60 protein-coding genes, 1 tRNA gene and 1 pseudogene (2 of these 62 only partly in view) are annotated in these 57,671 nt (G+C 33.5%); 28 read left to right on the top strand and 34 right to left on the bottom strand.

Annotated features, from left to right (window positions below):
- The 3 genes from MG290_RS02665 to nadC all read right to left on the bottom strand — a co-directional run.
- Positions 1-21, bottom strand: the 5' portion of a protein-coding gene (locus tag MG290_RS02665) for a DUF2147 domain-containing protein (RefSeq protein WP_264562372.1). Its footprint begins 405 nt before the window's first position; only the first 21 of its 426 coding nucleotides appear in the window; it begins with the start codon at positions 19-21; its stop codon lies beyond the left edge, outside the window.
- Positions 18-884 carry a YihY/virulence factor BrkB family protein gene (locus tag MG290_RS02660; RefSeq protein WP_264563173.1) on the bottom strand — a complete coding sequence of 289 codons (867 nt, stop codon included), beginning with the start codon at positions 882-884 and terminating at the stop codon, positions 18-20. The genes MG290_RS02665 and MG290_RS02660 overlap by 4 nt, the downstream gene beginning before the upstream one ends.
- A gap of 64 nt (positions 885-948) precedes the next feature.
- Positions 949-1,809 (bottom strand): carboxylating nicotinate-nucleotide diphosphorylase, encoded by an 861-nt coding sequence (gene nadC, locus MG290_RS02655; RefSeq protein ID WP_264562371.1) that lies wholly within the window; start codon positions 1,807-1,809, stop codon positions 949-951.
- Positions 1,810-1,876: 67 nt separating this feature from the next.
- On the opposite strand from nadC, the gene MG290_RS02650 reads away from it, so the two are divergent.
- Genes MG290_RS02650 through rlmH form a run of 3 tightly spaced genes read left to right on the top strand, consistent with a single transcriptional unit; the run spans position 1,877 to position 3,302 of the window.
- Positions 1,877-2,434 (top strand): hypothetical protein, encoded by a 558-nt coding sequence (locus MG290_RS02650; protein WP_264562370.1) that lies wholly within the window; start codon positions 1,877-1,879, stop codon positions 2,432-2,434.
- Between the two features lie 19 nt (positions 2,435-2,453).
- Positions 2,454-2,798, top strand: coding sequence for a tRNA-binding protein (locus MG290_RS02645; RefSeq protein WP_264562369.1), 345 nt, complete (start codon positions 2,454-2,456; stop codon positions 2,796-2,798).
- Positions 2,799-2,828: 30 nt separating this feature from the next.
- On the top strand, positions 2,829-3,302 hold the full coding sequence (rlmH, locus tag MG290_RS02640; protein WP_264562368.1) for a 23S rRNA (pseudouridine(1915)-N(3))-methyltransferase RlmH: 474 nt from the start codon (positions 2,829-2,831) through the stop codon (positions 3,300-3,302).
- A gap of 476 nt (positions 3,303-3,778) precedes the next feature.
- Here rlmH and MG290_RS02635 read toward each other — a convergent pair whose 3' ends face one another.
- Together MG290_RS02635 and folP are read right to left on the bottom strand one after the other, a co-directional pair.
- Entirely contained in the window at positions 3,779-4,366 is a 588-nt protein-coding gene (locus MG290_RS02635; RefSeq protein ID WP_264562367.1) for a hypothetical protein, read from the bottom strand.
- 162 nt (positions 4,367-4,528) lie between these two features.
- Entirely contained in the window at positions 4,529-5,356 is an 828-nt protein-coding gene (gene folP / locus MG290_RS02630) for a dihydropteroate synthase (protein ID WP_264562366.1), read from the bottom strand.
- An 86-nt stretch (positions 5,357-5,442) separates the two neighbouring features.
- Between folP and MG290_RS02625 the strand changes: the two genes are divergently transcribed.
- From MG290_RS02625 to MG290_RS02585, 9 genes are all read left to right on the top strand, one after another.
- Positions 5,443-5,985, top strand: a complete 543-nt coding sequence (locus tag MG290_RS02625; RefSeq protein ID WP_264562365.1) for a DUF1599 domain-containing protein — start codon at positions 5,443-5,445, stop codon at positions 5,983-5,985.
- A gap of 31 nt (positions 5,986-6,016) precedes the next feature.
- The gene (locus tag MG290_RS02620; protein WP_264562364.1) at positions 6,017-7,099 is read left to right on the top strand and encodes a DoxX family protein; all 1,083 of its coding nucleotides are present in this window, start codon (positions 6,017-6,019) and stop codon (positions 7,097-7,099) included.
- On the top strand, positions 7,099-8,175 hold the full coding sequence (locus MG290_RS02615; RefSeq protein WP_264562363.1) for an ABC transporter permease: 1,077 nt from the start codon (positions 7,099-7,101) through the stop codon (positions 8,173-8,175). Before MG290_RS02620 ends, MG290_RS02615 begins: the two co-directional genes overlap by 1 nt.
- A gap of 36 nt (positions 8,176-8,211) precedes the next feature.
- Positions 8,212-8,781, top strand: coding sequence for a TlpA family protein disulfide reductase (locus MG290_RS02610; protein ID WP_264562362.1), 570 nt, complete (start codon positions 8,212-8,214; stop codon positions 8,779-8,781).
- On the top strand, positions 8,778-9,527 hold the full coding sequence (gene tpiA / locus MG290_RS02605) for a triose-phosphate isomerase (protein WP_264562361.1): 750 nt from the start codon (positions 8,778-8,780) through the stop codon (positions 9,525-9,527). The genes MG290_RS02610 and tpiA overlap by 4 nt, the downstream gene beginning before the upstream one ends.
- Before the next feature lie 249 nt (positions 9,528-9,776).
- Positions 9,777-10,994: a DNA cytosine methyltransferase gene (locus MG290_RS02600; protein WP_264562360.1), complete on the top strand. Its 1,218-nt coding sequence runs from the start codon at positions 9,777-9,779 to the stop codon at positions 10,992-10,994.
- Between the two features lie 2 nt (positions 10,995-10,996).
- Complete coding sequence (locus MG290_RS02595; protein WP_264562359.1) at positions 10,997-11,320, top strand: hypothetical protein; 324 nt, start codon at positions 10,997-10,999, stop codon at positions 11,318-11,320.
- A 6-nt stretch (positions 11,321-11,326) separates the two neighbouring features.
- Positions 11,327-12,640 (top strand): restriction endonuclease PLD domain-containing protein, encoded by a 1,314-nt coding sequence (locus MG290_RS02590; protein WP_264562358.1) that lies wholly within the window; start codon positions 11,327-11,329, stop codon positions 12,638-12,640.
- Between the two features lie 108 nt (positions 12,641-12,748).
- Positions 12,749-13,192, top strand: a complete 444-nt coding sequence (locus MG290_RS02585) for a hypothetical protein (RefSeq protein WP_264562357.1) — start codon at positions 12,749-12,751, stop codon at positions 13,190-13,192.
- Positions 13,193-13,424: 232 nt separating this feature from the next.
- On the opposite strand, the gene MG290_RS02580 is transcribed toward MG290_RS02585, so the two are convergent.
- From MG290_RS02580 to MG290_RS02570, 3 genes are read right to left on the bottom strand one after another with little or no spacing between them, the layout of a single operon-like run.
- A complete protein-coding gene (locus MG290_RS02580; RefSeq protein WP_264562356.1) occupies positions 13,425-14,240 on the bottom strand; it encodes a lysophospholipid acyltransferase family protein in 816 nt (271 codons plus the stop codon).
- A gap of 42 nt (positions 14,241-14,282) precedes the next feature.
- Positions 14,283-14,948: an alpha/beta hydrolase gene (locus MG290_RS02575; protein ID WP_264562355.1), complete on the bottom strand. Its 666-nt coding sequence runs from the start codon at positions 14,946-14,948 to the stop codon at positions 14,283-14,285.
- 17 nt (positions 14,949-14,965) lie between these two features.
- Positions 14,966-15,604, bottom strand: a complete 639-nt coding sequence (locus MG290_RS02570; protein WP_264562354.1) for an NUDIX hydrolase — start codon at positions 15,602-15,604, stop codon at positions 14,966-14,968.
- Between the two features lie 27 nt (positions 15,605-15,631).
- Here MG290_RS02570 and MG290_RS02565 point away from each other — a divergent pair, with 27 nt between their 5' ends.
- Complete coding sequence (locus tag MG290_RS02565) at positions 15,632-16,078, top strand: DUF4268 domain-containing protein (protein WP_264562353.1); 447 nt, start codon at positions 15,632-15,634, stop codon at positions 16,076-16,078.
- A 152-nt stretch (positions 16,079-16,230) separates the two neighbouring features.
- Positions 16,231-17,973 carry a hypothetical protein gene (locus tag MG290_RS02560; RefSeq protein WP_264562352.1) on the top strand — a complete coding sequence of 581 codons (1,743 nt, stop codon included), beginning with the start codon at positions 16,231-16,233 and terminating at the stop codon, positions 17,971-17,973.
- Between the two features lie 35 nt (positions 17,974-18,008).
- Here the strand turns inward: MG290_RS02560 and MG290_RS02555 are convergent, their stop codons facing one another.
- Positions 18,009-19,181, bottom strand: a complete 1,173-nt coding sequence (locus MG290_RS02555; RefSeq protein WP_264562351.1) for a GlmU family protein — start codon at positions 19,179-19,181, stop codon at positions 18,009-18,011.
- A gap of 117 nt (positions 19,182-19,298) precedes the next feature.
- On the bottom strand, positions 19,299-19,550 hold the full coding sequence (locus tag MG290_RS02550; protein ID WP_257498618.1) for a type B 50S ribosomal protein L31: 252 nt from the start codon (positions 19,548-19,550) through the stop codon (positions 19,299-19,301).
- 233 nt (positions 19,551-19,783) lie between these two features.
- On the opposite strand from MG290_RS02550, the gene MG290_RS02545 reads away from it, so the two are divergent.
- The 5 genes from MG290_RS02545 (at position 19,784) to MG290_RS02525 (ending at position 25,738) form a co-directional block, all read left to right on the top strand.
- Entirely contained in the window at positions 19,784-20,332 is a 549-nt protein-coding gene (locus tag MG290_RS02545; RefSeq protein ID WP_264562350.1) for a DUF4199 domain-containing protein, read from the top strand.
- Positions 20,332-21,288, top strand: coding sequence for a glycosyltransferase family 2 protein (locus MG290_RS02540; RefSeq protein WP_264562349.1), 957 nt, complete (start codon positions 20,332-20,334; stop codon positions 21,286-21,288). The genes MG290_RS02545 and MG290_RS02540 overlap by 1 nt, the downstream gene beginning before the upstream one ends.
- Before the next feature lie 16 nt (positions 21,289-21,304).
- Complete coding sequence (locus MG290_RS02535) at positions 21,305-23,035, top strand: phospho-sugar mutase (RefSeq protein WP_264562348.1); 1,731 nt, start codon at positions 21,305-21,307, stop codon at positions 23,033-23,035.
- On the top strand, positions 23,035-24,873 hold the full coding sequence (locus MG290_RS02530; RefSeq protein WP_264562347.1) for an ABC transporter ATP-binding protein: 1,839 nt from the start codon (positions 23,035-23,037) through the stop codon (positions 24,871-24,873). Before MG290_RS02535 ends, MG290_RS02530 begins: the two co-directional genes overlap by 1 nt.
- 358 nt (positions 24,874-25,231) lie before the next feature.
- On the top strand, positions 25,232-25,738 hold the full coding sequence (locus tag MG290_RS02525) for a hypothetical protein (RefSeq protein ID WP_264562346.1): 507 nt from the start codon (positions 25,232-25,234) through the stop codon (positions 25,736-25,738).
- Between the two features lie 43 nt (positions 25,739-25,781).
- Here MG290_RS02525 and MG290_RS02520 read toward each other — a convergent pair whose 3' ends face one another.
- The 5 genes from MG290_RS02520 to MG290_RS02500 form a co-directional block, all read right to left on the bottom strand.
- A complete protein-coding gene (locus MG290_RS02520) occupies positions 25,782-25,982 on the bottom strand; it encodes a dodecin family protein (protein ID WP_264562345.1) in 201 nt (66 codons plus the stop codon).
- 73 nt (positions 25,983-26,055) lie between these two features.
- A complete protein-coding gene (locus MG290_RS02515; protein ID WP_264562344.1) occupies positions 26,056-26,385 on the bottom strand; it encodes a YegP family protein in 330 nt (109 codons plus the stop codon).
- 41 nt (positions 26,386-26,426) lie between these two features.
- Positions 26,427-27,557 carry a DegT/DnrJ/EryC1/StrS family aminotransferase gene (locus MG290_RS02510; protein WP_413614615.1) on the bottom strand — a complete coding sequence of 377 codons (1,131 nt, stop codon included), beginning with the start codon at positions 27,555-27,557 and terminating at the stop codon, positions 26,427-26,429.
- 39 nt (positions 27,558-27,596) lie between these two features.
- Positions 27,597-28,058 carry an SRPBCC family protein gene (locus MG290_RS02505; protein ID WP_264562343.1) on the bottom strand — a complete coding sequence of 154 codons (462 nt, stop codon included), beginning with the start codon at positions 28,056-28,058 and terminating at the stop codon, positions 27,597-27,599.
- 12 nt (positions 28,059-28,070) lie between these two features.
- Positions 28,071-28,529, bottom strand: a complete 459-nt coding sequence (locus tag MG290_RS02500; RefSeq protein WP_319800353.1) for a DUF1569 domain-containing protein — start codon at positions 28,527-28,529, stop codon at positions 28,071-28,073.
- A gap of 100 nt (positions 28,530-28,629) precedes the next feature.
- Here MG290_RS02500 and MG290_RS02495 point away from each other — a divergent pair, with 100 nt between their 5' ends.
- On the top strand, positions 28,630-29,862 hold the full coding sequence (locus MG290_RS02495) for a 3-deoxy-D-manno-octulosonic acid transferase (RefSeq protein WP_264562342.1): 1,233 nt from the start codon (positions 28,630-28,632) through the stop codon (positions 29,860-29,862).
- Here MG290_RS02495 and MG290_RS02490 read toward each other — a convergent pair.
- Complete coding sequence (locus MG290_RS02490) at positions 29,859-30,080, bottom strand: PLDc N-terminal domain-containing protein (RefSeq protein ID WP_264562341.1); 222 nt, start codon at positions 30,078-30,080, stop codon at positions 29,859-29,861. The two genes, MG290_RS02495 and MG290_RS02490, sit on opposite strands and share 4 nt — an antisense overlap.
- A 24-nt stretch (positions 30,081-30,104) precedes the next feature.
- Between MG290_RS02490 and MG290_RS02485 the strand changes: the two genes are divergently transcribed.
- Positions 30,105-30,545 (top strand): GNAT family N-acetyltransferase, encoded by a 441-nt coding sequence (locus tag MG290_RS02485; protein WP_264562340.1) that lies wholly within the window; start codon positions 30,105-30,107, stop codon positions 30,543-30,545.
- On the opposite strand, the gene MG290_RS02480 is transcribed toward MG290_RS02485, so the two are convergent.
- Positions 30,528-30,908, bottom strand: a complete 381-nt coding sequence (locus MG290_RS02480; protein WP_264562339.1) for a ribosomal maturation YjgA family protein — start codon at positions 30,906-30,908, stop codon at positions 30,528-30,530. The genes MG290_RS02485 and MG290_RS02480 overlap by 18 nt on opposite strands.
- A gap of 94 nt (positions 30,909-31,002) precedes the next feature.
- On the opposite strand from MG290_RS02480, the gene MG290_RS02475 reads away from it, so the two are divergent.
- Together MG290_RS02475 and MG290_RS02470 are read left to right on the top strand one after the other, a co-directional pair.
- Complete coding sequence (locus tag MG290_RS02475) at positions 31,003-33,165, top strand: S46 family peptidase (protein ID WP_264562338.1); 2,163 nt, start codon at positions 31,003-31,005, stop codon at positions 33,163-33,165.
- 117 nt (positions 33,166-33,282) lie between these two features.
- Positions 33,283-33,516: a hypothetical protein gene (locus MG290_RS02470; protein WP_264562337.1), complete on the top strand. Its 234-nt coding sequence runs from the start codon at positions 33,283-33,285 to the stop codon at positions 33,514-33,516.
- A 375-nt stretch (positions 33,517-33,891) separates the two neighbouring features.
- Here MG290_RS02470 and MG290_RS02465 read toward each other — a convergent pair whose 3' ends face one another.
- The 5 genes from MG290_RS02465 to MG290_RS02445 form a co-directional block, all read right to left on the bottom strand.
- On the bottom strand, positions 33,892-34,926 hold the full coding sequence (locus MG290_RS02465) for an endonuclease/exonuclease/phosphatase family protein (RefSeq protein WP_264562336.1): 1,035 nt from the start codon (positions 34,924-34,926) through the stop codon (positions 33,892-33,894).
- A gap of 4 nt (positions 34,927-34,930) precedes the next feature.
- Positions 34,931-35,722, bottom strand: coding sequence for a rhomboid family intramembrane serine protease (locus MG290_RS02460; RefSeq protein ID WP_264562335.1), 792 nt, complete (start codon positions 35,720-35,722; stop codon positions 34,931-34,933).
- 6 nt (positions 35,723-35,728) lie between these two features.
- Positions 35,729-36,478: a rhomboid family intramembrane serine protease gene (locus MG290_RS02455; protein WP_264562334.1), complete on the bottom strand. Its 750-nt coding sequence runs from the start codon at positions 36,476-36,478 to the stop codon at positions 35,729-35,731.
- The gene (gene mutL, locus MG290_RS02450) at positions 36,478-38,412 is read right to left on the bottom strand and encodes a DNA mismatch repair endonuclease MutL (protein WP_264562333.1); all 1,935 of its coding nucleotides are present in this window, start codon (positions 38,410-38,412) and stop codon (positions 36,478-36,480) included. The genes MG290_RS02455 and mutL overlap by 1 nt, the downstream gene beginning before the upstream one ends.
- Before the next feature lie 260 nt (positions 38,413-38,672).
- Complete coding sequence (locus MG290_RS02445; protein ID WP_264562332.1) at positions 38,673-38,984, bottom strand: hypothetical protein; 312 nt, start codon at positions 38,982-38,984, stop codon at positions 38,673-38,675.
- A gap of 176 nt (positions 38,985-39,160) precedes the next feature.
- On the opposite strand from MG290_RS02445, the gene MG290_RS02440 reads away from it, so the two are divergent.
- The 3 genes from MG290_RS02440 (at position 39,161) to MG290_RS02430 (ending at position 43,261) form a co-directional block, all read left to right on the top strand.
- Complete coding sequence (locus tag MG290_RS02440; protein ID WP_264562331.1) at positions 39,161-40,141, top strand: pyruvate dehydrogenase complex E1 component subunit beta; 981 nt, start codon at positions 39,161-39,163, stop codon at positions 40,139-40,141.
- A 56-nt stretch (positions 40,142-40,197) separates the two neighbouring features.
- A complete protein-coding gene (locus MG290_RS02435) occupies positions 40,198-42,672 on the top strand; it encodes a DUF5686 and carboxypeptidase-like regulatory domain-containing protein (RefSeq protein WP_264562330.1) in 2,475 nt (824 codons plus the stop codon).
- Positions 42,673-42,736: 64 nt separating this feature from the next.
- On the top strand, positions 42,737-43,261 hold the full coding sequence (locus MG290_RS02430; RefSeq protein ID WP_264562329.1) for an inorganic diphosphatase: 525 nt from the start codon (positions 42,737-42,739) through the stop codon (positions 43,259-43,261).
- A gap of 101 nt (positions 43,262-43,362) precedes the next feature.
- Here the strand turns inward: MG290_RS02430 and MG290_RS02425 are convergent, their stop codons facing one another.
- Both MG290_RS02425 and rbfA read right to left on the bottom strand, forming a co-directional pair.
- A complete protein-coding gene (locus tag MG290_RS02425; protein ID WP_264562328.1) occupies positions 43,363-44,562 on the bottom strand; it encodes an ABC transporter permease in 1,200 nt (399 codons plus the stop codon).
- Between the two features lie 6 nt (positions 44,563-44,568).
- On the bottom strand, positions 44,569-44,961 hold the full coding sequence (rbfA, locus tag MG290_RS02420; RefSeq protein ID WP_264562327.1) for a 30S ribosome-binding factor RbfA: 393 nt from the start codon (positions 44,959-44,961) through the stop codon (positions 44,569-44,571).
- 64 nt (positions 44,962-45,025) lie between these two features.
- Here rbfA and mce point away from each other — a divergent pair, with 64 nt between their 5' ends.
- Positions 45,026-45,427: a methylmalonyl-CoA epimerase gene (mce, locus tag MG290_RS02415; RefSeq protein WP_264562326.1), complete on the top strand. Its 402-nt coding sequence runs from the start codon at positions 45,026-45,028 to the stop codon at positions 45,425-45,427.
- Between the two features lie 80 nt (positions 45,428-45,507).
- Positions 45,508-45,581 (top strand) — tRNA-Ile (locus MG290_RS02410).
- A 375-nt stretch (positions 45,582-45,956) separates the two neighbouring features.
- Here MG290_RS02410 and MG290_RS02405 read toward each other — a convergent pair.
- The 10 genes and pseudogenes from MG290_RS02405 to MG290_RS02360 form a co-directional block, all read right to left on the bottom strand.
- Positions 45,957-46,289 (bottom strand): hypothetical protein, encoded by a 333-nt coding sequence (locus MG290_RS02405; protein ID WP_264562325.1) that lies wholly within the window; start codon positions 46,287-46,289, stop codon positions 45,957-45,959.
- Positions 46,290-46,424: 135 nt separating this feature from the next.
- Positions 46,425-46,487 (bottom strand): annotated as a pseudogene (locus MG290_RS02400) (hypothetical protein); the annotation flags it as partial.
- 2 nt (positions 46,488-46,489) lie between these two features.
- A complete protein-coding gene (locus tag MG290_RS02395; protein ID WP_264562324.1) occupies positions 46,490-46,894 on the bottom strand; it encodes a hypothetical protein in 405 nt (134 codons plus the stop codon).
- 10 nt (positions 46,895-46,904) lie between these two features.
- The gene (locus MG290_RS02390; protein WP_264562323.1) at positions 46,905-47,531 is read right to left on the bottom strand and encodes a DUF4391 domain-containing protein; all 627 of its coding nucleotides are present in this window, start codon (positions 47,529-47,531) and stop codon (positions 46,905-46,907) included.
- Positions 47,532-47,545: 14 nt separating this feature from the next.
- On the bottom strand, positions 47,546-50,551 hold the full coding sequence (locus MG290_RS02385) for a helicase-related protein (RefSeq protein WP_264562322.1): 3,006 nt from the start codon (positions 50,549-50,551) through the stop codon (positions 47,546-47,548).
- Positions 50,452-50,775, bottom strand: a complete 324-nt coding sequence (locus MG290_RS02380) for a hypothetical protein (RefSeq protein ID WP_264562321.1) — start codon at positions 50,773-50,775, stop codon at positions 50,452-50,454. The genes MG290_RS02385 and MG290_RS02380 overlap by 100 nt, the downstream gene beginning before the upstream one ends.
- On the bottom strand, positions 50,762-53,224 hold the full coding sequence (locus MG290_RS02375) for a DUF262 domain-containing protein (protein WP_264562320.1): 2,463 nt from the start codon (positions 53,222-53,224) through the stop codon (positions 50,762-50,764). The genes MG290_RS02380 and MG290_RS02375 overlap by 14 nt, the downstream gene beginning before the upstream one ends.
- Positions 53,217-55,106 (bottom strand): DUF262 domain-containing protein, encoded by a 1,890-nt coding sequence (locus MG290_RS02370; RefSeq protein ID WP_264562319.1) that lies wholly within the window; start codon positions 55,104-55,106, stop codon positions 53,217-53,219. Before MG290_RS02370 ends, MG290_RS02375 begins: the two co-directional genes overlap by 8 nt.
- Before the next feature lie 64 nt (positions 55,107-55,170).
- On the bottom strand, positions 55,171-57,273 hold the full coding sequence (locus MG290_RS02365; RefSeq protein ID WP_264562318.1) for a site-specific DNA-methyltransferase: 2,103 nt from the start codon (positions 57,271-57,273) through the stop codon (positions 55,171-55,173).
- Positions 57,274-57,619: 346 nt separating this feature from the next.
- Positions 57,620-57,671, bottom strand: partial view of a transposase gene (locus tag MG290_RS02360; protein WP_264562317.1) — the 3' portion only. The gene runs 488 nt beyond the window's last position; the window shows 52 of its 540 coding nt (coding positions 489-540); the start codon falls outside the window, past its right edge; it ends in the stop codon at positions 57,620-57,622.

Genomic DNA, 57,671 nt, shown 5'->3' with positions numbered 1-57,671 from the left:
AGTTGCTAATACTTTTTTCATATCTTATTCTTGTTTTTATTGTTACTAATATACAAATTTCTTCTTTTGGCTGTATAAATCGCAGCATTTAATTCAAAACCTAATAATAAAATCATGCAATTGATCCAGATGTAAATCATTATAACCAAAAGTGTGCCAATTGATCCATACAACTCATTATATTTTGCAAATTTCGACACATAAAACCCGAAAGCTACTGATGTGAGCGACATTAAAATGGTTGTAAAAACCGAGCCGTATGATATAAAAGCTAAATGTTTGGTTTCTTTTGTTCCGAATTTATAAAGAATGGAAACAGTGAGCAAAATCATTAATACCACAAAGAGATTTCGGGCAATATCTGCTGCCCAAGGAAAATCGGAAACGTGCATTAATACTTCAACTGTTAAATAAACCGCTACGGAAAGTACCAACATTAAACTCAACAAAACCGATAAAATGATGGCTATTAAATATTGCCGGAAAAAATTTCTTGATACCGATAAATGTGCCGATGACTGAAACCCATTGATGATGGCATTTACGCCATTTGCCATAAAAATCACCGACATAATCACCCCGGTTGACAATAAACTTCTATACGAATTGCTCATAATATCAATCAATATCAATTCAATGGCATCATAAGTAGTGGGCGGAACATTTTCTTCTACAAAAAGCAAAAAGCTTTCTTGAAAATTATCTATTGGAATATAAGGTATTAAATTCAGTAAAAATAATGCAAACGGAAACAAAGCCATAAAAAACGTGAAAGCAATAGAACCTGCTTTGTAATTAAGGGCGCCTTCTACAATTCCGGCAAAATAAATACGCAATAACTGATACAACGTTAAACCTTCCAATCCCGGAACTTTTGCCCGCATGGAAAACTTAATGAGTTTACCTACTATTGGAATTTTTGTTATTTTCACTGTTTTTTTGCCCAATTTACAGAACCGCTTTTAAACTTAAATCCATATTATAGACCGAATGTGTCAATGCGCCACTCGATATAAAATCTACACCACATGCTGCATAATTACGAATGGTTTTTTCGTTGATATTCCCCGAAGATTCTGCCAAACATTTGCCATTAATCATCGCAACGGCAGTTTTGGTATCTTCGTAATTAAAATTATCAATTAAAATTTGATAAACGCCTTCGTTTTGCAGAATTTCTTCGATTTCGGTTAAATTTCGGGCTTCCACAATAATTTTTAAATCTTTATTGTGGTCTTTTAAATACTGTTTTGTTTGTGTGATTGCTTGAGTAATTCCACCCGCAAAATCAATATGATTGTCCTTTAACATAATCATATCATACAGCGCAAAACGATGGTTTTCGCCACCGCCAATCTTCACCGCCCATTTTTCTATGGCACGAATTCCTGGTGTGGTTTTTCGGGTATCCAGCACTTTTGCTTTGGTGCCTTCTACCAAATCAACAAAAAATTTGGTTTTAGTGGCAATGGAACTCATTCGCTGCATGGAATTCAACACCACGCGCTCTGCTTTTAAAATTGATTGTGATTTTCCGGTTACATAAAAAGCAATATCGCCGTATTTTACAGGAGTTCCATCAGGAATCAACACTTCCACCTGCATTTCCGGATCCACATAATGGAAAACCATTTTAGCAAAATCAACTCCGGCCAAAATTCCTTCGTCTTTTACCAATAATTTTGCTTTTCCCATGGCATTTGTCGGAATACAAGCTAACGAGCTGTGATCGCCATCGCCCACATCTTCGCGAATGGCATTTTCTATAATTAATTTTAATTCGTTCGTAAATTGTTCTTCTGAAATCATTTTTTTCTATCTTTAATTGCTAAAGTACAAATTTTTGGTATTTTTACTAACTCTCAATCAAAGGAAAATGAATAACTATTATAAAAAAAAGACAGATACTCTTAATTTGTATTTAGAATTAAATGTAAGAGCTTCGTTCTTTGGAAAAATACTTCTATTGATTACTATTTTAATCGCACTAATACCACTCTTCATATTTGCACTTGGTTCCTACAAGAATCCAGAAAATTCATCTGATTTTATTTTACCTGCAATAATTATAATAGGACTAATTATTATTTTTCCTGTTCGCTATTTAATTTGGAATTGTTTTGGTAAGGAATTCATCATTATAAATGCTAAAACCATTAGTTATAATTACAATTATAGAATTATCACTACAAATCTAAAAACAATTCCATTTAATAAATTAGCTACTGGAATTGATATTGTAAAAGAAGAAAATAATATTGAATATGGTAAACTTATTTTCTTTAATTATCATAAGGAAACTAATTTACCAGAATTAATCTTTGAAACATCTGTTTTGCTTTGCTTAGAGGATTTAAAAAAAATTGAGCATTCCATTTGGGAATTATTGAACCCAAAAGAAGAAAGCATATTAAATACATTTTTTGTTAACTAAATTTTTTTAATTCATACTTATGATCAAACCCACAATTTCTTGGAACGATTTTGAAAAGATCGATATGCGTGTAGGAACCATCATTGATGCACAACCTTTTGAAAAAGCTAAAAATCCGGCGTATAAACTGTGGATTGATTTCGGATTAGAAATTGGCATTAAAAAAACATCGGCACAAATTACCGCTTTGTATGGTATCGATGATTTAATAGGTAAACAAATTATTGCAGTTGTTAATTTTCCACCCAAGCAAATTGCCGATTTTATGAGTGAATGTTTGGTTTTGGGTGTTGTGGGCAGCGATAAAGAAGTTACCCTGCTTGCTCCAGGAAAAACGGTAGAGAATGGTTTGGGAATTGGTTAAACTGCACTATTTTTGCAAAAACGAATTTCTATGAACATCAAACTTTTGGCAATTGGTAAAACCGACAATAAAAACCTGCAAGCGTTAATTGATGAATACACCAAGCGTTTGAGCTTTTACATTAAGTTTGATTTAGAGGTTATTGCCGATATTAAAAACGTTAAAAACCTTTCGGAAGCGCAACAAAAACAAAAAGAAGGCGAATTGATTTTAAGCAAACTAACTGCAACCGATCATTTGATTTTATTAGATGAAAACGGAAAAAGTTTTTCAAGCGTTGGTTTTGCCGATGAACTGCAAAAGAAAATGAATGCAGGTATTAAAACCTTAGTGTTTGTAATTGGCGGACCTTATGGTTTTTCTGATGATGTTTATAAAAAAGCAAACGGGAAAATTTCGCTTTCTGCCATGACGTTTTCACACCAAATGGTTCGTTTGTTTGTTATTGAACAAATTTACCGTGGCTTCACTATTTTAAAGAATGAACCGTATCATCATCAGTAGAATGTAGAAAAGTATAATGTAAATTGTATTTCTGTATATTGTTATTGAGGTTTTAGGGTTAAGGTTTAAAGTTGAAAGTTTGAATATGAAGGTTTAAAGTTGAAAGTTTGAATATGAAGGTTTAAAGTTGATGTTTAAAGTTGATGTTTAAAGTTGATGTTTGAATTTGCTATTTGAATTTGCTATTTGAATTTGCTATTTGAATTTGCTATTTGAATTTGCTATTTGAATTTGCTATTTGAATTTGCTATTTGAATTTGCTATTTGAATTTGCTATTTGAATTTGCTATTTGAATTTGCTATTTGAATTTGCTATTTGAATTTGCTATTTGAATTTGCTATTTGAATTTGCTATTTGAATTTGCTATTTGAATTTGCTATTTGAATTTGCTATTTGAATTTGCTATTTGAATTTGCTATTTGAAGATTTCATACAAAAACGAGCTAAAGCTCATTTCTATTCATAAATAAAGGATCTAATTCACATAAACTTCACTATTCAAGCTTTCAGAAATTTTTTGTTTTTCTAATTCAATTAAAATATTCACAAAAGTTTCTATACCTATATTTTTATCAATTCTTACCAAATAAGTTTGTGTTTTATTCAAAGGATTTTTTGCGTCAGCTACTGATTTTAACAGCAAACTCTGTACTCCTTCAGCTAATTCATAAACGGGTTGTTCTTCTAAAGCAAATCTTTTAAAAGGCATTTTTACATACGCATTTTGTTTGTGAAGTGTATCGCTATACACCAAATAAATAGCTTTGGTATCTTCGTGCATGCCGCCTTTTTTATGTTTTTTTTGGGTTAGTTCTTGTAAAAACGGAGCTACTTCATTCAACGTTAAATTTCTATCAACTGAAAGCACCCAATGCGTGTTTCCTATTAAGCTGTTTTTTTTAATTTCAACTTTTCCTGCTTCGTTTTTTAAAATATATGCCGGACTAAAATCGGTCATTTCGGTTACAACAGAAAAATCAGATCGACTAATTTTCATTTCTTTTTGTTGGCATGATGCAAATAAAATCGCACCAAAAATTAAGGTAAATAGTTTAGCTTTCATAATCATTAATAGATTTTATTTTTTTACCACAGATGCACAGATTTAAATTTTTATCTTTTTAAATTATAAACTGCACACAGATAATATTAATAATCGAAATTAGAAAATCTTAATAGTTCCTTTAATAAATAAGCATTTTTTATCTGTGCATCTGTGGCAAATTTAACAATATGTTTTCGTATATAACTTCACACATTCCACCGCTTCTTTCACATCGTGCACCCGCAACAAATTCGCGCCTTTTATCAACGAAATCGTGTTTAAAACGGTTGTTCCGTTTAATGCTTCTTGCGGAGTGGTTTCAAAAAACTTATAAATCATCGATTTTCTTGAAAGTGCCGATAATACGGGAACATTCAAATTTTGCAACAAATCCAACTTATTCAAAACTTCATAATTCTGATCCAACGTTTTCGAAAATCCAAATCCGGGATCCACAATCACATCAACAATTCCGTGCGCTTGCGCCTGTGCCATTTTATCGGAAAAATAATAAATCATTTCGTGCATCACATCGTCATAATCGGTAAACTGTTGCATGCTTTGCGGCGTTCCTTTCATGTGCATCATAATGTAAGGCACTTTAAAACTACCTACAACGGGCATCATTTGATCGTCTAAATTGCCTGCCGAAACATCGTTTATCATTGCCGCACCCAAATCCAAGGTTTGCTTGGCAACTTCGGCTCTGAACGTATCAATCGAAAAAACAGCATTCGGAAATTTTTTCACCAAATGCTTCACCACCGGCACCATGCGTTCCAACTCTTCTTCTTCTGAAACAAAAGGCGCATTTGGTTGGGTAGAATACGCACCAATATCAATAATAGCAGCGCCTTCTAGCAACATTTTTTCGGTTTTTTGTTCGATTTTTTCTAGCGAATGATGCCATCCACCATCGAAAAACGAATTAGGTGTAATGTTTAAAATCCCCATGACTTTCGGCGTTTCAAACGTGATTAATTTGCCTTTGCAATTGATTGATTTCATTATTTATTGGAATAAATACCTGCTTTTGTTTTTATTGTGCGAACAGATTGTTATTTTTGGTAAAATTTATACAAAGATACTTGAATATGTTTTCAACAGCGGAACAATATGATAAAATAATTGCCATTTGCAGACAATTATACATTAATAAATTACACGATTACGGCTGTGCGTGGCGCATTTTGCGATTGCCCTCGTTAACCGATCAAATTTATATCAAAGCATGCCGAATTCGGTCGTTACAAGAAAATGATGTACGAAAAATTGATGAAGATGAAACTTCAGAATTCATCGGAATCATTAATTATAGCATCATGGCGTTGATTCAATTGGAAAAAGGCGTTTCTAAAGAAGCCGATTTATCTACCCAAGAAGCCATTGATTTGTACGACAAGCACATTGGCATTACCAAAGAATTGATGATGAACAAAAACCACGATTATGGCGAAGCTTGGCGCGATTTGCGGATTTCATCGCACACCGATATCATTTTGCAAAAGCTGTTGCGAGTGAAACAAATCGAAGACAATAAAGGAAAAACCCTCGTGTCTGAAGGGTTGGATGCCAATTACCAAGACATGATTAATTACGCCGTTTTTGCACTGATTTTAATGAATTTTGCCGAATAAGAACTAACTTTTACAAACTTAATTTTGAAAAATGGAAAACTTAAAAAAATATTTACCGTGGACAATTAGAATCATTATTTCGTTTTTATTCTTAATTTCTGCCGTTGCCAAATTATACCCGAGTCCGTATTTTGCGATTTCAACATTTGAAGTAAAACAGTTATATCCAATGGGTTTTTCAGAAGATGTGGCGGTATATTTTTCGCGCATTTTAATTGGAATTGAACTGGCATTAGGCATTTTATTGTTGCAGAATAACTTTTTGCGAAGAATTGTGATTCCTGCAACGATGTTAATGTTAGTGGTTTTTACAGTTCATTTGGGAATTGACACCATTCAAACAGGCGGAAATTCTGGAAATTGTGGTTGTTTTGGAAGTTTATTACCCATGACTCCTATCGAAGCAATTATTAAAAACGTGATTGCTATCGTCTTGTTAATCATTTACTTATACATTACACCAAAATCGGCAAAAGAAGGGAATAATTTCTGGGTTTTGTCAACCATAACATTTGCCTCAATTTTAGCGTTGTTTATGTTGGCTCCCATTCAACCAAAAGCAGTAGAAATTGCTACAGAAGAAATGGAAACACCTGTGGAAACTATTGAAAATCAACCAACTGAACCGATTGCTGTAAACCCAACAGAACCTATTGTTACGGAAGAAGTTCCTGTCAAAACTGCAAAACCGGTTGTTGATGAACCTGCTAAGGTAAAATCGGGCTACACACAATATTTTTCGAATATCGATCAAGGAAAAAAGATTTTAGCATTGTTTGTGCCAGGTTGTGAACATTGCCGTGATGTGGCGAAAGAGCTGACGGAAATGAAACGAAAAGACAAAAATTTCCCTAAAATACAAATTGTCTTTATGAACGAAGAACCTGAAAAAATTCCTGATTTCTTTGAATTTGCCGGAGCTAACTATCCTTATAAAATCATTGAAGTGATTCCGTTTTGGAAATTGTTAGGAAACAATAAAGACACGCCGGGAATCATCTATTTTTGGAATGGAAATAAAATCAAAGAATGGGACGGCATCAACGAGAAAAAATATGTGGGTTCTGAGTTAAAATCGCTCTTAAAAAAGAACTATTCCGAAATTAAAAAATAGTGCTGAGGTATTTTCTAAATAAACTAGGGTATTCGTTTTTTACGCTTTTTGGTGTAATTACGGTGGTTTTTATATTGTTTAATATTTTGCCGGGCGATCCTGCACGAATGATGTTGGATCAAAACGAAAACTCGGAACAATTGGCACTTATCAAAAAGAAATACGGTTTTGACCAACCCGTTATCAATCAATATTTTTATTATTTGAACGATTTATCACCGGTATCATTTCACAAAAAACAAGCTGGTCATTACACGTTTTATACCGAAGAAAAATACGGCGGAACTGTTTTATTCAGCACCCAAAAGTATGATGTGGTTTTAAAAACACCTTATTTGCGTGAAAGTTTTCAGAAAAACGGAAAGAAAGTAACCGATATTATATTACACACTTTGCCAAGCACCGTGGTTTTAGCCGTTTTTTCCATTGTAATTGCATTGCTAATCGGAGTGTTTTTAGGAATCATTTCGGCATTAAACGCCAATAGCTTTTTCGACCGAATCATCGCACTCATCAGCACCTTGGGTATGAGTGTTCCCTCGTTTTTCAGTGCCATTTTGTTTGCATGGATTTTTGGTTTTTTGTGGCATCAATACACGGGTTTAAATATGACCGGCAGTTTATACGAAGTGGACGATTTTGGCGAAGGCACCCATTTAGCCTTGAAAAACGCCATACTTCCGGCAGTGGTTTTAGGCATTCGTCCGTTGGGTGTGGTCATTCAATTAATGCGCAATTCGTTGCTCGAAGTCTTGAACCAAGAATACATTCGAACGGCAAAAGCCAAAGGATTATCCACCTATAAAATCATCACCAAACACGCCTTGAAAAATGCACTAAACCCTGTTGTTACCGCCATGTCGGGTTGGTTTGCATCCATGTTGGCTGGTGCGGTTTTTGTGGAATATATTTTCGGATGGAACGGTTTAGGTAAAGAAATCGTTGATGCATTGAACAATTTAGATTTGCCGGTAATCATGGGATCGGTGATTGTGGTAGCAACCACTTTTGTAGTAATTACCATTTTAGTAGATTTAATCTATGCTTATTTAGATCCAAGAATTAAATTGAAATAATAGCTTTACAAATATTCCCTTTATATTTATATAATTATGAAAAAGATTTTTATAACCCTTTTAGCTTTAGGTTTTATCGCGATAGGTTGCGATACTAAACAAAAAACCAACAAACAATCAGCACCTTCAACCGAAATTACAACCGACAGCGTTGCGGTTTCCAACGAAGCTTTTAGTGCGGTAACCCTCAACAAAATGTTTGAAGATCCTTCTGGAAACAAAATTTCGTTTCAGAACATTTTAGCCAAACACAAAGGAGCACCCATTGTGATTGATGTTTGGGCATCATGGTGCCCCGATTGTATCAAAGGATTTCCCGAATTAAAAAACCTTCAACAGCAATATCCTAATGCAGCTTATGTTTTTCTATCGTTAGACAAAACAAAGAACAAATGGACAGAAGCGATTAAAAAATACGACTTAAAAGGCGATCATTATTATTTGAACGAAAAAATGAAAGACGAATTTGGTCAGTCCATTCAATTAGATTGGATTCCACGCTATATTGTTGTGGATGCTCAAGGAAACATCGCCCTAAAAAAAGCCATTGTGGCAAACGACACCCTTTTAATTAACACCCTAAACAAGATACAACCTTCATTATGAGACATAAAATAATAGCCGGAAACTGGAAAATGCACAAAAATGCTTCAGAAACCACTCAGTTTTTAAACGATTTAGTAAACAATATGCCCAGCGGCAAAGAAGTAGAAGTGTTGGTAGCACCTTCTTTTACCAATTTAATGTTGGCAACCCAAATGCTAGAAGACACCAACATTAGCGTGGCTGCACAAAACATGCACCAAGCAGAAGGCGGCGCTTTTACAGGCGAAATTTCAGCCGATATGTTAACCAGCGTAGGTGTGCAAACCGTGATTTTAGGTCACAGCGAACGCCGACATTATTTTAACGAAACACCGGCGCTTTTAGCCAATAAGGTAGATACCGCATTGCGCCACAACATGCGTGTAATTTTTTGTGTGGGCGAAGAATTGAAAGACCGCAAAAGCAAACAATTTCAAAACGTGGTGTTTTATCAGTTAAAAGATTCGTTGTTTCACCTGCCAAAAGAAGCTTGGGAACACATCGTGATTGCCTACGAACCTGTTTGGGCAATTGGCACCGGCGAAACAGCCACTCCGGAACAAGCACAAGAAATGCACCAGTTTATCCGCGAACAAATTGCACACCACTACGGCAGTTTGGCAAATAATGTTACCATTTTATACGGCGGCAGCGTAAAACCAGACAACGCAACCACCATTTTTGCACAACCCGATGTGGACGGCGGTTTAATTGGCGGTGCTGCTTTAAATATAGCCGATTTTACAAAGATTATTGAGGCGGTTTAAAAATCATCACTTCATTACACTAAAAAACTGAACTCTTGTTCGGTTTTTTTGTGTTTTTAAGCAATAAAAAAATAATTTTTTTTTGCTAATTCATTAAAAAATAAACAAATTTTTTTTTGGAAAAAGATTATTATTTATTTTTTTTACAAAATTAGGATATGTATTAATAAAAATAAATTTAATTAATTTTACTGAATTTTTAATTTGTAAATTGCAAAGTTGAATAGTAAAGTAAACCTAGGAATGATAATGAAAGAGAAAATAAGCATAGAAGAATTTGATAATAAAAATTATCAAATAAGGCTTGTTGAACCTTTTGAAGACAAAGCTGTATTAACTCACTATCTTCATAATATACATAACGGAGTTTCAAAATATTATAAAAAAGAAGCTTTAACTGTTATTAAAAATTACGTTGAATACAAAAGTGAAAACAATATTTCTATTGTTGCAGAAGATGCTTTGCAACAACTTCTATTTGAAGTTGAAAACGTTCCTTTTCCAACTCCAGAAAATTATAGTTTTAAATTCATTGATTTGTTTGCAGGAATTGGTGGATTTAGATTGGCTTTGCAAAATGTTGGTGGAAAATGCGTTTTTACAAGTGAATGGAACAATGATGCACAAAAAACATACAGAGAAAATTTTGGTGAAGTTCCATTTGGTGACATTACAAAAGAGCGAAATAAAAATTATATTCCTGAAAAATTTGACATTTTATGTGCAGGTTTTCCTTGCCAAGCATTCTCAATTGCAGGCTATCAGAAAGGATTTGCAGACACAAGAGGAACTTTGTTTTTTGACATTGAACAAATTGTAGAAAAGCACAAACCAAAGGTAGTATTTTTAGAAAATGTAAAAAATCTTGTTTCTCACGATAAAGGAAATACATTTAAAACGATTATTGAAACACTCGAACAAAAATTGGGTTATAAAACATTTTCAAAAGTTTTAAATTCAGCAACTCACGCAAATATTCCCCAAAATCGTGAGCGAATTTTTATAGTTGCTTTTGACCCAAAGCAAGTTAAAAATTATGCGAAATTTGAGTTTCCTAAACCAATAAAATTAACAAAAACAATACACGATTTTTTAGATAAAGAAAAACAAGATGATATTTTTTATTACAAAAAAGACCATCAATATTATCCTGAACTTGCAAAAACAATGATTTCAAAAGATACAGTTTATCAATGGAGAAGAGTTTATGCAAGAGAAAACAAAAGTAATCTTTGTCCAACTTTAACTGCGAATATGGGTTCAGGTGGACATAATGTACCTTTAATAAAAGATGATTTTGGAATCAGAAAATTAACACCAAAAGAATGTTTTGCTTTCCAAGGTTATCCAATAGAAAAATATATTTTGCCTCCTGTTGCAAACAGCAAATTGTACATGCAAGCAGGGAATTCTGTGACAACAACTTTGGTTGAAAGAATTGCAAATCAAATCATTAAAGTTTTATAATTATGGAAAATAATCAATTATTAAATTTGGATTTTAATTTAATAGATAAAAATCTTCCAAAAAATATTTATGGTTTACGAATTTTAGATGTTGATAAAAATAAAACATTCGATTTAATAATTAAGCATGATGGATTTTGCCCAGATAATTATTCTGAAAGAGACCAATCACGTTTCAATGACTATTTGTCGAATCTTGAGTATTCAGCAATTCAAGAATTTTTTAAATCAATTAAAAAAAGAAAACCAAAATTATATTCAAATTTAATTGAAGTCATGACTAATGGAGATGGAGATTTGTATCATTATGCTAAATCTGTAAGTTAAAATAAGATGAGTATTTGGGAACAATATTCTAAAGAACAAAGAGAAGAATACATAAAGTTCTTACAAGTTTATGGTGCTCTTTCTAACTTATTTCGCCAAAAAAAAGGCGATATGGTTCCGTACCTTGATTCCAAATTTCAAGAAACTGTTTTTGCAAAAATTTTTGACAGCCAAAATGCAGACATCGGAAACACACCACACGATGTAGTTTCTGTTTTTGGAAATGACAGAATTGGAATTGGTTTGAAAACTTGGATGAATAGCAAGCCGTCATTCCAAAAAGTTATGCAACTAAAACGCTATCAAAATGAGATAAATAGCGTTTTCAAAAACAATGATGTTGAAGCATTAGCTTATAAAATTTCCGAAATCAAAAACGAGCGTATGAGAAGTGATTACGAGCGTTTAGGATTATCAGAAAATAAAAATATTTATCATTATGTAACTCGTGATGAGGGTCGTTTTGTAATCAACGAATGTGCTTATCCTTTGATTGATTTAAACAAACTTGAAAAATTTAATCTAACACCAACTGCATTTTCTTGGTCGGACGGACACAAAGATTATAAATATACATTTGGAGATTCGCAAATTCATCAAAAATTTGATTCGTCAAAAAAAGACACTTTTTTACTTCATCAATTTGATATTCAAATTATTGAAGACCCATTTTCATTTTTATTAGAAGCCTATTTCAACTTCATTGACAAAGCAAAAGTTGCTACGACTAACATTGTTGAAGCGTATCTTCCATTATATTCATTCGAAACAAAAGAAGTTGAAGAAAAGTCAGGATTAAATGCTTGGAATGGTGCTCCAAAAGTTAAAGGAAGTGGTAGACCAAGACCTTTAAATGAAGTTTATATTCCTATACCAAAAGATTTTCATTATAAATTTCCAGATTTTTTCACTAACGATATTTTAAAAGTTATAGAAGAACGTGAAATTTACAAGAATGATAAAGAGAAAAGACCAGAAGTTAGGTTTCATATACAGCTTCCAAATGGAAAGAGTATTCCAGGACTTATTACAGGAGATAATATGAAAAATTTCCAATCGGGAAGCAGTACAGAACTTGATGAAAATGGAAAACGATTTGGTCAATCTGCTTTAGGGCAATGGCTTTTAGTTGATGTTTTGGGTCTAAAAGAAAGAAAAAAGGTAACTCGTGAATGGTTACAAATGAAAGGTACTGATTCTGTGCGTTTGTGGAGAAATAAAAATGATTACTCAACATTTTATATTGATTTTGCACCGATTGGCTCATTTGAAGCTTTTATGAATGACGAACCTATCCCACAAGAAGACGAATATCTTTAAATAAAGAATTGGTTCTGAAATTATAAATATGACAACTTATCTATGTTCTTAAACAGTTAATATGATTATCACCATTTTTCACTACCTTAGCAAAAACAACAGTTCGCTATGAAAAAAACACTTTTAACAATTGCTTTATTAATGGGGTTTTGTTCCCAGGCACAAGATTTTTTGTTTGGTCCTAGTATTTCGTATCAATCGCAAGCGGGCAATGTGCTAAAAGTGGGTGGCTATTACATGCAGCCGTTGGCACAAAACGAAGTAGGCATAAAACTAGAAGCTAATGCCAATATGGCCTATTTTAGAGAGCGGTTTGTGGTGATACCCGAAGGCAGTTTTACCTTCTACCCTACTCTTAACCGATTGATTGTTCCGTTTGCCGAAGGTGAAATTTCGCCTTATACGGTTACGCCAAAAGTGGGCTTGTCTATCGCAACTATGCTGGAATTGGGCGTTGGTTACGGTTTTGATATGCAAACCAAACAAGATGTAAAACCCATTAAAGGTTTTACCTTTTCACTAGGGTTTTATATTCCGTTGAATGCTTTTTAATGAAGTTTCGATATAAATTTATCTTAACAATGCTATTCCGTGATTTTTTACCACAGATACACAGATATGTTAAAGTTTAATTATATGATGCTTAACGCTATTTTTCTATGTGTCTATTTGGTTTTAATCAAACTCAGATAACTCATTAAATTTCACAGATTTTGAATGCATTGCATCATTTTTATGACGTACTTGAAATAATGAATAAAATCTGTGCATCTGTGGAAATCAGTTAATAATCAAACGGAAAACGGCGTTCTTTGTTCAGTTTGGTATCGCTTTCAATGATTTCATTTGGTATCACTTTTAAAAACGATGGGTGTTGTTCAATAGCATATTCAATTTTTTCAACAATTTCATCAATCGTTTCATTGTCGTAATCAATTTGCAAAGGTTCTTTAATGGTAAAAGTTTGCAGGATACCTTTTTTCTTTAGCCACAATCCTTTTTTATCAAACGAACGGCGAAATCCATCGATCACAATAGGCACCACAATTGGACGGTGTTCTTTAATGATGTGTGCCGTACCTTTTCGCACGGGTTTAAACGATTTGGTGGTTCCTTGCGGAAAAGTAATCACCCAACCGTCTTGCAAGGCTTTTTTAATATTTTCGGTATCGTTGGGGTTTACTGCTTTTTTTTCGGTGACATCTTTGCCTTTTTCACGCCATGTTCGCTCAACGGTAATGGCTCCTGTATAGCTCATTATGCGCGGTAAAATGCCGGCTTGCATGGTTTCTTTGGCACTCACATAATAAATATTCATTTTGGGATTCCAAATATAGAACACGTTTTTTATGTTGTCTTCTCTGCCTTTTAAACTGGCATTAAACACGTGAAACATAGCCACCACATCGGCAAAATAGGTTTGGTGGTTCGATATAAAAAGTACGTTGTTTTCGGGAAGTTGTTTGATGATTTCAGATCCATCGATTACCAATTCGTTAAAGCCGCGGTACCGCTTGTGGGTTAAAAAGCCAAATACACGAATAAGCCATCTTTTTATAAAAATGATGTTTCCAAACGGGTCTTTTCTGAATAAACTCATACACTGTTTTAAAAAGCAAAGATATTATTTAATCGCACGTTTTCATTGTTTTTTAACATTTTCACTGTCTTGTACCAACTCTTTTTTAAGCAGTTTTTCGATTACTTTTGCTCTATTTACCGTCATAAAATGACCTCCATTTGCAATGATATAATCGGCGTGTACGTTTTTTATAGGCAAAATATGGTCATTGGTTCCATGGATGTGTATGCAATTAGTGGGGATGTATTGGTTGTTCCAATTCACAATTTGATCGATTGCCCAATGTAAAAAAGGCGCATCGGTATCTTTTATGATGGTATTTAAAAGTTTTTTTTCTGCTGAAGAATGTGCTCCGAAAAGCCAATAGGTGAAAAAATTGGTCGATTTTAGCAAAAAAGTTGGAACAAGATGATGCAATTGAAGTGCTCCGGCAAGCAAAAACCATTGGGGAAGTTCGTTTTTATTTTTGGCTGATGCTATTAGAATAACTTTTTGAACGGGAATAATTTTAGCAATTTCCACAGCCAACATACCGCCGAAAGACAATCCTATCAAAATGCAGTCTTTTTCAAAATCTTTTGAAATGCGTTGGGCATAGCTCTCGATGGTTTCGTTTTTTAAGGGAGCAATCCACGGTATAAATTGCGCAGGTACATCGGATAAATCAATGTTTGTAAAAACCCGTTCATCTACTCCTAACCCACTAAAAATATAAATTTTGTTCAATTTAATCAATATAAAAATTAAAACACCACTTTCAATGTTTCTTTTATTTCGCTCAATATCATGGCGGTTGCCCCCCACACAATATGTTCTTCAATCACAAAAGCCGGCACCGAAATATTGGTGGCATATGATGTGGTCATTTCCACGTTTTGCACTAATGCATCACTTAAGAGCTCGGAAACGGGCAGTTCAATCACAGCACTCACCTCATCGGGCTGTAAGATAAATTGTGGTGTGTTTTTGGAAATACCCATAAACGACGACACCATAAAATTGCTCGGCGGAATATAAATATCACTCCATTGTTTCACAATTTCGATTTCTGAAGCGGCAACACCCACCTCTTCTGTGGTTTCTCTCAAGGCAGTTTCCTGCAAATCTTTGTCGGTCAACTCTCTTTTTCCACCTGGAAAAGCAATTTGCGAGGAATGCACCCCGGGATAGGATGAGCGAACAATGAGTAACAAATGAGCCGCATTGTTTTTTGGATAAAACAAACTTAAAACCGCAGATGCTTTAGGATTTTGAGCAGAATAATCGTAATTTTGAAGGTATTGAATACGCTCTAACGGTGCCATTTTTAAATGGGCATCAAGAGCAAACAAAGGTTGGGAAACCACAACATTGATTTTTTCTAAAAATTGATCGAATTGCATAACACAAAAATATCTTAAATATAAACAATGTTTAGTAAAGAAGAAGCACTACAAATAAAAAAAGATTTCTGGACAGGGTTTGCAGAAGCTTATCCCCGCAAATGGTTGTTGCACAACACCAAGATAAAAGACGTTGCCTTTAAGTTTTTTGTGGACAACAAAACGGCGCAGGTAGCATTGGAAATTGAACCAAAAGACGATGAAAAACGCAAAATTTACTTTGAAAAAATAGAATCGCTAAAAACGATTTTGTTGGAAGAATTTTTAGAGGATGCTATTTTTGAACGCAATTATTATTTGCCCAATGGAAAATTAATCAGCCGAATTTGGGTTGATATCGATAAAAAAGTGAGTGTGAACAACAAAGCAACTTGGGAAGAAATTTATGAATTTTTCGCAGAAAAAATGGGAAGTTTTGAGTTGTTTTTCTACGAATATGAAGATTATATTAAAGATTTAGAAATTAACACCTAAGCATCGTTTCTATTTAAAAACTTTTAGTACTTTAATGTTTTTAAAATTTAGCCTTGAAAAAGTATCATTTCTATTTCATTATATTTTGTTGCTTGTGTTGTTGCAGTACGTTTTCGCAAACGAAAGACAGTATTTCAACCACGCAACAACAGATGCAAAAAATAGAAGATCTTTCTAAAAAAGGAAAGTTTACCCGGCAATTGCACAAGTTGATTTTTCGAAAAAAACCACGCAACGTAAACACCAATGTACAAGCCGTAAAACAAGCCGACATTGATTACGATTTTGAGAAATTTCAAGGAAAAATTATTCGAAAAATTAATATCGAAACGTATGATCCATTTGGATTTTCGATACAAGACAGTACGCGTGTTCCAACAAAATCAATAGAAAAATTAGGAAATCGGTTGCATTTAAAGACCAAAAAATTCACGGTGCGCAGTTTGCTGCTTTTTAAACGCAACCAACCACTCGATTCTATTAAATTGAAAGAATCGGAACGTTTATTGCGCTCGCAACGCTATATTCGCAGGGTTTCGGTTAAACCTATTAATCTTTCAGAAAACAATGATTCGGTTGATATTGAAATAAAAGTTTTAGATTCTTGGAGTTGGTATCCCACAGGATCTTTATCCACATCGAGTGCCCGATTGAACTTAACAACCCGCAATTTTGGTGGTTTTGGTCACTATTTCAACAATCAATACCGCACCCGTTTTAAAGAAGGCAAACACGCCTATCGCACCCAATATCAACTAAACAATATCGGACAAACATATATAGATGCCGGTGTTTTTTACAATTTGGATCTGTTGGGAAATTACACCAAACAAATCTATGCCAACCGCCGCTTCTTTACTCCGATGACTCGTTTGGCAGGAGGTTTTACTTTGCTGCAAAATGCTTCAAGGGATTCAGTGCCCAATTTAGAAGGAAAAAGAATGTTGCAAACTTTTAAATCGAACGATTTGGATGTGTGGCTGGGACACTCGAAACCATTGTATTACAGGTACAATAATTTGCATAAAGTGCAAACCAATTTGGTTACTTCGCTGCGGTTTTTTAATCGCAATTACACCGAACAACCCATTGGTGAATATGATCCTTATGATTTTTATACCGATCAAAAACTGTATTTGGCAACTATTGGTTTGGCTTCGATTAACTTTGTTCAAGACCGTTATATTTTTTATTACGATGTGATTGAAGATATTGCAGTTGGAAAAACTTTTATGGTTACAGCCGGTATGCAGCGAAAAAACAGCATCAACAGACCTTATATTGGAGCCAAATTTTCATTGGGAAAATATACCAGCTCTGGGTATTTTGGGGGTGAAGTGCAATGGGGCAGTTTTATGAATGGCAATCATTTAGAAGAAGGCGTTTTAAGAATTGAAGGCTTGTATTTTTCTAAATTGTATCAATGGGGCAAATGGCGTTTTAGACACTTTTTTAACCCAGAAATTGTAGTGGGATTAAACCGTTGGGATTATGCAATGGATAAAATTACACTGAATGGAATTTACGGAATTGATGGTTTTGATAGTTACGAATTGCGCGGAACTAAGAAAGTTTTACTGAATTTTCAGTTGCAATCCTATGCGCCGTATGATGTGTTAGGCTTTCGATTCAGTCCGTTTTTAAGTGCATCAGTTGGTTTTATGGGCGATAACGACAATACCTTTGTAACCAAAGATATGTATAGTAAAATTGGTTTGGGCATTGTTATTAGTAACGATTACTTGGTTTTTAACAATTTTCAGCTATCTCTTGCTTTTTATCCAAACATCCCCGGTAACGGATACAACATATTTAAAACCAATAATTTGCGCAATACCAACTTTGATTTACAACAATTTAATTACGGCAGACCGGAATTGGTACCTTATAATTAAAACAAATCGCTTCTAAAAATAGAAGCGATTTATAGTTATTTCTGCCACTCTTTAGTTTCATTAAAAACATGGGTTAATATAGCTTCGTCTAAATCGGTAAAGTCAACATTTCTGCGACTCATAACAATTTTTGCGGTTTCAAACGCTTTTTTTGGCAAATAGGCTTGTGTGCCTTGTGCACCACCCCATGTGAAATTTGGAATGTAATTTCTTGGGAAACCTGCACCAAAAATATTGGCAGCCACACCAACCACAGTACCTGTGTTAAACATGGTATTGATACCACACTTGCTGTGATCGCCCATCATTAAACCACAAAACTGCAAACCGGTATTTTCAAAACGTTCACTTTCGTAATTCCATAACTTCACCGATTCATAATTATTTTTAAGGTTAGAATTGTTGCTATCAGCACCAATATTACACCATTCACCCAAAACAGCATTTCCTAGAAAACCATCATGACCTTTGTTGGAATACGCAAAAAGAACCGAATTATTAATTTCGCCACCCACACGAGAATGCGGACCAACCGTTGTGGCACCATAAATTTTTGTTGCCAATTTCACTTGTGCATGCTCGCACAATGCAAAAGGTCCACGAATTACAGATCCTTCCATAATTTCGGCATCTTTTCCAATATAAATAGGTCCTGTTGTGGCATTTAGGGTGCAAAAGTTTAATACAGCACCTTCTTCAATAAAAATATTTTCACTACCCAACACGTTCACTGTTGAAGGAATAGGTTGCGATTTACGGTCTTGTGTAAGCAATTCAAAATCCTCACGAATTGCTTGATCGTTTTTCTGAAAAATATCCCAAGTATGCTCTATTTGTAAACAATCTGCTTCGATTTCTAGCAGTTCATAATCTTCAAAAACCACTTCTTCTTGTTCGTCAGTCGTAAAGAATGCAATAATTTCATCGTTTTTTACAATCGCCTGCTTGGGTTGCAAAAACTGAATCATCTCAACCAAAACTTCGTTGGGACAAAACGATGCATTTATCATTACATTTTCTGCCATTTCAACCATTGGAAATTTATCAGACAAATATTCTTCGGTTACCGTAGTGGTGGTAGTTCCTAAATATTTTTCCCATTTTTCGCGAATAGTTAAAATTCCAATGCGTATATCGGCAACAGGTCGTGTAAATGTAAAAGGCAACAAATTGTTGCGCACCGATCCGTCGTATAGTATGTAGTTCATTTTATGTTTATTTATAATGGCTAAAGTTACAAAGATTTTGTTTAGGTAAACAGTTTAAATACCAACAAAAAAGCCCTACTTTTCGGTAGAGCTTTTATATGATTATACATCCAAAAATTATTTTTTGAATTTAGCGTATTTGTTTTTGAATTTATCGATACGACCTGCTGTATCAATTAATTTAGATTTACCTGTATAGAATGGGTGCGACGTGCGCGAAATCTCCATTTTAAACACTGGATACTCTACTCCATCAACTTCAATTGTTTCTTTTGTTTCAACTGTTGACTTGGTGATGAATACGTCTTCATTAGACATATCTTTAAACGCTACTAATCTGTAATTTTCTGGGTGAATACCTTGTTTCATTGTAAATCTTGTTTTAAAATTAATGGCTGCTTTTTGTTCTGATGCTTTTATCTTTCAAAAAGGTATAAACAAAACAACAGCTTTTTATGTAATTGTTTATTTTTCAGAATGCAAATTTAATAACATATTTTTAATCTGCAACTATAACTTTATACTTTTTTTATTACAAAACAGTAAAATTTTCTACCACCTATTTTTGTATATTTGTAAGATTTTATAAAACGCAACATTCTATGAATATTATAAGTAAAAAAACAGGTTTAACGTTTGGCTTTATTTTAATGGCTTATTATGTATTGGTAAACCTTATTGTTTTTTTTGCAGATTACACCTTGTTTGTGAAATCATACCTAACCATTATAAACATTGTGGTGGTACTGATTTTAGGAATTTCTTGTATATGGATAACTAAAAAACGTTTAAAAAATCGTATTACTTTTAAAGAAGGTTTTACTGCTTTTTTTATAATGATTGTTATAGGTTTCCTTGCAAACTATATTATTCAATATATATTGTTCAACTTTGTAAATCCAGAAGCAAAAATCGTGAATAATCAATTAATGATTGAAATGACGCAGAAAATTGGTAAAGATTTAAACTTGTCCGAAGCTGAAATTAACGAGAAAATCAGCATAGTGAACAATAATGCCGATGAAAATTTTTCTCTTAAAACCTTATTTTTCAATTATGCACAAACCGTTTTAGGTGCATCAATCGCAGGTTTATTAATTGCATTGACCTTTAAAAATAAATCAGAAGTTTCAGCACAAACCAACCAATAATGAACATTACTTTACTAATTCCTTTACTGAACGAAGCGGAATCACTACCTGAATTACACGCTTGGATTACAAAAGTAATGCAACAAAACAACTATTCGTATGAATTGGTTTTTATTGATGACGGAAGCACCGATGACTCTTGGAACATTATTGAAACACTTTCTGTGACGGATGCCCATGTTAAAGGAATCCGTTTTCAGAAAAATTTCGGAAAATCGCAGGCTTTGCATGCTGGTTTTGCAATGGCAAAAGGCGATGTGGTTATTACAATGGATGCCGATTTGCAAGACAGCCCCGATGAAATTCCATCTTTATACCAAATGATTGTAAATGATGGGTACGATTTGGTTTCGGGCTGGAAAAAGAAACGGTACGACTCCGTTGTTTCTAAAAACCTTCCATCGAAATTGTTCAATTGGGCAGCTCGCAAAACTTCGGGTGTGCAACTAAATGATTTTAATTGCGGTTTAAAGGCTTACAGCAACAAAGTGGTAAAAAACATTGATGTGTATGGCGAAATGCACCGCTACATTCCCGTTTTGGCAAAAAATGCAGGTTTCAACAAAATCGGTGAAAAAGTAGTACAGCACCAAGCACGCAAATACGGCGTTTCAAAGTTTGGAATGAACCGGTTTGTAAACGGTTTTTTAGATTTAATTACTATTTGGTTTTTATCTAAATTCGGCAAAAGACCAATGCACTTGTTCGGAGCTTTGGGCGTAATCATGTTCATCGTTGGTTTTTGCAGTGCAGCCTTTATCGGCATCTATAAACTATACAAGCTTTCTGTGCACGAACCGGCTGTTTTGGTAGCAAACAATCCGTGGTTTTATATTTCGCTTACCGCCATGATATTAGGCACACAATTGTTTTTAGCAGGTTTCTTAGGAGAAATTATCCTTAGAACAAAAAACAACGAACCGCGTTATAAAATATCCACAAAAAGCAACTTATAATTTAATTTATCAAGAAATGGAAATCCCAAAAAACATATTAGAACAAAGCAATAAATGGATTCAAGATCCTTTTGATGCAGAAACACAAAACTTAGTTAAAGAATTAGTAAGCTCTTCGCCAAAAGAATTAGAAGACGCTTTTTACCGCAATTTAGAATTCGGAACCGGCGGAATGCGAGGCGTTATGGGCGTTGGTACCAACCGAATCAACAAATATACTTTGGGGAAAAACACCCAAGGTTTATCACAATATTTAAAACAAAGTTTTCCAAACGAGCAAATAAAGGTAGCCATTGCGTATGACTGCCGCCACAATAGTAAATCATTGGCAAAAATAGTTGCAGATGTTTTTTCTGCAAACGGGATTAAGGTTTTTTTGTTTGAAGATTTACGCCCAACACCCGAATTGTCTTTTGCGGTTCGATACTTAAATTGTCATGCAGGAATTGTGTTAACCGCATCGCACAATCCCCCAGAATACAACGGTTACAAGGTATATTGGCAAGATGGCGGACAATTGGTTCCACCGCAAGATAAAGAAATCATTCAGGTGATTGACAGTTTGGATTATTCAGATATTTTGTTTGATGCAAACCCGGAATTAATTGAATACATCGGCACAGAAATCGATGAAGCGTTTGCACAATCATCTATACAAAATGCAACCTTTAATCTTCCTGAAGATGCTCGTAAAGACTTAAAAATTGTTTATACATCGCTCCACGGAACATCGATCAAAGCCATTCCGAATGTTCTAGAAAAAGCAGGATATACCGATGTGCATATTGTGGCGGAACAGGCTGAACCAAACGGAGATTTTCCTACGGTTCAATCGCCCAATCCGGAAGAACCGGAAGCGTTGCAAATGGCACTTGATTTGGCACATGCAACAAATGCCGATATTGTAATAGGAACCGATCCCGATTCGGACCGATTGGGAATTGCAGTGCGCGATAACGAAGGAAAAATGACTTTGTTAAGTGGAAATCAGGCAATGGTGGTGATGACTGCCTTTTTATTGGAACAATGGAAACGCGAGGGAAAATTAGAAGGTAAAAAACATTTCGTAGGATCAACCATTGTATCAACACCAATGATTTTGGCACTTGCCGAAGCTTATGAAGTGGATTGTAAAGTGGGATTGACCGGTTTTAAATGGATAGCGAAATTTATAAAAGATTTTCCTGACCAAAAATTTATTGGTGGTGGCGAAGAAAGTTTTGGATTCATGGTGGGCGATGCCGTTCGAGATAAAGATGCTGTGGCTTCTACCCTATTAATCTGCGAAATTGCGGCTATTGCAAAAGCATCGGGTTCATCGGTTTACAAAGAATTACAAAACCTATATGCCGATTTTGGCTATTACAAAGAACATTTAATTTCGTTGACAAAAAAAGGAAAAGACGGAGCTGAAGAAATCGCAAAAATGATGACCGAATTACGCAACAATCCGCCGAAAGAAATTGCTGGTGAACGTGTGGTTTTTGTAGAAGATTATCAAAGTTCAATCGCTACTAATTTGTTTTCAAACGAAACCGAGCCTTTGTTTTTACCAAAATCAAATGTGTTGATTTATTATTTAGAAGACGGCTCTAAAATTTGTGCACGACCAAGTGGAACCGAGCCTAAAATTAAGTTCTATTTTAGCACCAACACACCAATTGAAAACGTTGAAGAAATAAAAGATGCCGATGAATATCTTGCAGATAAAATTCAACGCATTATTAACGATATGAAATGGAATTAATGGACGAAAATTTAAAAAAGATATTTCCATTTGCTAAAAACTATAAATTCAATATTGTTGCAAATATTGGGTTCAATGTGCTATATGCGTTTTTTGGAACTTTAGGAATGGTGTTTATTATGCCCGTTCTTTCGGTTCTTTTCGATGAAAAGAAAAAGCAAATTATAACGCTTCCCAAATACAAAGGCTTTTTTGACGCTTTAGGAAACTGGCAACAATACATTTCGTACTATGTAAATCAGTACTCTATTGAATATGGCGTGCAATACGGCTTAATGCTAACCGTAGGCTTGGTTTTAGTTACCTTTTTACTTAAAAATTTATCCAATTATTTCGCTCTTCAAAATTTAACGAAACTTAAAAACGGAGTACTTCGTGATTTACGCGAAAAAATGTTTAGTAAAATCATTTCATTACCCGTTTCTTATTATTCTGAAAAAAGAAAAGGTGATGTAATGGCACGTATGTTGGGTGATGTAAACGAAGTTCAAAACTCGTTTTTTATGATTTTAGAATTAATCGTAAAAGAGCCTCTAACCATTGTTTTTTCATTAATTGCAATGATTTCTATTAGTTGGAAATTAACTGTTTTTGTGTTCATTTTCATACCTATTTCCGGATTAGTTATCTCGGTAATCGGAAAAAGTTTAAAATCAAAATCAACCAGAGCACAACAAGAAAACGGGTATTTAATTTCGATTACCGAAGAAACGCTTTCCGGCTTAAAAGTGGTGAAAGGATACAATGCAGAAAATTATTTTTCTAAAATTTTTAATGATTCAATTAATCGTTTGTATAACCTTACAAATGCCATTGCTAAAAAAAATAATTTGGCATCTCCAATGAGTGAATTCATGGGAATTGTGGTCATTGGTGTTTTATTAATTTACGGTGGTAATTTGGTTTTAGTAGAAGGCTCTTTAAAAGGATCTGATTTTATTGCTTACATTGGTTTAGCTTATAATATTTTAACGCCGGCAAAAGCCATTTCAAAAGCATCATATCAAGTTAAAAATGGTATGGCTGCTGCCGAACGTGTTTTTGAAATTCTTGATACACCAAACATAATTCGAGATACAGAAATATCAAAAGATTTCAAATCATTTAATGACAAAATCTCTTTAAGAAACATCACTTTTTCTTATAATGGCGAATATGATGTATTGAAGAATTTTAATCTTGAAATTCCTAAAGGAAAAACCGTTGCATTGGTTGGTCAGTCGGGTTCTGGTAAAAGTACGATTGCCAATTTATTGATGCGTTTTTATGATGTGGAACAAGGCGAATTATTAATCGACGGTACAAATATTAAAGATATTCGTCTGGTTTCTCTGCGCGATCAATTAGGTTTGGTTACGCAAGACAGCATCATGTTCAACGGCAGTATTGCTGATAATGTTAGAATTGGAAAACAAAATGCCACCGATGAAGAAGTAATTGATGCGTTAAAAATTGCCAATGCGTTTGAGTTTGTGCAGCATTTACCGGAAGGAATCAACACCAATATTGGCGATGGCGGCGGAAAACTTTCAGGCGGACAAAAACAGCGTATTTCTATTGCGCGTGCGGTGTTGAAAAATCCACCAATTATGGTTTTAGACGAAGCTACATCGGCATTAGATACCGAAAGCGAACGCTTGGTTCAAGATGCGCTCGAAAAAATGATGGCAAACCGTACCTCCGTTGTAATTGCCCACCGTTTATCAACCATTCAAAAAGCCGATGTTATTGTGGTGATGAATCGTGGCGAAATTGCCGAACAAGGCACACATGAAGAACTTTTAGCAAAAAATGGAACATACGCTAAACTGGTTTCCTTACAATCGTTTGATAGTTAACTGTTCAATTTCACTAAAACGTGCTAAAAAAATTTTAAATAGAATTTTTGATTGTTAGCGATAGCAAATCTCCTTATAAATACCCCAAATTGTCTTTCACTTTTGGGGCATTTTTATCGAAAATTTTAATATTCTTTTAAATGATACAGCAATATATAACGCTGTAAGCAGTAATTTTTCCAAATTATTGATAAATTTACTACTATTTACTCAAAATTAACATTAAATTTAGCGCTATATTTCATAAAAACACAACAAATCATCTATCACTATGAAAATCGTTCTCTTATATATCAGTTGTATTATAATTATATGCGTTTCTTGCAAAAAGAAAGAACTTGTTGAAACTGCGCCAAAAATGGAAAAAAAATATATTAACGACCCTCTGGTTTACGAAGTGATAAATGCTGTTTTGGAACTGCCTGAGTTTAAAAAAGATTCTGTAGATTATATGATTGATTTTGCCAACCCGCTTCTTTTTGATTTGGAAATGGATGGAGATAATTTTTATGGCTATGCAGAAGAATATTTTGGGGAATTTGACAAAGTTGCTATTGAAAATCAAAAAGAAGCTTTGAAATATAGTTACTATCAAAAAGGTAAAATAAATAATATAACATTGGTAGATTACGACTTAACAAACATTAAAACGGATCAACAATTTGATAGTTTAAATCAATCACTAAACAAATACCTTCCGTACGTTGCCATTAGCTTCCCCATCTTCAACAAACAAAAAAACACAGCCTTTATGTTTTATCATCACAATTGCGGTTTTTTGTGCGGATATGGAAAAAAATTATTCGTAAAAAAAATAAATGGGAAATGGCAAATTGTTTTAGTTTACGAAGAATATATAAGTTAATTACAACTCATAAAAAAAGCCCTCAATTGAGGACTTTTATCGTTTATTCTACTCTGAATGATACTTTACATATAACTCCGTAGGTGGTAATTTTACCATCGTTTACATGACATTTCATATCTTTCACATAAACAGAATCAATATTTCTGATTGATTTTGATGCTTCTGCCACTGCTTGTTGTACAGCATCATCAAAGCTTACTTTTGATTGCGCAATTACTTCTATTACTTTTACAATACCCATTACAATTAATTTTTAAATTTATTAAATATAACCATTTTATATGCAACAATAAAACTGTTGCATAAAAAAGTTTTTACAATTCTTCTTCAACTTCTGCTTCGGGAGCGTTATTCATAACCGATTGAATTCCGTTTTGGCATCCTGCAGCTGACTCATACATTTGGCTTGAACCAATAATTTGTCCATTTGTAGCTTTTAAATTGAAATAATACTTTTCGTTTTTTGCTTGTAATGTTTCAAATTTAGTTTCGTCTTGGCTGTTTTTCTTAACCGATTCAATACCATTCATACAAGCTGCTTTGGTTGTGTAGCCTTCGCTCGATAAAATGATTTGACCATTAGAAGCCTTTAAATTAAATTGAAATTCTTCGTTTTTTCTTTTACTTACAACAAATTTGCCCATGTTTTTTGTTTTTAAAATTAGTAATTGATGTTTAATATACCTTATTGAATAAATTCTAAAACGGTCTTTGTGATAAAATCTATTTGTTCTTTTTCTAATTCGGTATGCATTGGCAAAGCAATTACTTGCTCTGCAAATAGATTGGTTACCGGAAAATCGGCATCGTTATATCTTTCATCGGCATACGCTTTTTGTTTGTGCAACGGAATTGGGTAATAAATGGCACACGGAATTCCTTTTTCCTGTAAATGCGTTAAAAGTGCATCGCGCTTTCCGTTGGTAATGCGTAGAACATATTGGTGAAAAACATGATCGTCTCCCTCCATATCAAATGCAGGAGTAATGATATTTTCATTCACAGAAAAAGCATCGTTATAAGCCTTTGCAGCCTTTCTTCGAGCTTTATTATAAGTATCTAAAAGTGGCAATTTTGCATTTAAAACTACTGCCTGAATACTATCTAAACGAGAATTCACTCCCACCACATCGTGATGATAACGTTCGTACATTCCGTGGTTTACAATTCCGCGAATGGTGTGTGCCAATTCATCGTCATTAGTAAAAATAGCACCTCCATCGCCATAACATCCTAAATTTTTAGAAGGAAAAAACGATGTTGCGCCTACATGCCCAATAGCACCCGCTTTTGTTTTAGTACCATTTGCAGCCGTGTAATTTGCTCCTATTGCCTGCGCATTGTCTTCTATAACAAATAGATTATGTTCTTTTGCAAGATCCATAATTGCGTCCATATTTGCCGCACGCCCAAACAAATGTACCGGCACAATGGCTTTGGTTTTTGGTGTAATGGCTTTTTGAATGGCTTCAACCGAAATGTTCATCGTATCTTCTTCCACATCCACCAAAACAGGTGTTAAGCCCAACAAAGCAACCACTTCTACCGTTGCTGCAAAGGTAAAATCGGCAGTAATAACCTCATCGCCCGGTTTTAAACCCAAACCCATCATGGCAATTTGTAAAGCATCGGTTCCGTTTGCACAAGGAATTACGTGTTTAACGCCCAAATACTGCTCTAAATTCTTTTGAAATTCATGCACTTTTGGTCCATTAATATAGGTTGTTGTATCCAACACTTCCTGAATACCGGCATTTACTGTTTCTTTTATATGTTCGTATTGACTTTTTAAGTCAACCATTTGTAGTTTTTTCATTTTAATTAAAGTAGCTTTATTGCAAAGATAATTAAAATGTTATTGTTGATGAACGGTTTCTTTCAACAACTGCAATGATTGCGGATAAATCTTTTTAAAATAATCTAAATATTCGTCGATTACATCAATATCCACAGTAACGGTTGTAATGCCATTTTCTTCCGTAAACGTATAATTTTCATGACCTCCCGACCATTTTTCAACCAATTCGCCTTCGGTCACTTCTTGATCGCCTTGTACAAAACCGTAATGACGCACCGAAACAAATTTTGCGGGTATATGTTCTTCCACCATGGAAACCATTCCGCCTCTCACCCCTTTTTCATCGGTACCCACAAACAAAATTTTACTGCCTTTTTCCCAACTACCTTCATAAGTTGATGTAGGGTTAAAAGCGGCTGTCCAGCTTTCGTAAGTGCTTTTATCGTTCAAACCAAGCATGCTTTCGTACACTTTTTGTGCAGAAGCTTCGATTGCAATTGTAAACTGTAATTTTTCCATAATTTATTATTTTTAAACGCCAAACTGACGCAAATGATGATCTAAATGTTTGAAATACATCGTGTTCCATTCGGTGGCAGTCATTTTTCCAAACGAAAAATTTTCTCTTCCTTCAAAATACTGCGCGCCTAATTCTTGTGTTTTTAAAATATTGCTAATTAATTTAACTTTTTCCGTTTCAAAATCGCGTTCATTGCTAATTACAAATTCAGGTGCAGTTCGCTCGTTTTGTTTATAAGGCTTGGGGCTTGTAACTATTTTTTTTACAAAAGCTTTCATCATTAGTTTCATAAAAAATCCAGGCTTCTTAAACTGTTCTGGTTCAAAAGTATAAGCATACGGTACATTGCAATGCGCCAGCATTTGAGCTACATTCATAGTGCCCCATTTTGCAGGTGTGTTGTTTTGCAAATTATTAATGCGATTTACCACTTCGTTGACACCTTCCGTTGTAAAGATATTTTTTATCATTTCACAAAATTTTAGTCAAATGTAAGAAATTTCAATCTTTAAAATCTTTTCATAGGGCAATTTAAAGGTAATTTGTATTTTTACTGCTTAAATTTGTTTCATGGGTTTTCTTTATCAGTTAGGCATTAATTTAGCGGCAATTTTACTACCTATTTCGAGATTTTTTAGTTCGAAAATGAAATTGTTTGTTGATGGAAGAAAGCAATCGTTTACTGTTTTAAAAAAGCAAATCGATAAAAATCAAAACTATATTTGGTTTCATGTGGCATCATTGGGCGAATACGAACAAGGTTTGCCAGTGATGGAAGCATTTAAAGCGAAATATCCCGAATATAAAATCGTTTTGACTTTTTTCTCGCCTTCTGGTTTTGAAATCAGAAAAAACAACAAAATTGCAGATGTTACAATTTATCTTCCTTTAGATACAAAGCGCAACGTGAAACGCTTTTTAGATGTTGTGCAACCTAAAATGGTATTCTTTATAAAGTATGAATTTTGGCCAAATTATTTGTTCGAACTAAAAAACAGAAACATTCCAACGTATTTGATTTCAGGAATTTTCAGAGAAAGCCAATTGTTTTTTAAATGGTACGGCGGTTTTTACAGAAAAGCCCTTTTAAGTTTCGATTATTTTTTTGTTCAGAACGATACCTCGCAAAAGTTGCTGCAAAGCATTGGGTTTTCGAACAGCACTGTGCACGGCGATACGCGTTTTGACCGAGTGGCACATATTGTGGAACGCGTACAACCTTTAGATTTTATTGACGAATTTAAAAACAACACTACAACAATTGTTATTGGCAGTTCGTGGATTGATGATGAAGTTGCCTATCTGCCCTACCTTAATAATAGTATAAACACAAAATTTATTATCGCTCCACACAATATTAAGGAAGAAGAAATTTTCCGATTGCTTACAAAAATTGATAAAAAAACGGTTCGATATACCAATTATGAATTTGAAGACTTGAAAGATGCCGATGTTTTTATAATTGATACCATTGGTATTTTAACGCAGATTTATACTTATGCCGATATTGCTTATGTTGGCGGCGGTTTTAAAACCGGATTGCACAATATTTTAGAACCCGCAACTTATGGAACACCTGTGGTTATTGGTCCGAATTATTCAAAATTTCAAGAGGCAAAAGATTTAGTTGCGTTGGGAAGTTGTTTGGTTGTGAACAATAAGGAGGAATTATCCGCAACTTTTAAACGATTGATTTCTGATGATTATTACAGAAAAGAATTAGGGCAAAAAAACCAAGAATTTATTCTGAAAAACAAAAATGCTACAAAAATTGTGATGGAGTTTATTGAAAGAAATATTTAATATTTCTTACGATTCACATAAAAATTCACAATATAAAAAACCGAAGAAACAATAGGAACAAAGAAAAAAGCCGCAACCCATACCGCTTTTGATATAGAAGTTTCTTTCTGATTTTTAATTAAAAGTACACATGCCCAAACAAATGGAATAACCATTACAATTGGTAGCATTTGCCAAAAGAAAAGTCCAAAACTAAAATCGTTCACTAGTTTTTCCATAATTTTATGTTTATTTTCAAAGATATGATAAAGTTTGAATTTTTAAAAACCGAAACCATTCCCCAAATTGTAAACCTTATGGTTGCTTTTTATGCAATTGATGGGTATCCTATCAACAAAGAAACCACTACCAATCTGTTTTTTGAATTTGTAAAAAAACCCGAAGCCGGAAAATGTTTTGTGATTACCTTTAACAATGAAATTTGCGGATATATTGTTTTAGTTCAATTCTTCAGCTTTGAAATGAGTGGAAATGTGCTTTTGCTAGACGAATTATATATCGACAGTAATTTTCAAGGGAAAGGAATTGGTAAAAAAGCCATGGAATTCATCAAGCAATACGCACAAAAAAACAACTACAAAAAAATTGTGCTGGAAGTAGAACCACACAACCATCGCGCCATACAGCTATATGAAAAAGAACAATTCCGAAAACACAAACGCGATTTAATGGTTTTTCCTTAAATCTTTATCAAACAAAAACAACAGCAAAAACCCCACGAAATAGCACAACATATCGCCCCATGAAAACGATGTTCCAATAACAATTCGTGCCAACTTATTATCTTGCAAACCTAAAATGGTTACCAGTTTAAAATACTGCGCTGTTTCAACCACAAACGAAAAAATCAAAGTGAACCACGCCAAATAAATAGGTTTTATCTTTAAAAATGTACGCAAAAAATAGTAAATCAGCCATACCACAATCACATCGCCCACAAACGGACGAATAAAAGTATCGTGAACAAAAAGCGCAATAAACACTTCAACCAAAAATAAAATCAGGGTGATTATAAAAAAGCGTAAATTAAATTGTAAAAACTTCATAAAATCAAGCTATAAAACATCAAACATAAAGAAAAATGGTTTAAAATTTGTATCTTGGGCACTTTAATTTTTTAGTCTATCAACAAATCTTAAAATGAAAAAATTACTACGCACATTTGTGTTATTGGTTTCTTTTCCCATTTTTGCGCAACAAGGCGGCATGTGGGTTCCTTCTTTATTAAAAGGAATGAACGAAAAAGAAATGAAAAGTTTGGGCATGAAAATGTCGGTTACCGATATTTACGATGTAAACAATTCAAGTTTAAAAGATGCAGTGCCCCAATTCAATGGCGGTTGTACTGCAGAAGTAATCTCACCGAAGGGTTTGCTTTTAACCAATCACCACTGCGGATATGGTGAAATTCAATCGCATTCTACCGTTGATCACGATTATTTGCAGGATGGTTTCTGGGCAAAATCGTATGAAGAAGAGTTGCCAAATCCCGATTTAGAAGTTACTTTTATTGTGAGCATTCACGATGTGACCAAAGAAATAATGAACGGTGTTGATGCTATAAATAGTGAAGCCGAAAAAAAAGCTGCCGTTCAAAAAAACATGAACGATTTGCAAAAATCATTCAAACGCGAAGCGTGGCAAAATGTGATGATTCGTACGTTTTTTGAAGGAAATCAATACATGCTGTTTGTAACCGAATCTTATGAAGATGTACGTTTGGTGGGTGCACCGCCATCATCTATCGGTAAATTTGGATCGGATACCGATAACTGGGTTTGGCCAAGACATACGGGCGATTTTTCGTTGTTTAGAATTTATGCCGATAAAAACAACCGCCCTGCGAAATATTCAAAAGACAATGTGCCATACACTTCAAAGCATTATTTTCCTGTATCAATACAAGGCGTTGAACCCAATGATTTCACATTGGTTTATGGCTATCCAGGGAGAACGCAAGAATATTTGCCATCTTTTGCAGTAGAACAAATTGTGAACGATTTGAATCCGGCAAAAATTGAAATTCGCGACAAGGCATTGAAAGTAGCCGATGGGTTTATGCGCCAAGATCAAGCTATAAAAATTCAGTATGCATCAAAATATGCCGGAATTGCAAATTATTGGAAAAAATGGATTGGCGAAAGTCAAGGTTTAAAAAAATCGAATGCAGTTGCTATAAAAAAAGCATTTGAACAAGAGTTTTTAAAACGTGCCAAGCAACAAAACAAAATGAACGAATACGGAGATTTGTTGCCACAGTTTGAAAGAATTTATAATGAAATAACGCCTTATACATTAGCACGCGACTATTTTATGGAAGTTGTTTTACGAAACAATGAGTTGCTTTCTGTTGGTTTTCGTTTGTATCAGTTAGAAAATGCTTATACAAAAGTAGGCGAACAAGGGTTTAACGACCGTAAAGAAAATTTATTAAAAGGATTAGCATCCTTATATAAAGACTATAATAAAGATGTTGATCAGGGAATTTTCAACGAAGTCGTAAAATTGTACGGAACAAAAGCGCCTGCAAATTTAACCCCAGATGCTATTAAAAATAAAAATTACACAGCATTAGGTAATGATATTTATTCCAACTCGGCTTTAACATCTTACGATGGTTTAAAAAAGTTAATGAACGGCAAGGCAGAAGACGTAATTAAAAATATGCAAAAAGACCCGGGTTATGCCTTGGCAAAAAATCTTTCGGAAAATTATTTTAATGTAATTGCACCCAAGTATGATAAAATGGCGTTAGAATTAGAAGGTTTACAACGTACTTATATGAAAGCACAATTGGAATTGTTTCCTGATGCACGAATCTTCCCAGATGCCAACTCCACTTTACGTGTTACTTACGGAAAAGTAAACGGTTACCAACCAAGCGATGCGGTAACTTACAGCCACGTAACCTATTTAGACGGAGTTATGGAAAAATATGTTCCTGGGGATTATGAGTTTGATGTTCCACAAAAACTGATTGATTTATATAACACCAAAGATTTTGGGCAATATGCAGATAAAAACGGGAAGCTTCCTGTGAATTTTATTGCAACTAACCACACAACAGGCGGAAATTCAGGTTCGCCGGCTTTAGATGCAAACGGAAATTTAATTGGTTTAAACTTTGACCGCGTTTGGGAAGGAACCATGAGTGATATTCATTACGACCCGGCTATTTGCAGAAATATTATGGTAGATTCGCGCTATATTTTGTTCGTTATTGACAAATACGCAGGTGCAAAACACCTGATTGAAGAGATGAAAATAATAAAACCGAGCACAAACAAAAAAACAAATCGTTAATAATCAATGTTTTATAAGCCAAAAATATTTTCTAAAAAAAAATACAAAAAAATATTGTGGTATTAAAAAATTCATATCTTTGTAGAGAATTAATAATTAACTTTTATAATTAAAAAAATGAAAAAATTAGCATTATCATTAGTATTAGTAGCTTCTGTAGCATTCGTTTCTTGTAAAGATACAGCTAAAGAAACTACAACTGAAGAAACTACAGTTGAAACTACAACTACAGAGGAAACTCCAGCTGTTGAAGAAACTCCAGTTACTCCAGTAGAAGAAACTACTACTACTACAACTGAAACTACTACTGAGACTCCAGCTGCTACTGAAGAAGCTCCAGCTGCTCACTAATATTTTAGTTATGATAGAAAACTAATTAAGCCTTGCATAGCAAGGCTTTTTTATTGATAACAAAAAAGGATATTTTTCAATATCCTTTTTTCAATTTTTAGTTAACCGATGTTGGGTTTAACGGAATTGCTAAATCCTGCTTTATAAATTCGCCGCCAATCATTGGTATAAATAAGCGGTTGTATTTATGACTTTCGTTTTTGAATGCAATACTCCGCAAGTGGTGTGCATGGTAAACATTGCCAATTCTTGCAATAATCCTTTAGGTAAAATTAATTCAATGTAAATTTTTAAGAATATTTTTTCAAAGGAAGCATTCATGCAACTGAAATTCTATTTAAAATTGCAGACAATACCCGGAAAACAAAAACTATTTCACCGTTTTATCTTCATATTTAATCGTGCCATGATGGGGAAATGATCTGAATTTTTAAAGGTATTAAAGGTTTTAAATTCTTTCACATCAAACACCTCATCTACCAAAATATAATCAATTCGTGCCGGATAATATTTATAGCTATAGGTTTGCCCAAAGCCTTTACCTGCTTCTACGAAGGCGTCGTTCATATCGCCAATTATGTTTTTATACACATACGAAAAAGCCGTATTGTTCATATCGCCACAAATTATTTTGTGCCCATTAAAGTCTTGCATGTGTGCCTGAATTAATTCCGACTGCAATTGCTGTACTTTGAAAGCTTCGCTTAAGCGGTTAAAAATTCGCTTGGATTTGCTTTCATCAATTTCATTAATATCCGGACTGATATTAACCGAGTGCAAATGAATACTATACACACGAATAGTATCTTTATTTTTTACAATATCCGCATAAACCACATTGTTATCTGAATTGGGTAAGGCAATTTCGCCTTCATCAATAATTCGGAATTTTGAAAAAATAGCTTGACCCGTTTTAATTTTCTTTCCGTGCATGATAATATGACGGAATTTATAGTCGTCTAATTCATATCGAGCCGACTTGGAATATTCTTGAAAGCAAATGATATCAGGGTTTTGTTCTTCTATAAATCGCTTAATATTTTCTGGTACATTCTCGTTTGGCAACCATTCAAACAGATTAAAAAGCCGAACATTATAGCTTAAAACAGTAAAATCGCTTTCTGAGGTTTCTTTATTGGTTGCGGAGAATTTATAGAATTTTGTAAAAAAAGTATATCCGATTAAAAATACAATAACCGAAAGCAACACTTGTTTTTTGAACTGCAATGCCCAATACAAAACAAAAACCAAATTCAGCATTAAAAGTGTAGGTAAAATAAGTGTTAAAACCGATAAAAAAGGAAACAGTTTTGGAGCCATAGAAGGCAATACATAGCCCATTAATGTTAGGATAACCAACATAATGTTTATAACGTAGGCTGTTTTATTGAACCATTTTAGCTGTTTCATACATCTATTTTTGCTTAAACAAAAATTCTTTTTCTTCTTTTGTTAAACTATCGTATCCCGACTTGCTAATTTTGTCTAAGATAACATCTATTTTTTGTTGAACGCTATTATTGGTAGAATTATTTTTGGTTGGATTCATTTTATTGTGAACCGTTCGCAAATTGCTTTTTACTTTTGATTTTTTTGGAAAAACAAACGTAAATCCGCCTAAATATTTACCGTAGCAAAAACCAAAGATACTTCCGCCTAAATGAGCTAAATGACCGCCTGAATTACTAAGAAACAATTGAAGTATATCAAAAATTAGAAGTGCAATCGCAATATAATATATTTTTACACTAAAAACAATTAAACGAACTTGCATTTTTGGATTGTATCCAACTACAGTAAAAAAAACTGCCATTACTGCGCCTGATGCTCCAACTACAAATGTATTGATTCCAAAAATATTTGATACAACAAAATAGAACAATCCGGCAAATATACCACCTAAAAAATAGGCTTTTAAAAATTGTTTTTCATTAAAAAACGTAAAAAACATCTGACTAAAAAGATACAACATCAGCATATTAAGCAGCAAATGCATAATATCTGCATGCAGAAAACTGTATGTAACAAATTGCCAGATGCGGTAATTAAAAACCTGAAAGTTGCTAAACAATGCCAATTGTTCAATAATACTTATATAGAAACCAGGGGCAACAAGCTTCATTAGCATTACCAAAAGACTGATAGTGCTTACAACGATAATAAGTTTAATTTCTACACTTAGATTTTTAATATCGAACTTTTGCATAATTTGTTATTTATCCCAACGAAATTGATCAAACTGTTTTTTTCTCCAAATCCACATTAAAATAAAACCTACAACCGCACTGCCGATATGAGAAAAATAATTTATAATACCATTACCAAAAACAGATACGCCTCCAAAAAAACCGAATGCTAAATCCAAAGTTAAAATAATAGGTACAAAATATTTTGCTTTAATTGGTACCGGAACAAAGAATAATGACAAGCTGGTATTGGGAAACATAAAAGCAAATGCAACCATTAAACCATAAATAATTCCTGTGGATCCGAACGAAACGGACATATAAGCCAAAAGCATATTTTGAAGTTTACTATCACTTACAAACTCAGACCATTGATTATCAAACATGCCCTTTCCTAACAACTCAAATATACTACTTTCTGAAAATCCATTTAAAACTAAAAGATTTACCGTGTCGTGAATAACAAAATATTTGAATAAAGCATCTACAATACAAGCTCCTAATCCGCATGCAAAATAAAAAATAAGAAATTTTGCTCCGCCCCAAATTTGTTCTAAAACAGAACCGAAAGAAAATAATACAATAACGCTAAAAAAAACATGGAAAAAACCGGCATGTAAAAACATTCTTGTAACAGGCTGCCAAAATTCAAAACTGGGATTTTCAAAATAATACATCGGAAAATAATCCATTAATTGCGGAATAAAAAAGGTTCCAACAAAAATGATTATGTTTACAATTAACAATTGTTTAACAACAGGGGTAATCTGATTCATTACATAAATTTTTTATCAATATCTTCTACTTTCATAGTAATAAAAGTAGTTTTGCCAAAAGGCGATGTTTGCGGATCTGTGCATCCAAACAAACTATTTACTATATGTTCTTGTTCTTTTTCGGTGAGATATGTTCCCGTTTTAATCGCTAAACTCAGCGCCAATGATTTTGCAATACGGTCGTTTAAAACACTGTGATCACTAGGAACATCGTCTTGCAAATCGTTCAGTAAATCTTCCAAAACAATTGAAACTTCACTTTCGGTTATAGAAACTGGAATACCTAAAATCACAATTTTTTCATTTGATAATTCCTCAAACAAAAAACCCATTTGCACCAATTGTGGTTCGATATTTCGCAGCAATTCCAACTCATAAGCCGTGTAATATAACGATAATGGAAACAATAACTGCTGACTTGCATTTTGTTTTACCGCCAATGCATGTATATAGTGTTCATACAAGATCCGTTGATGGGCTTTGCGCTGATCGATAATAATCATGCCCGATTTTATGGGACTGATGATGTATTTTTTTTGAAATTGATAGGTTTGTTGATGATTTGCCGCTTGTGGTGTTTCCTCATCAAACAGCGAACCTGTGATGACCTCTTCATCGATTTGATGATTTGCAGATGTTAAAATGAACTCTTTTGCATCTGAAATACCTTCGTAAAGAGTTTCCCAACTGCCCGAACGATGTGGCTTTTTATCTTGAAAAGAATTCATACCCGAAAAAGAAGTTCCCGAAGGTTTTGGCTTCACACTTTCAAAAGGATTAAACCCCGCACCTATTTGTTGTGCCATGGTGTTGCTGGCTTTCATACTTTCAAACGGATTGTAAAAAGCATCTACTTCAACCGTTGGTTCCACCGATTTTGTACCTTCATAACTGTATGGAACATCTAAATCACTGTCTTTTTGAAAATCGAGCACTGGAGCCACATTAAATTGTCCCAAACTGTGTTTAATGGTTGCGCGCAAAATAGCATATAAGGCTTGCTCATCATCAAACTTAATTTCGGTTTTTGTGGGATGAATATTAATATCAATGCTGTTTGGAGGCAAGGTTAAATACAGAAAATAACTAGGATGTGTACCATCTTTCAGCAATCCTTCAAAAGCGGCAGTAACCGCATGATGCAGGTAGCCACTTTTTATAAAGCGATCATTCACGAAAAAAAACTGTTCGCCCCTACTCTTTTTAGCAAATTCGGGCTTTGCCACAAATCCATGGATTTCAACAATTTCGGTAGTTTCTTGAACGGGAACCAACTTTTCATTGGTTTTTGTGCCGAAAACATTCACAATACGCTGTCTGATATTCGATGCAGGCACATTGAAAAGCTCGCTTCCGTTGTTGATACATGTAAACTGAATTGCAGGATGTGCCAAAGCCACACGCTCAAATTCATCAATTACATGGCGCAGTTCTACCTGATCAGACTTTAAGAAATTGCGACGAGCCGGAATATTGAAAAACAAATTTTTTACAGAAAACGAAGTGCCGCTAGGAACCACCGCAATTTCTTGCGATATAATTTTGCTTCCTTCAATCACCACATGAGTGCCTAACTCGGCAGTATGTTCTTTAGACTTTAACTCTACATGTGCAATGGCCGCAATAGATGCCAATGCCTCGCCTCTAAAACCTTTGGTTTGCAATTGAAACAAATCTTCGGCAATGGAAATTTTAGACGTAGCATGGCGTTCAAAACACATGCGGGCATCAATTTCGTTCATTCCTTTGCCATTGTCTATTACCTGAATAAGCGTTTTTCCGGCATCTTTAATCACCAATTTAATTGCAGTTGCACCCGCATCCACGGCATTTTCAAGCAACTCCTTTACCACCGATGCAGGTCTTTGCACCACTTCTCCGGCGGCAATTTGGTTGGCTACGTGATCGGGCAATAAACGTATAACGCTAGACATGTATTTTTATACTTTTTTTGAATGATTTACAAAAATACAATTTTATGTGGGATTTTACTTATCAATTAGCTGCTGCAATGAGTTAAAGAAAACCAAAAAGACGGAAGGGGTTATAGGGTAATGTGTTAGATTTTCTCTAGCAATTTTAATTTTTGCTATTCATGATTGATTTCTACTAGATTTTGCAGAATATAAAGCACCAAAATATAAAATATCACAGCCACTGCGAAGAAGGTTAGTAAAAGCATTAAATTAAAAAATCAACCAAATAGCCATTCAAGAATTGTATTTCTTATCGAAACTAACAAAACGATTATCCACGGTGTTAAAGAAAAAGCAATGGTAATTAAGTATTTTGATTTTAATCTGAAATTATCTGAATACCATAAATACAAACCAGCAAACGGAAATATAAACGAAAAAAAAGCAAAAAGCATCAATAATAAAGTTAATCCAAAACCAGGCTCGTCTAAAACATCACTAAATGATGAAAGAAGAAAAAAGGCAAACCACAGTAAAGTAAAAACTGTTGTGATAATTGTTAACAAAAAAGATTGTCTTTTTTTATCCATAATTTTCCAAGGAATTCATCTTACAAAGTAAATCATATTTATTTATACGATTGATTTTTTTTCTCAATTATTATATTCACAAATCATTTATAAAAACCAATAACATTTTTTATTCATAAAATAAAGCGTAACAAATTATAATTTTATATTTTTGTGCACCTATCAATAATGATATTATGAAAACAATTCAATTTAGAGAGGCTATTTGCGAAGCAATGAGCGAAGAAATGCGCCGCGACGATAAAATATATTTAATGGGTGAAGAAGTTGCCGAATACAACGGAGCTTACAAGGCCAGTAAAGGAATGCTTGACGAGTTTGGTGCAAAACGAGTAATTGATACACCAATTGCAGAACTTGGTTTTGCAGGTATTGCAGTAGGTTCTGCAATGAACGGTTTACGACCTATTGTAGAATTTATGACGTTTAACTTCTCTTTAGTTGGTATCGACCAAATTATTAACAATGCAGCAAAAATGCGCCAAATGAGTGGTGGACAGTTCACTATGCCAATTGTTTTCCGCGGACCAACAGCATCTGCAGGACAATTAGCCGCAACGCACTCTCAAGCTTTTGAAAACTGGTTTGCAAACACGCCTGGTTTAAAAGTGGTTGTACCATCAAACCCTTACGATGCAAAAGGGTTATTAAAATCGGCTATTCGCGACAATGATCCAGTGATTTTTATGGAATCGGAACAAATGTATGGCGATAAAGGCGAAGTGCCAGAAGGCGAATACACTATTCCTCTAGGTGTGGCTGATATTAAACGCGAAGGTACCGATGTAACCATTGTATCTTTTGGAAAAATTATTAAAGAAGCCTATCTTGCTGCAGACGAGTTGGCTAAAGAAAATATTTCTTGTGAAATCATTGATTTACGTACTGTGCGCCCAATGGATTATGATGCCATTATTAAATCGGTACAAAAAACAAACCGCTTAGTTGTTTTAGAAGAAGCTTGGCCGTTTGCATCGGTTGCTTCAGAAATCACATATATGGTTCAAGAGCGCGCGTTTGATTATTTAGATGCACCCGTACAACGCATTACAACTGCCGACACACCTGCACCCTACTCACCTGCCTTATTAAAAGAATGGTTGCCAAATGCACAAGATGTGATTAAAGCAGTTAAAAAAGTTATGTATAAAAAATAGTAAAATTTCATTTACATTTGTAACTCCAATCAAAAAAGATTGGAGTTTTTTTATTTATGAAAAAGTTGTTATTGATTGTTATTACTTTATTTTCGCTGCAAGTAATGGCACAAACCAAAGTAGGCGGAAAAGTTTTTGATGAGAAAAACGAACCAGTTGCCTATGCCAGCGTATATTTTAAAAACACTTCAGAGGGCGTTATTACAAATGAAGATGGTAAATTTTATTTAGAATCCAACAACAAGCAAGATACATTGGTAGTATCGTTCACAGGCTTTGCAGATGTTTATTTGCCTCTTGAAAAAGCTGTGAATTATGATCTAAACATTGAATTGCGAGAAGATAATGTTCTCTCAGAAATAAAAATATATACGGGCAAAACCTCAAAGAAAGACAATCCGGCACTAGACATCCTTCGGAAAATATGGGAAAACCGCCGAAAAAACGGGTTGCATAAATTTGATCAATATGCTTATCAGAAATACGAAAAAATTGAATTCGATCTAAATTCCATCGACAGTGCCTATATGAAAAGCCGCGTTTTTAAAGGCATGGAATTTATTTTTGAAAAGGTTGACACTTCGAATATCACCGGAAAAACCTATCTGCCCATCTTTATTAATGAACAAGCATCAAACGTTTATGGCGACAATGTAGCCAACTTAAAAAAAGAAATTTTAGCAGGTAATAAAAATTCAGGCTTTGAAAACAACCAGCACATAATGGCGTTTTTAAAGGATTTGTATATAGAATATGATATTTACGACAATTATTTAAAATTGTTTGATAAAGATTTTGTGAGTCCGCTTTCTCGCACCGGCATCAACGTATATAATTACGTTTTGACTGATACGGCTGACATCGACGGCAAAAAATGCTACAATATTGTGTACTATCCGCGCAGAAAAGGCGAACTAACTTTTAAAGGCGATTTTTGGGTGAACGACGGCACCTGGGCAATCAAGAAAATAAATATGGCAATCAGCAAAGATGCCAATATCAACTGGGTGCGCGATATTTATATTGAACAAGAATTTGATGTGCTGAACGATTCGGTTTTCTTGCTTACGAAAGATCATTTAATGACCGATTTCAGTATCCGTCAAAATGAAAAATCGAAGGGAATGTATGGCAAAAGAACTACTTTTTACAAACAATTTCAATTTGATAAAAAGAAACCAATCAATTTCTACAAAAGCGAAGTAAACAGCTATAACGAAGCTTTGATGAATCGTCCGGATGAATTTTGGGAAGGATACCGTTTTGAACCTTTATCGGAACAAGAAAAAGGCATTTACACTATGCTAAGCGAACTAAAACAAAACAAACGCTTTCAAACCTATGTGAACTTGGCAACGATTTTAGCGAGCGATTATGTGCAAATAGGCAATTTTGATTACGGACCCATTTTTTCTTCATTTGGATTTAATGATATCGAAGGTTTTCGTTTAAGAGCCGGCGGTAGAACCTATTTTGGACAAAACGATATGTGGCGTTTGGAAGGATACACCGCTTACGGTTTTAAAGACAATAAGTTTAAATACGGAATTTCGGGCAGATTTATGTTGGATAAAGATTCGCGTTTTATTTTCTTTGCAGGAAACCGCAGAGATGTAGAGCAAATAGCTGCTTCTTTATCACCCATTACAGATGTTTTAGGCAGAAGTTTTGCATCGAGTGCCTTGTTGGCAAGTGGCGATAATACTAAATTATCTAACATCAACCTTACATCGGCCGGTTTAGAAATAGAACCGTTAAAAAACCTAAAGTTTTCAACATCGTTCCATTACAAAACATTGCGCTCTGCATCGCCCACCTTTTCATTGGCTTATTACGACGAAAACGGAAATGTGCAACCCGAATTGCATCAATCGGAAATCAATTTATCAGTGGATTACACACCACGCAGAAAAACAGTTGGTTATGGCGTTGACCGAACCGATGTAGATTACAATTACGCCCATTTATTTTTCAATTATTCATTGGGTGTGAAAGGAATGTTGGGCAGCGATTTCGACTATAAAAAAGTGCAGTTATTGTACCGTCATCCAATTCTAGTAGGCGGTTTTGGTAGATTCACCCCTACTCTAGAAGCCGGTAAAACCTATGGAACGGTTCCATTAGGATTAATGAGCGTAATTCCTGGAAATCAATCCTATTTTATTATAGATAATGCTTTCAGTCAAATGAATTTTTATGAATTTATTACCGATGAATATGTGGCTTTGCACTTAGAGCACAATTTTAATGGAAGAATTTTCTCTAGAATTCCTGGCTTGCGCAAATTGGCACTTAGAGAGTTTGTTGGAATTCGTGGCGTTTGGGGTGATGTTTCGCAGCAAAACATCGACATTAACGCTTCAAATATTCCTTATATCGCACCAACAGACAAGGTGTATTATGAATATTTTGTGGGAGTTGGTAACATCTTTAAATGCATGCGGGTGAACGTAAATTGGCGCGGAAACTATCTCGAAAATCCCAATGTACGCAAAATGGGCGTGAATGTGGTGTTTGGATTCCATTTTTAATTTGTAAGAAACTGAATTTTAACGTACTTTTGCAAGCAATTTTGAAATAAAGAAATATACAGATATGACAAACGTTGAACAATTCGATGTATTCATCGAAATTCCAGCAGGAAGTAGAAATAAATATGAGTTCGATTTTGATTTAAAAATGATGCGATTTGATCGTTTATTATTTTCATCAATGAAATACCCAACAGATTACGGATTTATCCCAGAAACATTGGCTTTAGACAATGACCCGTTAGATGTTTTGGTTTTAACAACAGAACCTACCATTCCTGGTTTGTTAATGGAAGTAAAACCAATTGGTGTGTTTTACATGGCAGATGACAAAGGTAACGATGAAAAAATCATCTGTGTACCAACAGGCGATCCTTTAATGCGCGAATTGAACGATTTAGGTGATATCAACAAACACCTTATCAAAGAAATTGAACATTTCTTTAAAGTATATAAAGACTTAGAAAACAAAAAAGTTGAAATCAATGGTTTTGGTGATAAAGCAGCAGCTATTGCAATGATTAAAGAATGCCAAGAGCGTTTTAGTCAGTTACCAGCAGAAAAACAACAATCTTTTAGTATTAGATAATTATACCATTATTTGATAATTCATAAAAAAATCGGAAGAGTGGTCTTCCGATTTTTTTTTTTCTTATATGTTCAAAGGTGGTTTGTTTACAACAGGAAAGCTCATCGATTCATTAAATTGTTTATTCTGCTTGCTGCAATGAATGATGCTATTATACTTAAAACAAGCAACGTAACTACTACCAAAATTCCGTTTTGCCATGAAAAAACAATTGGATAAGGAAAGTTTTCTGATATCTTCACAAAGCCAAAATGTTGTTGCAATAAAGTGATAACAACTCCAATAGTTAAGCCAACAACAATTCCAGATACTGCTAAAATTAGACCTTGATACAAAAATATTTGTTGGAGTTTTCTTTGAGTGAATCCCATATCGAACAAAGTTTTTATATGTTCTTTTTTTTCAAGGATAATCATGATTAATGAACCTGTTAAACAAAACAACGTAACAATGATAATGAGGGTAAATATGAGATAAATTGCCAAGCTTTCGGTTTTTAGCATTTTGTATAAACCTTCATTGAGTTGTGCCCTATTTTTGATTTCGGTATTCGGAAAAATCTTTTGTAAATTGGCGATTACATCTTTTTCAGAAACAGCATTCAATAGTTTTAGTTCAATTTTTGAAACTTCGTTTGGTTTATAATGCAATAAATCTCTTCCAACCGAAATATCGGTGTAAATATATTTATTGTCGGTTTCCATATTTTCCAGGCTATAGATTCCCGATGGATAAAGCGGAAGTTTGGTGTAGGCTTCATCAGGCATTGTAATCATACCTTTTCCGGGTTTCATTGCAAAAACTTCGAGCAACTTTTCGTTGGAATACATTCCTGCCGAAATTTCATTTGCCAGACCATTTCCTAACACGGCATCGTTGGTATTACTTTGCAACCACTGCCCATATGCAATATGCTCGTTAATAGCAACCGTTTTGGTATAGTTGGCATCAACAGCTTTAATAAAAGCTACAATTTGCTTTTCGCCATAGGTAAAAATCACCCGATCTTCAATCACTTTGGAAAATGCGATACTTTTCTGAAATCTTTCTAATTCTTTTTCTTGTTGTTCGCTAATCGCAATTTTTTTTCCGGTTGATGGTAGAACTACTAAATCCGGATCAATCATATTCGCAAATGATAATGCAAAATTTTCTAATCCACTAAAAACCGACAGCACCACAAACAAAGCCATACTACTCACCACGATTCCTATGGTTGAAATGCGTGTGATTATATTAATGGCTTTGGTTTTACTTTTACTAAAAGCATACCTTTTTGCTATATAGAATACCGTGTTCAAAGTATGTTATTTTTTCTTTCTACGAGCTAATAGCGCTCTGTTTTCAATAGGATTTTCATCGCCTTTTAATGCGTTATCGATTTTTTCGATATAATCTAAACTATCGTCGATATAAAAAACCAAGTTGGGCACTTTTCGCAATTGATTTTTCACCCGTTGTGCCAAATCATGTTTTATAAGCGGCGCATTTGATTGGATAGCTTTTAACAATTCGCCCGTTTTTTCAGTAGGAAAAATACTCAAATATACCTTTGCCACAGATAAATCGGTGGTAATATTTACTTTTGAAACGGTAATAATAAGGTTTGAAATACCGTTCTTACGGATTTCCCCTTGCAGTATATCAACTAAGTCGGCTTGTAACAAAGCCCCCATTTTTTTTTGTCTGTTTGTTTCCATATTTGCAAAAATACAAAAATCGAACAGATATATATTTATCTTTGTAGAAACAAAATGAAGTAGTATGCGTAAAATTGAACATATTGGTATTGCAGTTAAAAGTTTGGAAACATCAAATGCTTTATTTGAGAAGCTGTTCGGTGCCCCTGCCTATAAAGAGGAAGAAGTGGCGAGCGAAGGTGTAAAGACTTCTTTTTTTATGAACGGTCCCAACAAGATTGAACTTTTGGAAGCAACAAATTCCGATTCGCCCATTGCAAAATTTTTAGAAAAGAAAGGCGAAGGCATTCATCATATTGCTTTTGATGTAGAAGATATTTTAGCTGAAATGGAACGACTAAAAGCGGAAGGATTCACTGTTTTAAATGAAACCCCAAAGAAAGGAGCTGATAATAAATTAGTTGCATTCTTGCATCCAAAAGGAACAAATGGCGTTTTAATAGAACTGTGCCAAGAAATAAAATAAAAAATAAAAATTATTCAACGAACACTTGCAAATACTAAAAAAACATAGTAATATTGCACTCGTTAATAACAATTGACGCCGGTCCTATAGCTCAGTTGGTTAGAGCACCTGACTCATAATCAGGTGGTCCCTGGTTCGAGCCCAGGTGGGACCACAGAAAAACCTCTCAAATACTTTATTTTGAGAGGTTTATTTATTTTAGGGGGTTAATAATTTGTTGTAACTCTAAATTTTGAATCACTCCATTTATCATCGTAGTTGTTTTTAATAAAGTTTTTTGTTTTTAACTTTCCTAATAATGTGGTATTGTAATCTGATTTTACATATGTAGGCTTTCCTTTTTCAAAAAATTTATGAGATTCGAAAATGTTTTTCAATAATGATATTATGTTATTATTATCTAAATCATTAAAATATAAATTAACAAATCTCACTTTGTTTTCCGATGAAGTAGCTTTTTTTACTAACGATTCAATTGTATTATATTCAAATTCAACTTTCGTAGATTTTTGTAGAATTATGTTTCCAACTATTTTAGAGATTTCCTTACCACCTCTTCTACATACACAATAGCATATTGCAAAATGAATTTCAAACGTTCTCTACTAAACAAAGAAGTCAAAATTCTATTGGTTGGCGTATTCGATTGTTTATTGGTAATGTATTCTGGACTATTTTTAATAACAATCAAAATGTTATCTTTCAGTAAATCATTTTCTGTTTTTTCGTCAACCTCTTTTAGTTTCTGTTGCACAGGGTAATCGGCATCCTCTCTAAAATAATTGAACGAAACTTGACAGTAAGCTGGTGTAACGTAAAAAGCACCAAAAATTGGTTCTACAATTCCATCTTGATATTCCATGTTATTAGAAAAAACCAATAACTGGGTAATATTAGCGAATCGTCTAAAATACTTATTAGTAAAACGCTCGTTAATTCGGGTTCTTTCTTTGATAACACCTTCTTGGTTATGCGGTTTTTTTACTTCAATAAAAGCCTAAGGCATTCCATTGATTAAAACCGTAATATCAGGTCGAAACTCCTCATCACCCGATTTACAAGTTAATTCGGTGGTAACATGAAATTCGTTATTATTGAAATTTTCAAATTAAACTCTTCTACACCAACCTTTTCATTGCAGGTTAAAATTACTTTTTCAATTTTTTCTTTACTTATTGTTGTTGCATCTCCTTTGAAGCAGTGGTCAATGTCTTTTACACGTTTATCAAAAAATGATTTTGATTTGTCTACTTTTTCCTGAGTTGTACATTCAACAAAAATGTATTTATCTTCATTTATAAAATAAGAATCCGGAGTTCCCTTGCTTGTTTTTTCTTTACCAATTGCTGCACCTGGAGCACCAACATATTTGTTTACTTGTAAATATAATAAGTGATTAATTAAGGTTTGAAAACTAGCTTGGTTGATCGCCTTTAAAGCATTTTCTATTTGAGTCGTTGTATTCATTGTCAATAAATTATAAAATTGATTGAAGTTCTTTCAATTTCAAATTCAATTCAACTTTTTTATTAAACTGTTTACATCTCTCTATTTCAGATTTTAGCTTTTTAATTTCTTTCAAAATGGCATCGTTGATTTTTTGTTTTTCAATTAATTCATTTATAGATTTTGTGTCTATATCAATAGATTTCAATTGATCACAAAAGTTTTTAAAAACCCAATCTAAATTATTTTTTAACTCAATTTGATAGTTGTTACTTTCAATTGATTTCCAGCCAGAGGTAAATGTATAATCAATAACAGCTACATCTTCGTTTTGAGGATGTAGATGCTTGACAGAAGTTGAAATATAAAATTCATCGCCAAATTCTATCCAAAAAATAATATGATAAGGAATTGATTTTTCTATAATTGAAAGTAAATCTTTAATAACTGTTTTTTCTTTTAGTAAAATTTTAAAGAGTTGAATTTCTGAAACATCAATTCCATTAAGGTTTACCGTATCAAACGCAATTTTATTTGCCCAGGTAATACGTTGAACTTTATCTGTAAACGACTTCTTTTGTTTTGTGTTGGTATAGTTATCAAAAGCGTTTTTAGGGATTACTTTCTGAATTTTGGTGTTTTGAGGAAGATGAAACATATTAAATAATGCGTTTATTTTACAATCAAAAATGAGATTAATTTAAAATCTTCAATTCCTTTGAACTTATCCTTCATCAGGTTTGTACCACCTGATTTGAATAAACTTAAGACTTCTTTTTCTTCTTCTGTTTCCAATATTGTTCCAATGGATTTCTTAAGTAAATCAGAATATTCAGACATATTGTGATATTCATCAGTTTCTAAATTCATTTTTTCGCACAATGCCGTGATAGGCTCTTTAACACCTTTGCACAACATTCTAACGGCATCCAATATTTTCTTAGAATCAATATGATTAAATAATAATTTACCTACCTGATCGATATAAACTAAATAAAAGGGATGCAAACGATTGAGTTTATTAATATTGATGTTTTCATTCATATTTTTCAATACATATATTACGCCGGGTTTTAGAATTTCGGTTGATGGTACCACAGCATGAATTCCTTCTGGAATATCCGACATTTCTCCATATTCTTTGATAAAATTGGACAAATCAATTCTAAAATCATTCAAACCTAAATCGGTAATATCGATTCCTTCACGCAGATCTTCTAAATCAGTTACTTCATCTTGTAATTTTTGTAATTGTAATTTTCTATACTCTAAATCCTTTTGATTTTCTTTCAGGATATTATCATCGGCTGTACTTGCCATATCAGAAATCATCATACGATCTTCAACACGTTGTTTTAGATTTATATAGCTATCTAAAGTAATGTCTGGCCAAAAATTAACTAAAGTAATGGTATCATTTATTGACCCAATACGATCGATACGACCAAAACGTTGAATAATACGTACTGGATTCCAGTGGATATCGTAATTTATCAAATAATCACAATCTTGTAAATTCTGTCCTTCAGAGATACAATCGGTTGCTATCAAAATATCTATTTCTTCATTGATGGTGGGGAAAAGCAAATCTTTTCCTTTTGATTTTGGAGAAAAACAAGTCAACAAAGCATTCAACTCCGTTGGAATAGTTTTCGTTGTTGCTACTCTTCTTGATCCTGTAATCAAGGTAGATTGAATATTACTTTTGGCTTTAAAATGTTTACTTATATTGTCGTACAAGTAATCAGCTGTATCGGCAAAAGCAGTAAAAATAATTACTTTTTTATTGTCGGGATTAAGTGGTTTTTCAATTTTATTTTCAATGGATTGTATTAAAGTTTGTAGTTTTAAATCTAATGCAGGTTTTATCAGGTTCGTTTTATCCATCAATTGATTAATAATAGCTAAATCTTCTTCCAAATCTTCTTTCCATTGCCTGCGATCCAAATCAGCTAAATGTACTTTTACTTTTTTACCGATTACATTTTCTTCATCTCCCCAATTTGCATCCCAATCAAAATTTTCATCCTGCGTATCAAAATGAATACTCGAAATAGACACAATTCCTTCTTTAGATATAGATTTAATTGTGTTTTTTATTTGAGACAAAATTCCATTTGTTGTAATTCTAAATGAATCAATTGAGCTTTCAATACGTTTTAATAAATTGATACGCATCAATTGTTGCAAACTTTTTTCTCTATCTAATTGTGTTAGTTTTCCACCTTTAGTTTGTTTGTCATATTTTTCTGCATACTTACTTATTTGGCTTGGTAGGATATATTTCAAAGGTGTATAAACTGATAAATTTAAATGAACTAATAATTCTGCTATTTCATTATACGTAATGGAGTCATCTTTAGTCAACGCACAAGCTAAAGAAACTGGTTTATTCCTTGTTGGAAATTTACCTATATCACTCGTATCGTAATAAGTGGTAATATGTTTTCTAGAACGAGCAATGGTCAAAGAATCTAATATTTCAAAGAAATCAAAATCCAATAAATCCAATAACTTTTCGGTAGTCCTTTCCCAAATATCCAATTTTGACCAAGTATTAAAAGCAGATTGTGCTCGTTTGAAAATCACATCAATTCCATTATTTGTATCTAGCTTATCATCAATACGTGTTGCATCACCTTCATAAGCTAATGCCAATTGATTTTTTAAATCATTGAAACGATTGTTAACAGGCGTAGCCGAAAGCATCAACACTTTGGTTTCGATTCCTTCTCGCATTACTTTGCGCAATAATGCTTGATAACGATTTTCTTTATCGGAATAGGTTAATCCAGCATTTCTAAAATTGTGCGATTCATCAATGACTACTAATCCGTAATTTCCCCAATTGACGTTAGCTAAATTTCGTCCGTTGCTTATTCCCGATTCTCTCGACAAATCAGTATGAAAAAGCACATCGTAATTAAAACGGTCTTTGGCTAAAATATTTGTTTTATCGTTGTGACGATAGGTATTCCAGTTGGCTTCTAATTTTTTAGGACACAATACCAAAACGTCTTTATTACGCATTTCGTAATATTTGATGATGCCTAACGCCGAAAAAGTTTTACCCAAACCAACGCTATCCGCCAAAATGCAACCTTTGTATTTTTCTAATTTATTAATCGCACCAATCACCGCATCTTTCTGGAAGTTAAAAAGCTTGTTCCATACAATGGTATCTTTAAACCCAACGCGATCATCAGGCAAATTATCTAAAGTCAAGTCATCCAAGAAGTCATTGAAGATGTTGTACAACGTGATGAAATAGATAAACTCCGGACTATTGTCCTGAAAGGCTTTTTCGAAATACTTTTGTACTTTTTGGGTAACGATTTCTAGGTTTTCTTCATCCTCCCAAACCTGATTGAAATGCTCCAAATAGACTTTGGCATTCGGAAAATCTGTCTTTTGAATCAATGTTGGAAATCCTTTTTTGGGTGTTACACCCAAATCGGCAGTTGTAAAATTATTGACATTTGTCCAGGCAAAAGATTCGCTAACAGAATTTACTGCGTGAATCATTCCCTGTAAAGGATAATTTGTTTGTTTATTGGATTTGAAAATCACTTTGTTTTTTACCCATTTACTGCATTCTTTGGCAATAGCACGCTGCGTGAGCTGATTGCGCAAACGCAATTCAAATTCGCCACCACATAAATCCGCTTCTTTAAACAATTCGGAATAAAGAATTTTGGTATTTCTTTCTTTAGATTTTCTTGTAAAAAACTTGGCGAAGTAAATATAAAACGTAATTCATCTACACTTTGCAATTCTTTCCGCAAAGCTTCAAAAGCATATATGGAAAAAGAAGATGCCGCAATTGCCATCTTACTTTTTTTATGAATACTTTCTTTTAAATCGTCAATCAGTCGTGTATTTATGTTATCAATTAGCTTCATCTACTATACCGCTTAAATTTATATGTATATATCTTAAACATTCGTCATAAGTTCCAACTTCTTTAGAATAATAATTGGATACCTTCTGAAAACATTCACTATCAAAAAATTCAATCAATTGTTTACTATAATCACCAGCTTGTCTTCTTTTAATAGCAATATTAAATTGTGAATTAATGAATCTAACATCAAATCCATAAGGAATTTTATCAAAAATGAAATCGAAATATGCACATGGATAATCGTCATTATTTTCTCCACTGACTGAATAATAATTCCATTTTTCATCTTCAAATTTGTTACTTAGATAAAAATTATAGGATTCAATTTCTGCATGAGAACCGCTAATTTTTTCACCTTTTAGCAATACAAAGCCATGATTAGATTCTTGTCTAAAATATCTCTTTTTACCTTTATCAAAGTAATTTAATATGTTTGGATTATTAATGATTAAAAAACGCCACCATTCATTACATTCAACATCCAAAAGTTTCTTTAAGCCCGAAGAAATATCTGTTGAGTATGATAAAAGATTATCAAACAAATGTTTAATAATTAACCGATGTTCTAATTTTTTATCTAATTTTAAAAATCGTTTCCAAGAAATATCACGATCACTATCAATTAAAAAACTGAAATTTGAACCTTCAGAAATTGTATAATCACCGATGGATAATAAAGTTCTTTCAAACAAATAATTTCCATTTCTAGAAAAGTCTTGATTCAATCCTTTTTCAGTGAATAAAACTTTAAAAATATTGTAGTTCAAATCGTATTGACTTTGAACATTATTTAAAAATGTAACATCTAAATCCTCTAAAGAGTCAAATTCTATACCGACAAGCATTAATAGAAAATAGGTTTGCCCTTGCAAATAAGGATGAAGTTCAACATTTTTAAAATTATCTTTCCATGAGGGATCAATTTTTTCAATTTTTCTTTTTAAAATCTCTTCTTTATATTGAAAGGAATCAAACCCAACTATATCTTTAAATGACTGATTACTTAGATATTCATCTATATTATCTGAATACTGAACAGTTTCTCGAATAAAAGAAAGTGCATTAATAAACTCTCTTTCATTGTTATATGGAGCTGTATTATTTGATAAATTGGAAATAAAACGCATCCACATATTCAAACCATTTGTATTGAAATTATCTCTATGTTTTTTTAAATACTCCATGTGAGCATAAAACATTATACGCTCGTGATAATATCTCGTACCATGATCAGACTTAACTAAAATAAGAAGATTTTCAAATGAATTATAATATTCAAATTTATTATCTAAGCTAGAATAAAATACCGTACTTAATATGTCAAAAAACTCCGCTAACTCATTGAGGCTTTCATTAGTAATTATTTTGCTATTTAATCCATTTATATTGAACAATTCCTGGTAATCATAATATGAAAAGTCTTTTCTATGGGTTAGAAAAGTTTTAATTACAGGTATAGTAATGTCTAAATTTCTATTCAAATTTATGCTTGAGTGTAGAAATGATATTCTAAACAAATTTGAAAAGAAGCGATCAAAATAATTAGGGTGTTCCAAATATGGATCATTTAATTTCATGATTTCCCATACAAAATTTGACCAACGGCTATCTAATTGAGTTGTATAATATGTTTTAAAATCAACTTTTTTCTCTTTGCCCGCTATTTCAAAAATGTATTCATTTTTAAAGTTAGTTTTAGAAATAAACCCTTCTAACTTAGCTTTAAAATTCTCGAAAGGACTTAATTGTACACCTCGTGAATTCATTTTTATATATAAATCATCAGAAAGGTTATTCTTCCCTAGATCCATGAATAAGAAGGTTATTATAGGATTTTTTGGATCAACCAATTTATCAAAATATTCTTGGCTGCAATCGAACACATCTAACATCGCATCTAACATCAGTAAAGTATTCTGAACTGTTGGATCCCAATCCCAAGCAGGTGCATACCAACTTAAATTTTTAACTGATTTTGATAAACTATTAATTTTTCCTTCCTCACTCTTTAAAAGATTATTAAACTCGAGTGCCTTGGTAAATAATTCATTGTAAAATTCCTTTGAGCTTAATCTATTTTCATAAGTGAATTTGGTATGTAATTGTTCCTTATCCTCTATTAGAAACAATGATTTATACTGTTCAAATTTCCCTTCTTTATTTGCTAAAAACCAATGTAATAACATTAGAGTAGTCAACCTTTGCTGACCATCCAATGGATATAATACATTATTTTGATTTAAAAATCCATATACAAAATCTAAATCCCTAAACGGTTTTCCATCTTCAAGATAACTTAATAAAGCTTGTAGAAATTCTGTACGAACTTCATTTTCATCAACTCTTCCTTGTACGTAATCCCTTTGTATTTTGGGAACACAAATTGTATTATCTTCTAATAATTGTGATAAAGAGATACGAACTCCATTTTCTAAATACTTACTCATCAATTGATATTTTTAGATAAGGTTTTAATACATTAATAATTTCAGTAGTATAGTTATCCGCATCTTCTGTACTCCAAAAATTAAGATTATCTAACTTTCTACTATACACTTTCATAAAGGCATTGATTGTACATACGGGAGTAAATAACCCATATTTACCATTCTCCTGAATTCTTATTCTTTTCAATGTGTAAAATGCATTACCATAACTTCTATTTGTATACGAATCTAGTAGTGATAGATTACCAATTGAATCTTTATCTAAATCATCTTTGTCTTCTTTAAAATATTTTCTAAAGAAACTAAATGAAAGCTGTAGAACTGATTTTTGAATAGTATCCTCTTTGTAGGCAACTATCATCTTTATCAATTCTTTTTGGACATCCTTATCAAGATCTTTCAAACAAAATTGCTCTTCTATACTTATATCAGTTAAAACATCAATTAGTGTTTGATCAATATCTTTACTAGTAAAATATTCAACTATATCTTTTATCCAAGCTTTCCATTCCTCTGGTTTATTTAATTCCTTATCATTTCTTGATCTAATATGTTCAATATCCCATTGCTGACTTTTGAAAAGATTAAAAGGGAAACGATAATTTGATTTTTTATCAGAAGCTACGGTCAGAATATTAAACAGCAATAATACGCGGAAAATCAATTTGTTGTTGTATTTCAAATCTCTCAATTCATCTTCAGTACAATTAATAAGAGATTTTACTTTTTTTTGTAGTTCTTTAAAAAATTCGTCTTTATTTTTTCCTTCACTTAATTCTAAAATATCAATAATCGAATATCCTATAGCAATTAAAAAGCCTATGTAATGATAGAATTTGATATCGATAAACCAACCTTCAATTTTTGAAAAATAACTCTTGAAATTCCTCCAAATATGAAGTCTTTCTTTAATAGAATCTTCTGCATTAAAATTGGAATTGATTTTAAAAAATGTATGATATTCTTCGGACTCTATTGTTCTTTCACAATATAAATCAAAGATATATTCTAAACGATTCGCATATTTAATGGGATTATTCGGGTTATACAAAAAGTACCAAAACTCATCCTTTTGTAATTTACTTTCTAAATTATTCCAATCGTTTGCAATTTCATATAATGCTAATTGGGAATCTAGCTCGTTTGAATTAATATTTCGTAAAAACAATGCCTTGATAAGTTCAGAGTTCGTAAGCTTTATTTTACCAATATTTAAACGAGTAAAGATATCATAGGAATCTGTATCATCATTTACTTCATACCATATTACTTTAATAGGATTGTCCCTATCCTGACTTGCCAGTAATTGATCTAAAAAATCCCTTTTTTCTCTTTTTTGAACAATCTTTTTTTGGTCAAACCAATCAATAATCGCTTGATATGCGCTAGACATATAAAAGAAATCTATATTATCCTTTTTCTTATCAGTGTTGAAATTATTGCTTATTTGATCTAGATATGCTTGACTTAATTCTCTTGTTTTATAGGTAATATCAAAATTTGGTATTGCATACTCATCTTCTAAATCTTGAGAAGTCTCACGAAGTAAATAGCTCAGTAAAATCTTTAAAGATGTTAGTCTTTGCTGACCATCCAGAACTTCCCAACAAATTGATTCATTTTCCAATGTTTTAGGTTTTACCACAATGGGTTGCAGGCAATAATACTCGTTATCTTTTAACGACTTGTCTTTGTATTTTTGATGAAACTCCCATAAGTCATCTAATAACAAATCAATTTGTTTTTTATCCCAACGATAGCCTCTTTGGTAAGAATCTATGTAGTATTTAACTTTAACTTCAGTATTATCGTCTTTGAGTAGAATCTTATTATTGTGTAACTGATATAGCGAGTAAAGTTCTAGCTTATTATTTTGATGCATAGTTCAGTGATGATTAGTAAATTAGTTATAAAAAAAGGAGAAGCGAACTTCTCCTTTCTAAGAATTATATCACTTTCATTTCCGTATTCGGACTTAATTGTTTGATGAGCTGCTTCACATTCTCCTTCGCAGTATCATCTTTAAAACCTTTATCTCTAAATACAATACGCATCGGTTGGTCTTTGGCTACTTCTTTGGCAAAGGCTTCATCGATATCTTTGTCAAAACAGCAGTACAGCGAATTTCCGGCTACGGCATACACTTCTTTACCCGAAATGGTTTTGCGTTCTATAGGCAGGGACAATGGCAATCCCCAATCGAGCATTATCTGCGTTACCAAATCTTCTGCCGTGCGGCCTTCTTTTACATTGTCTGCAAAAAGGTCCAGCGTATTTTGGGTATAATCTTGCGGTTTGTAATACACATCCTGCATATTGGAACTGTCTAAACGGTACACACGGAAACCTTTGTCTGAATTACGAATTGCGAATTTTAAATTGCGAAGTTCCTGTAATAAATTTTCCGCTTTTTCATCGATGATTGCATCATTTGGAAAAGAAATTTCATCATCTTTCTCCACTAAAGATTTTCCAATCATCTTTTCTAATGTATTCTTTTTGGATTCGTAATTCGTAATTTCCTCATTCGAAATTGACTTGGCAGCACGGCGAATTCTTTCTTTGCCTATTTCGCAGATATTTTTGTAACCGGCTTTGTAGGCTTCGCTTTTTTCATCGGTGGCTTCGGGAAGTTGCACCATTATGTATTTGCGCTTGCCAACTTGTGCTGAGCCTGTCGAAGCATCTTCTGCATTAAGTTGCATTACCGCGTGGGCGGTGGTGGCGGAACCTGAGAAGAAGTCAAGAATTATATCGTTATCACCTGTTTGAGATATTTTTGCTAAATATTTAATTAGTCCAGTTGGTTTTGCGAAATCAAATGGGATTTCTAAATCTTTCAATTCCTTAGCACTATGTCGATTTTCGTACTTTAAAATTAAATCATTAGGTAACTGGCCAGCTTCTTGTCTATCTTTTAACCATATTTTAGTATTTAAATTCCACTCGGAAAACCCACCATTTTCATCTACCAAAACTTTACTATTTGTCTTTGAAAATTCTATATTTCCTTTTGCTTTTTCTAAAAGATATGTTTCATAAGTCCATCTCCAGCATCCATCTTCTATATTTTTAGGAACTATTTTTTCTCCTTCTTTTTTTATTGCGGGTAACTCTGAACCAGGAGGAATAACTAAAGAACCATCTGGGGCTTCAATAAAATATCGTTGATTTGCTCTAGCGTCCAATGATGATTGATATAATCCCATTGCTCTATACTTTTCGCCTTTTCTTTCGCCATCAACTTGCACTTTTGTATAAACTTTTTTTATAAGCTGGGGATCCATATCGTCACTAAAGCTATTAACGTTAGTAATGTTCCTTGAGTAAACAAGAAGATACTCAATGTTAGGCGAGAAAAATCTCCCCTTATTCCCACCTGATTTCGCTTGTCTACCTACAATTGCTATTCTATTTGTCTCACCAAAAATTTCGTCGCATACTCTTGTTAAGTTTGCTATTTCATCAGAACCGATAGAAATAAAAATAACGCCATCATCGGTCAATAGATTTCTTGCCAGTTTTAGGCGTGGGTACATCATAGAAAGCCAGTCGCTGTGGTAGCGTCCGCTGGTTTCGGGGTTTTGTACTAATTTTTGGTTGTATTCGTCTTTTTGTCCGCTTTCAAAGAGTTCTTCGTCGCCGTCTTTGGCAAAATTGTCTTTGTACACAAAATCTTTCCCCGTGTTGTAAGGCGGGTCTATGTAGATCATTTTTATCTTGCCAAGGTAGCTTTCCTGCAAGAGTTTCAGCACTTCCAGGTTGTCGCCTTCTATGTAGATATTTTCGGTAGTATCAAAATCTACAGAATCTTCCCGCACCGGCCGCAAAGTATTGGTGGTGGGGATATTGGCGGTAACAATGGCTTCGCGCTTGCCCGGCCACTCCAGTCGGTACCGTTCTTTGTTGCCCTCTACAATTTGGTTGGATAATTCCTGTTTCAGCAAATCGAAATCAATTCGTTTTCCTTCTGCCGTTTCGGTAACGCAGTTGGGGAAAAGGGCAGCTATTTTTTCTATGTTCAGGCTGGTGATGTCGGTGGATTTCATATCCAGGGCTTGCCCTGTGTGTACAGATTTATCGTTCATTGTTTTTGTTTTTTTTATTTCGATTGGATAGATTGTTTTAATTCATTTGATTTGGTTTGGTTTGATTCGTTCCGATACGATTTGATTCGATTCGATTTGATTTGATTCGATTTGATTTGATTCGCCCCGATCCGCCCCGATCCGATCCGCCCCGATCCGATCCGCGATCCGCGATCCGCGATCCGCGATCTGCTAGAGACAAGGCATGCCTTGTCTGTACATAATTGGATTGGATTGGATTAAATTGGATTGGATTGATTGTATTGCATTGAAATCCATTGCGAAAAAATCGATCATTTATCATTTATCAATAGAATTTATCATCGTTCCAATTTTTAGGGTTGTTTTCTATATAATCA

This window comes from Flavobacterium sp. CBA20B-1 (genome assembly GCF_028473145.1).
In the GTDB taxonomy this organism is placed as follows: Bacteria; Bacteroidota; Bacteroidia; order Flavobacteriales; family Flavobacteriaceae; genus Flavobacterium.
The sequence above is the reverse complement of the archived record's forward strand: the minus strand, read 5'-3'. Positions and strand labels throughout refer to the sequence as shown.

What these genes read in the sequence shown, in the direction of transcription:
- MG290_RS02660 (WP_264563173.1), bottom strand. Translation starts at nt 884, where the DNA reads ATGCGGGCAAAAGTTCCGGGATTGGAAGGTTTAACGTTGTATCAGTTA.
- nadC (WP_264562371.1), bottom strand. Translation starts at nt 1,809, where the DNA reads ATGATTTCAGAAGAACAATTTACGAACGAATTAAAATTAATTATAGAA.
- MG290_RS02650 (WP_264562370.1), top strand. Translation starts at nt 1,877, where the DNA reads ATGAATAACTATTATAAAAAAAAGACAGATACTCTTAATTTGTATTTA.
- MG290_RS02645 (WP_264562369.1), top strand. Translation starts at nt 2,454, where the DNA reads ATGATCAAACCCACAATTTCTTGGAACGATTTTGAAAAGATCGATATG.
- rlmH (WP_264562368.1), top strand. Translation starts at nt 2,829, where the DNA reads ATGAACATCAAACTTTTGGCAATTGGTAAAACCGACAATAAAAACCTG.
- MG290_RS02635 (WP_264562367.1), bottom strand. Translation starts at nt 4,366, where the DNA reads ATGAAAGCTAAACTATTTACCTTAATTTTTGGTGCGATTTTATTTGCA.
- folP (WP_264562366.1), bottom strand. Translation starts at nt 5,356, where the DNA reads ATGAAATCAATCAATTGCAAAGGCAAATTAATCACGTTTGAAACGCCG.
- MG290_RS02625 (WP_264562365.1), top strand. Translation starts at nt 5,443, where the DNA reads ATGTTTTCAACAGCGGAACAATATGATAAAATAATTGCCATTTGCAGA.
- MG290_RS02620 (WP_264562364.1), top strand. Translation starts at nt 6,017, where the DNA reads ATGGAAAACTTAAAAAAATATTTACCGTGGACAATTAGAATCATTATT.
- MG290_RS02610 (WP_264562362.1), top strand. Translation starts at nt 8,212, where the DNA reads ATGAAAAAGATTTTTATAACCCTTTTAGCTTTAGGTTTTATCGCGATA.
- tpiA (WP_264562361.1), top strand. Translation starts at nt 8,778, where the DNA reads ATGAGACATAAAATAATAGCCGGAAACTGGAAAATGCACAAAAATGCT.
- MG290_RS02600 (WP_264562360.1), top strand. Translation starts at nt 9,777, where the DNA reads ATGAAAGAGAAAATAAGCATAGAAGAATTTGATAATAAAAATTATCAA.
- MG290_RS02595 (WP_264562359.1), top strand. Translation starts at nt 10,997, where the DNA reads ATGGAAAATAATCAATTATTAAATTTGGATTTTAATTTAATAGATAAA.
- MG290_RS02590 (WP_264562358.1), top strand. Translation starts at nt 11,327, where the DNA reads ATGAGTATTTGGGAACAATATTCTAAAGAACAAAGAGAAGAATACATA.
- MG290_RS02585 (WP_264562357.1), top strand. Translation starts at nt 12,749, where the DNA reads ATGAAAAAAACACTTTTAACAATTGCTTTATTAATGGGGTTTTGTTCC.
- MG290_RS02580 (WP_264562356.1), bottom strand. Translation starts at nt 14,240, where the DNA reads ATGAGTTTATTCAGAAAAGACCCGTTTGGAAACATCATTTTTATAAAA.
- MG290_RS02570 (WP_264562354.1), bottom strand. Translation starts at nt 15,604, where the DNA reads ATGCAATTCGATCAATTTTTAGAAAAAATCAATGTTGTGGTTTCCCAA.
- MG290_RS02565 (WP_264562353.1), top strand. Translation starts at nt 15,632, where the DNA reads ATGTTTAGTAAAGAAGAAGCACTACAAATAAAAAAAGATTTCTGGACA.
- MG290_RS02560 (WP_264562352.1), top strand. Translation starts at nt 16,231, where the DNA reads ATGCAAAAAATAGAAGATCTTTCTAAAAAAGGAAAGTTTACCCGGCAA.
- MG290_RS02555 (WP_264562351.1), bottom strand. Translation starts at nt 19,181, where the DNA reads ATGAACTACATACTATACGACGGATCGGTGCGCAACAATTTGTTGCCT.
- MG290_RS02550 (WP_257498618.1), bottom strand. Translation starts at nt 19,550, where the DNA reads ATGAAACAAGGTATTCACCCAGAAAATTACAGATTAGTAGCGTTTAAA.
- MG290_RS02545 (WP_264562350.1), top strand. Translation starts at nt 19,784, where the DNA reads ATGAATATTATAAGTAAAAAAACAGGTTTAACGTTTGGCTTTATTTTA.
- MG290_RS02540 (WP_264562349.1), top strand. Translation starts at nt 20,332, where the DNA reads ATGAACATTACTTTACTAATTCCTTTACTGAACGAAGCGGAATCACTA.
- MG290_RS02535 (WP_264562348.1), top strand. Translation starts at nt 21,305, where the DNA reads ATGGAAATCCCAAAAAACATATTAGAACAAAGCAATAAATGGATTCAA.
- MG290_RS02530 (WP_264562347.1), top strand. Translation starts at nt 23,035, where the DNA reads ATGGACGAAAATTTAAAAAAGATATTTCCATTTGCTAAAAACTATAAA.
- MG290_RS02525 (WP_264562346.1), top strand. Translation starts at nt 25,232, where the DNA reads ATGGAAAAAAAATATATTAACGACCCTCTGGTTTACGAAGTGATAAAT.
- MG290_RS02520 (WP_264562345.1), bottom strand. Translation starts at nt 25,982, where the DNA reads ATGGGTATTGTAAAAGTAATAGAAGTAATTGCGCAATCAAAAGTAAGC.
- MG290_RS02515 (WP_264562344.1), bottom strand. Translation starts at nt 26,385, where the DNA reads ATGGGCAAATTTGTTGTAAGTAAAAGAAAAAACGAAGAATTTCAATTT.
- MG290_RS02510 (WP_413614615.1), bottom strand. Translation starts at nt 27,557, where the DNA reads ATGAAAAAACTACAAATGGTTGACTTAAAAAGTCAATACGAACATATA.
- MG290_RS02505 (WP_264562343.1), bottom strand. Translation starts at nt 28,058, where the DNA reads ATGGAAAAATTACAGTTTACAATTGCAATCGAAGCTTCTGCACAAAAA.
- MG290_RS02500 (WP_319800353.1), bottom strand. Translation starts at nt 28,529, where the DNA reads ATGATAAAAAATATCTTTACAACGGAAGGTGTCAACGAAGTGGTAAAT.
- MG290_RS02495 (WP_264562342.1), top strand. Translation starts at nt 28,630, where the DNA reads ATGGGTTTTCTTTATCAGTTAGGCATTAATTTAGCGGCAATTTTACTA.
- MG290_RS02490 (WP_264562341.1), bottom strand. Translation starts at nt 30,080, where the DNA reads ATGGAAAAACTAGTGAACGATTTTAGTTTTGGACTTTTCTTTTGGCAA.
- MG290_RS02485 (WP_264562340.1), top strand. Translation starts at nt 30,105, where the DNA reads ATGATAAAGTTTGAATTTTTAAAAACCGAAACCATTCCCCAAATTGTA.
- MG290_RS02480 (WP_264562339.1), bottom strand. Translation starts at nt 30,908, where the DNA reads ATGAAGTTTTTACAATTTAATTTACGCTTTTTTATAATCACCCTGATT.
- MG290_RS02475 (WP_264562338.1), top strand. Translation starts at nt 31,003, where the DNA reads ATGAAAAAATTACTACGCACATTTGTGTTATTGGTTTCTTTTCCCATT.
- MG290_RS02470 (WP_264562337.1), top strand. Translation starts at nt 33,283, where the DNA reads ATGAAAAAATTAGCATTATCATTAGTATTAGTAGCTTCTGTAGCATTC.
- MG290_RS02465 (WP_264562336.1), bottom strand. Translation starts at nt 34,926, where the DNA reads ATGAAACAGCTAAAATGGTTCAATAAAACAGCCTACGTTATAAACATT.
- MG290_RS02460 (WP_264562335.1), bottom strand. Translation starts at nt 35,722, where the DNA reads ATGCAAAAGTTCGATATTAAAAATCTAAGTGTAGAAATTAAACTTATT.
- MG290_RS02455 (WP_264562334.1), bottom strand. Translation starts at nt 36,478, where the DNA reads ATGAATCAGATTACCCCTGTTGTTAAACAATTGTTAATTGTAAACATA.
- mutL (WP_264562333.1), bottom strand. Translation starts at nt 38,412, where the DNA reads ATGTCTAGCGTTATACGTTTATTGCCCGATCACGTAGCCAACCAAATT.
- MG290_RS02445 (WP_264562332.1), bottom strand. Translation starts at nt 38,984, where the DNA reads ATGGATAAAAAAAGACAATCTTTTTTGTTAACAATTATCACAACAGTT.
- MG290_RS02440 (WP_264562331.1), top strand. Translation starts at nt 39,161, where the DNA reads ATGAAAACAATTCAATTTAGAGAGGCTATTTGCGAAGCAATGAGCGAA.
- MG290_RS02435 (WP_264562330.1), top strand. Translation starts at nt 40,198, where the DNA reads ATGAAAAAGTTGTTATTGATTGTTATTACTTTATTTTCGCTGCAAGTA.
- MG290_RS02430 (WP_264562329.1), top strand. Translation starts at nt 42,737, where the DNA reads ATGACAAACGTTGAACAATTCGATGTATTCATCGAAATTCCAGCAGGA.
- rbfA (WP_264562327.1), bottom strand. Translation starts at nt 44,961, where the DNA reads ATGGAAACAAACAGACAAAAAAAAATGGGGGCTTTGTTACAAGCCGAC.
- mce (WP_264562326.1), top strand. Translation starts at nt 45,026, where the DNA reads ATGCGTAAAATTGAACATATTGGTATTGCAGTTAAAAGTTTGGAAACA.
- MG290_RS02405 (WP_264562325.1), bottom strand. Translation starts at nt 46,289, where the DNA reads ATGGAATATCAAGATGGAATTGTAGAACCAATTTTTGGTGCTTTTTAC.
- MG290_RS02395 (WP_264562324.1), bottom strand. Translation starts at nt 46,894, where the DNA reads ATGAATACAACGACTCAAATAGAAAATGCTTTAAAGGCGATCAACCAA.
- MG290_RS02390 (WP_264562323.1), bottom strand. Translation starts at nt 47,531, where the DNA reads ATGTTTCATCTTCCTCAAAACACCAAAATTCAGAAAGTAATCCCTAAA.
- MG290_RS02380 (WP_264562321.1), bottom strand. Translation starts at nt 50,775, where the DNA reads ATGAAGCTAATTGATAACATAAATACACGACTGATTGACGATTTAAAA.
- MG290_RS02375 (WP_264562320.1), bottom strand. Translation starts at nt 53,224, where the DNA reads ATGAGTAAGTATTTAGAAAATGGAGTTCGTATCTCTTTATCACAATTA.
- MG290_RS02370 (WP_264562319.1), bottom strand. Translation starts at nt 55,106, where the DNA reads ATGCATCAAAATAATAAGCTAGAACTTTACTCGCTATATCAGTTACAC.
- MG290_RS02365 (WP_264562318.1), bottom strand. Translation starts at nt 57,273, where the DNA reads ATGAAATCCACCGACATCACCAGCCTGAACATAGAAAAAATAGCTGCC.